The following is a 56,044-nucleotide window of genomic DNA, read 5'->3' as shown; positions in this document are numbered from 1 at the left end:
GCGGTCAGTGGGCCGCCGGCGAAGGGTTGGCTGGCCATGTCGAGCCCCTCACCGAGGAACTTGGGGGCGAGGTAGAGCAGCAGTTCGTCGACCCATCCTTCGCGCAGAAGCGAGCCATTGAGCTTGTAGCCTGCCTCGACATGCAGCTCATTCACCTCGCGCACGGCCAGATCGAGCAGCATGGCGGCGAGGTCGACCTTGCCATCGGCATTGGGGAGGACGGTGATCGTGGCGCCCCGAGCTTCAAGAGCGCGGGCCCGCGCTTCGTCCCGCTGGGCGGCATAGATCCAAACCTGGCGGTCTGCGACGCCGAAGATGTTCGCATCGGGCGGCGTTTGCAGTCGACTGTCGACCACCACCAGATGCGGCTGCCGCGGCGTCTCGACCAGACGCGCGTCAAGACGCGGGTTGTCCTCGATGAGCGTGCCGACACCCGTCAGCACCGCGCTCGCCCGCGCCCGCCATGCATGGCCGTCGGTGCGGGCGGCTTCGGAAGTGATCCATTGGCTAACGCCGTTGGTCAATGCCGTCTTGCCGTCGAGCGATGCCGCAACTTTCAGGCGCACCCAGGGTGTCTTGCGCACCATGCGGCTGAAAAAACCGATGTTGAGTTCGCGTGACTCGGTGGCGCCGGGGCCCACGACGACCTCGATGCCGGCCGCGCGAAGGCGCTCGAAGCCCTGGCCGCCGACGAGAGGGTTCGGATCCGCGACCGAGGCGACGACGCGTCGGATGCCCGCGGCGATCAAGGCATCGCAGCAGGGAGCGGTGCGGCCGTGATGAGAACAGGGCTCCAGCGTGACATAGGCCGTTGCACCGGCGACTGAACGACCTCGCGCAGCAGCATCCTGCAACGCCACGATCTCCGCATGAGGCCCCCCCGCGCGTTGAGTGTGGCCCGCTCCGGCCAGCTCGCCCGCTGCATCGATCAGGACGCAGCCTACGCGAGGGTTGGGGTCAGTGAGATAGCGCGCATCGACTGCTAGTTGTTGTGCGGCAGCGATCTGCTGCGAATCGGCATTGTGAGTGGGCATGGAAGAATCATACGAGCGGTAGTCAAGCAGGGATGAGCGGCAGGTCGTCGTCGTTAGACTTCGTCATCGAACACAAGGGACTCCCTTGGGTATCGATGTTCAGGGAAGGTATAAAAAATATGGCGTTATACAAACGTCCTGCCGCAGGCTTTTCTCTTATCGAGGTGCTTGTCTCGATCATCGTCCTCAGCATTGGGCTGCTGGGGGTGGTGGGTATGTTGATGACGTCCGTGAAGAGCACGACCGAGTCCGGTTTATTCACGACGGCGGTCAATCTGATGCGCGAGTTGTCGGAAGAAGCGCGCATCAACAAGAACGCTTCGGCAAAGAAAGTCGACGGCAACCCCTATCTGCTCTCCGAGTTGACGAGCAGCGATCCCCTCCCATGGAAACAGGGCGGCCCCCAATGTGTTGGTGTTGATGCCAACTGCAACGAGGCGGACCTTGCGGCCTGGAATCTTCGCAACTGGGTCGAGCGCGTCAGGAACTCTCTGCCCGGTGCGCATGTGGTCGTCTGCTTCGACGATGACCCGGTCAGCAAGGGCGTGGATGACTTCACGTGGGGCTGTGCCGACCAAGGCAGGAACCTGGTGGTCAAGCTGGGCTGGACGCCGCACACCAGAGGCGCCGAACTGACCAACTCCGAAAAGTTGCCTCGCGTTGTCATGCAACTGGCGCCAGGACAGGCCTACGATGGCTCTGAGGGCTCCTGAGATGGCGTCCCGAGCGCAGCAGCGCGGCGTTACCTTGATCGAGTTGATGGTCGCCATGGCACTGGGCCTGGTCATCGTGCTCGCCGCTTCGATGGCCTTCCTCGCCGGGAAGAAGCTGTTCAACACCGACACCGACGTGCAGGCGGTCCAGGATTCGCTTCGCTTCACACGCTATGTCGTTCAGAGTCTTATCCGCCAGTCGGGGTACAGGGACTTTGCACCCGACCACTTGACCGATGGCATGGGCGTTGTCGCTGGCAATCCCAAGTCCGGAAGTCTGATCGACCTCAATGTCGCGGGTGCGAGCAACACGACGGTGAATGGCAATGGCGAAAGTTTCGGTGAGAACGACACGGACTCGAAGTCTCGGAACGACTCTCTCATGGTGCGCTTCTTTGGTCGTAGCAGCGCCGGCGACGCGGCCAAACCTGACGGGACCATGATCGATTGTCTGGGAAACCCTCAACCAGGGCCCCCTGATACGCCTTCCGCCGATGCCCGTTCGTCGAGTTACTTCTATGTGCGTTTGGCGAGCGATGGAGAGCCAGAGCTTTACTGCAAGTACAAGGCCGACGCGGGCGGCTTCAGTTCCGGCCCGCTAGCGCGCGGCGTCGAGAAGTTCAAGGTCGTCTATGGCTACGACGGCAATGGCGACACAGTTCCTGAGGCCTGGCTCGATGCCAATGGCATTGCAGCCAAGGCGGCCAGCGGAGGAAATGCCAATGAAGCGTGGCGCAAGGTAGTGGCCGTGCGTGTGGGCATCGTCGTTCGAAGTCTTCGTCCGAACGGCGATCTGAAGCAGATCGCCGGCCAGAGTGCAAGCTATCGACTGTTTCCCCTGGGGTCCGAATTCACGGACGTGGTCTTCGATCCGCCCGACGACGGGCGCTTTCGCGCTGTGGCGACATTCACGGTAATGCTGCGCAACGTCAACGGGGATCCCGCATGAGCCCGCGTTCAACGGGCATCAGTGGCATGCATCGGCATTCCGGCTTTTCGCTGATCGTCGTGTTGTTGCTCTTGGTCGTGGTCAGCGTCCTGGGGATCGGTGCCGCCCAGCTTTCACTCGTCAATGAGTTGGGCGCACGCAATGATCGGGACGTGGAGATCGCGTTCCAGGCGGCGGAGGCGGCTTTGATCGACGCCGAACTCGATGTGTTGGGGCCGAATACGAACGGCGCCTCGCGTCTTTGCGCATTCAACAACAAGGATGTCACACCCTTCGTCGCAGGCTGCGGAGGTCCTGGGGCCCAACAGGGCCTTTGCGCGCTGGCCGAGGTCGGCGCCATACCGGCCTGGATGAAGGCGGACCTTTCGCCGGAAAGCAGGACATCGGTTGTGTACGGCACGTTCACCGGGCAGCAGTACGCAACGGGAAGGGGTGCCATGCCCGCCGCGCCGCCACGCTACGTCATCGAGGTCATGCGCAGCAACGGTGGTTGGGAAGCCAACAGTCTTCAGAGCGCGAGCGCCCGCAACAGCACCAACATCTTTCGGGTGACCGCCATGGGCTTCGGCGTCAGGAAGGAAACGCAGGTTGTTCTGCAAACCAATTTATATAAACCGAGGGTCAGCACCGGCTGTCCGTGAAGGGGGAGTTGAAGTTGTTCGAGAACCGAATCAGCGAATTGAGGCGCGCGTTCGTCGCGGTATCGCTTTATCTTGCCGGGACGTCCCTCCTGGCCTTTGCGGCTGGGCCGCCAAGCGTGCCGCCTGACGCCGTGCTGTCCGACGAGCCATTGTTTTCCACGACGTCGTTGGTCAAGCCCAATATGGTTCTGGACCTGTCGGTCGAGTTCCCCACGACGGGAGCAGCCTATCGGGCAGCGTTCGATATCAAGAAGTCCTACATCGGCTATTGGGACCCGATGGGCTGCTACGACTACTCCACCGCGGATGGCTTTTACAAGCGCGCCAGCTCCGCAACCGTTTCGAATGTGGGCATCGTCTGTTCGGACAAATGGAGCGGGAACATGTTGAACTGGGCCGCGTCGTCCGCGATCGATATGCTGCGCTACGCAATGACAGGCGGTGATCGTGTTGTCGACACGAAGGATTCAACAGTTCTCCAGCGCGCCGTGCTTCAACCCAACTTCTACAACGATGGTGCGTATTTCCCCAGCCACGACCTGGCCGGCAATCTCGACAAGCTGACACCATTGGTCAAGAGTGGCGTAGTGAAGAGCGACGGTAAAGTCAGCATTGCCAGTTGCCGCGATCGTTTGTTCGTCGGATCGTCCAAGGAGGGGACTTGCGACGCACCTGGCAACAACCAGAAATTTGGACCTGGGAAGACGGCGGCTCCCTATAACGCCCGCGTCGAGGTCTGTTCGCAGACCGAGGGTCCCGTTCGCAGCGACCTCTGCCTGAAGTACCCGAACGGAAACTACAAGCCGGTGGGCACGATCCAGACATATTCCGACAAGATGCGATTTGCCGCATTCGGATATCTGATGGACAACACCAACAATCGATATGGTGGGGTGTTGCGTGCACCCATGAAGTTCACGGGCCCCACGGCCCAGAACGAACGGTTCGAGAAGATCGCGAACGAAGCCGCGGAGTGGGATGCAAGGTCCGGCGTGTTCATCGTCAATCCGCTCCCGGGCGAGGGAAACTCTAGCGGCGTGGTGAACTATCTCAATCAGTTCGGTCGCACCGGTTCGACTCCCGGTACCTACAAGACCCTGGACCCGGTCGGGGAGATGTACTACGAATCTCTCCGCTATCTGCAGGGCCAGGTTCCAACGGACCAAGCCTATGACCCGGCAACGGTGACGAGCGCGATGCGGGACGGCTTTCCTGTCTACAACAAGACGTCCAAGTGGGGCCAGGGTGCGCAACCTGGATGGGATCCTGTTGTTTCAAGTTGCCAGCGCAACTACGTTGTCGTGATCGGCGACCTGAATACTCACCATGAGCGCTCGCTCCCAGGGCTGACAACCGATGGGCTCGACGGCTGGGGTGCTGCCCGTCCGGTGGGAGCGTCGGGGCCAGACGCTGCTGCCTGGGCCAAAGTGGTAGGCGCCTTTGAGAACAACGAGACAGTCTCCTACTCGGCCCCCCCGGGAAGGAAGGGAACGTTGACGACGCGCGGCAATGCCAATGGACCGCGAGCCATTGCCTACAAGAATGGCGCCCAGATCTCCTCGACGAACATTGCCACCCTGAATACGGGATCTGACCAAGGTTCCTTCGGATGGGCTGGCCTGGCCTATTGGGCCAACACGCAGGCGATTCGCAGCGACTACCCCGATGTGCGCGTCAAGACATACACCATCGATGTCGACGAAGGTGGCAACGGCACCATCGGAAAAGACAAGCGCGGCAGTGCGTTCTATCTGGCTGCAAAGTACGGCGGCTTCGATGACAAGAACAACGACGGCAATCCATTCGTGACCGCTATCGGATCCGACGACACGGAGACCATTTCGAATTCGGAATGGCAATCGGGTCTGGATGACGATGGATTGCCAAAGGCAGCCAACTATTTCCTGGCGAGCAAACCCGCGGAGATGATCGCGGCCATCAGGAAGATCTTCGCCAACGCCGGCGCGGCCAGTGGGACCATTGCGGGCGGTGCCCTGTCGAGCACCCGCATCGCATCGAGTGGCGCCAGCCTGTATATCCCTCAATTGGACAGTACGCGCTGGTCCGGCTCATTGCTGGCCTACAAGCTCACCTATGACGGCGGCGCCGTGAGTCGGGGCACTACCCCGATCTGGAATGCGGGCGACCTGCTGACATCGGGAAACCCCCGTGCAACGCCCGCGATTTCGACACGCGAGCCGAATACCCGGAAGATCTTCACCATGCTCGGCTCCGGCAGCGGTGCCGCATTCACCTGGGGTGCCTTGCAGGGAGATGCGACCCTGTCGGGCCACTTGAACGCCGAACCCTATTCGCAGTCGGGAGCAGCGGACAAACTCGGTGAATATCGTGTCGCCTACCTGCGCGGCGATCGCACGAAGGAAATTGACAGGAAAGACGGCATTTTCAGAACGCGCGACTCGGTCATGGGCGACGTGGTGAATTCCACGCCGTTGCTGGTTGCTGCTCCGAGCTTCCAGAAAGGCGGTACCTCGGCCGTGTATGTAGGGGCCAACGACGGCATGCTTCACGCATTTGCCGCAGACAGCGGCGAAGAGTTGTTCGCTTACGTCCCGCGTTCCATTTACGCCAAGTTGAGTGCGTATTCCTCGCCTGACTACGTGCACCAGCCCTACGTGGACGGCAGTCCCGCCGCGGGGGAGGTTCAATTGGCGAATGGCGAACGAAAGACTGCGCTGGTTTCCGGAATGGGCGGTGGTGCGCGCGGCGTGTTCGCCCTGGACATCACCGATCCGGCCCGGTTCTCTGAGAACCATGTGATGTGGGAGTTTTCCGGCGCCGACGACGCAGACATGGGCTATGTCACGCAAGCGCCGCGCATCGTGAAGTTTCGTACGATCGCGGCCAGCAACGGGAGGCCCGCCGTCTACCGCTGGTTCGTGGTCGTTCCCTCGGGCTTCAACAACGGCAACGTCAAGAAGGCCGCGGCTTTGTTTTTGCTTTCGCTGGACAAGTCTGCCAGTGAGTCATGGCAGCTCGAAAAGAACTACTACAAGATCGTGTTGCCGGACCCTGTTGATGCGAAAGCGGTCAATGCGCTAGGGCCCGTGGGCGACTACGCCGCCTCCGACAATGCGACCCGCCTGCTCTATGCCGGCGACACCCAGGGCAACTTGTGGAAGTTCGACTTCTTTGCAAAGGATGCGCCGTGGAACAGCAGCACGCTGGCATTGGAGCGCGCACCGCTGATGGTCGCTAGGGACGCCAAGGGAAACCGTCAACCCATTACCGTTGCGCCTGAGATCGGTGTGGGTCCGGGCGGGGGCGCGATCGTGCTGTTCGGTACCGGCAAGTTCGTCGAGGTCGATGATTTGAGCAGCCGTCGCCAGCAAACCCTCTACGCCGTGTATGACAACAAGACGGCCGTTCCAGCCGACGAGACGCGCAATCAGTTGCAACAGCGAACGGTTGCATCAGATCAAAAGGGTCGGTTCACCATTTCAGGCAGTGCATTCGTCTATGGAAACTACGACGGCGAAACATCCCAACGTCGCGGTTGGTACTTCGACTTGCCTGATTCGGAGAGCGAGGGCGAGCGCCAAGTCTCGCAAATGGTGTTGAGCGATGGCTATCTGTTCTTCAATACGCTGATTCCCAATCCGAATACTTGCGGCGCTGGCGGTGGCGGCCACAGTTGCGCGGTAAACGCGATGACCGGGTTGTCATCGGGCAGCACCTGCATTCCGTCAACGGTCGGTTTGCTCAGTTCACCGTTGGTGATTCAGGCGGGCGATGGTGCGTACAGTTCGACGGACTCGTTCGGCCGCCGTATCGAGAGCAAGAAGGTCTCCGTCATCAATCAGGGTACGGGGACGGGTGCCGGGCCCGGCGTCTCGATCGATAGCCCCATATCGGGAGGAATCGTGTCGCAGATTGCCGGCCGCCTCAACTGGCGACAGATCACCAACTTCAAGGACGTCAAGCAATGAAGCGCGTGATTCCGTCGTCCACCCGGCAGCCACTGGCTCAGGGCTTCACGCTGATCGAACTCATGATCGTGGTGGCGGTGGTGGCCATTCTGGGCGCCATTGCCTATCCCTCCTACATGGACTCGGTCCGGCGCGGTTGGCGTGTGGAAGCGCGCACCGCGCTCTTGCAGGAGATGCAGCAGCAGGAACGCCTCTATACCCAACGAGCAAGCTACAAGACAGGCGCAACGATGACGAAAAGCGAGCCGGGCAGCAAATACGACCTCGCAGTTGCCGCTTGCGGTGGAACTACGGATGCCCGGCTATGCATCAAGCTGACTGCCAACCTCAAACCCGGATTCTCGGATGATGCGGTCGGCAATATCTGGATCGAAAGCACGGGTGAGAAGGGATGCACCGGCAAGGATGTGAGCAGGTGCTGGCAATGACCACGCCCGCCATGTTTCATCATCGGGCGCTTGGTTTCACCCTGATCGAAATGATGGTGGTTGTCGCACTCGTCGCCATCCTGGGAGCCATCGCCGTGCCTGGATTCCGCGATCTGTTGCTCAATCAGCGGCTGGCTTCGAGCGCCAGTGATTTCCTGGCTGCCCTGAGTCTGGCGCGCACAGAAGCCATCAAGCGTTCGCAGAGCGTGACGCTGACTCCGCGAAACCAGGACTGGTCGAACGGGTGGGAGGTCGCGACCAGCGTCGAGGGCAATCGGGAGGTGCTGCGCACCTTCGATGCGCTTCGAGCGGGTGTTGCGGTCGACGGGCTCGGCAACGGTTTCGACAAGTCGTTGAGTTACGACGCCAACGGGTACTCGCGGGGGAAGACCGCAGGCTTTGGCGCAGGCTGCCTGACATTCAAAGCCGAAACAGGGCGACGCAGCTCGATTGTTCTTGCGCCATCCGGTAGGCCGAAGCTTTGCGACCCCGACACGAAAGGGGATTGCGGCAATGGCGTTTGTGGCAGCGGAGGGTGATCGCGCAAGGAACGCGATCAAATATCCCTCAACAACTGCCTGAACTCATCCACATCCTCAAAGCTCCGATATACCGACGCGAACCGTACGTAGGCCACCTTGTCGAGCTTCTTGAGTTCCCGCATCACAAGCTCGCCGACCTTGGTCGACTCGATTTCGCGCAAGCCGCTGGACAGCAGCTTCTGCTCGATCCGCAGCAGGGCGTTGTCGATCTGCTCGATGCTGACCGGGCGCTTGCGCAGCGCCAGCATCATCGACGCGCGCACCTTGCCGGCGTCGAAGTCGGCCCGGCTGCCATCCTTCTTGACCACGACCGGGAAGTTGACGTCCGGCCGTTCGTAGGTGGTGAAGCGTTTGTCGCAGCCGCCGCACTGCCGCCGGCGCCGCACGAAGTCGCCGTCTTCCGAAATGCGTGTCTCGACGACCTGCGTTTCGAGGTGGCCGCAGAAGGGGCACTTCATGCGGCCGCTCCGTCCGGCGCCGAGCCGTGAGGATGCGCGATGCCGGGCGTGCGTGCCATCGGCTTAGCGGTAGACGGGGAAACGGCTCGTCAGCGCATGCACCTTGGCGCGGACCGCCTCGATGTTGGCTGCGTCGCGGGGGTTCTCGAGCACGTCCGCGACCAGGTTGGCCGTGGCTCGGGCTTCTTCGTCCTTGAAGCCGCGGGTCGTCATGGCCGGGGTGCCGATTCGCACGCCGCTGGTGACCATAGGCTTCTCGGGGTCGTTCGGGATCGCGTTCTTGTTGATGGTCATGTGCGCATCGCCCAGCACGGCCTCGGCTTCCTTGCCGGTGATGCCCTTGGCACGCAGGTCGACCAGCATCACGTGGCTTTCGGTACGGCCGCTGATGATGCGCAGGCCGCGCGCGGTCAGCGTTTCGGCCACGATCTGGGCGTTCTTGACCACCTGTTGCTGGTAGGTCTTGAATTCCGGCGAGAGCGCTTCCTTGAAGGCGACGGCCTTGGCGGCGATGACGTGCATCAGCGGACCGCCCTGGAGCCCGGGGAAGATGGCGCTGTTAATAGCCTTCTCGTGCTGCGACTTCATGAGGATGATGCCGCCGCGCGGGCCGCGCAGGCTCTTGTGGGTGGTGGAGGTGACCACGTCGGCGTGCGGCACCGGGTTGGGGTACACGCCCGCGGCCACGAGGCCTGCGTAGTGCGCGATATCGACCATGAAGATCGCGCCGACGTCCTTGGCGACCTTGGCGAAGCGCTCGAAGTCGATGCGCAGCGAGTAGGCCGAGGCGCCGGCGATGATCAGCTTGGGCATCGATTCGTGCGCCTTGCGTTCCATGACGTCGTAGTCGATCTCTTCCTTGTCGTTCAGGCCGTAGCTCACGACGTTGAACCACTTGCCACTCATGTTGAGCGGCATGCCGTGGGTCAGGTGGCCGCCTTCGGCCAGGCTCATGCCCATGATGGTGTCGCCAGGCTTCAGGAAGGCCAGCATCACGGCTTCGTTGGCGGAAGCGCCGCAGTGGGGCTGCACGTTGGCGGCATCGGCGCCGAACAGTTGCTTGACGCGGTCGATGGCCAGTTGCTCGGCCACGTCGACGTGTTCGCAACCGCCGTAGTAGCGCTTGCCGGGGTAGCCTTCGGCGTACTTGTTGGTGAGTTGCGAGCCTTGGGCAGCCATGACGGCCGGCGACGCGTAGTTTTCGCTCGCGATCAGCTCGATGTGATGTTCCTGACGCGCGTTCTCGGCCTGGATGGCGGCGAAGATTTCAGGATCGGTCTGTTCGACCAGGATGTTGCGGTGGTACATGGCAGTCCTTCAAGACGATGGTCCTTGTTCTTCAACCAAACAAGGGCTGCCCAGGCGAACGGCTGAACACCTGCTCGAGTCCGCAGGCGGCACGCTTCCCAGTGGTAGTCCACGTCAGCACAATGCACCTGAAAAGGGTTGCGCCTATCGCCAGTCGCGTGCTGGCCGAGTGTAGCCGACGGCGATTGCCACCGTCTTGAAAAGCCTAAGAGTTGGAGAGCAGCGCCAGGTGCTGCGAATCCCGCGCGGCCTCCGGGGCCGCCTGCCGTTCCTGCGGCGCGTCCTGCGCCTCCTGCAGGTCGGGCTTCGGCTGCTTGGTCGGTGCCGCGACCGGGACGGGGTTCGTGCGCGCGGCCGGCGGAGTGACGGCGGACGGCGGCGTGATGACGGAAGGTGTTCGGCCGCCGACCACCTGGCGCAGGCGTTCGTGTTCGGCGAGCACCTTGACGGCGTAGCCGCCGTCATCGCTGAGATTGGCCGCGCCGACGTAGTAGCGAAGGCCACCCTCGAGCGAGCCGGCCCGGGCGATGCATTCCTGCAGCACCTTGACGCCGACGCGCATGTTGGTCACCGGGTCGAAAGCGGTGAGCGCACCGCCGGCGGGTTCGTACTTTTCGCCATGGACGCGGGTCATGACCTGCATCAGGCCCTGGGCGCCGACCTGGCTCTGGGCGAAGGGGTTGAAGCTGGATTCGACGGCCATGATGGCGAGGATCAGCGTCGGATCGAGCTTGGTGCGCTTGCCGAGATCGAAGGCTTCGGCGACCAGCACGCTGAGCGGTTCGACCGCCACGCGGTACTTCTTGCTGAGCCAGTACGCGACCGCGGCCTGCGGCTTCGGCAGCACGTGCGGGCTCGCGGCCGTGGTGCGTTCGATGGCCGTGGGCTGCAGGTCGCTGACCTCGGGAGGCGGCTTGCGCGACTGCAGCCAGCCCATGAGCTGCTCCTCGCCGGACTGGCGGAGGTCCGGGCGTGCGGCCAGGGCCAGTGCGGCGAACACGATCGCAAGCCCTACCAGGGCAAACCCGTTGTGGGTAATCTCAAAAAAGCCGTCCACCACGTCGGACACAAATGTCCGTAGCCCTCGGGCTGTGGCATCAAACGCCTGGTTCATCGCTCTTCCTTTCTGTGCGGCGCCTGGTCACAGCGCCACGAGGGCGGAGCTAGAAGGCAACGGCGCTTGGATTGGTACGAATCAGGTCCGCGCAAGGTAGGGAGAGGGCGCGGCAGCCTGATCAAAGCCGGTGGAACTCGGCAGCGGATCTGGGAGCCCAGCCGCGTCTGGCGGCTCGGGGAAGCTGGCATTCTAGAAGTGCCTAAATACCCGGTCAAGAATAATGACTTGGTTTGTTATTCTAATTTCGATGTAAAAAATGTTTGAATTAGTTCACGAATCGGGGCGCGCCAGTCCATTGAAAACCTCATTTGCAATCCCTTTGCCACGCGCCTAGGCTGAGGGGGCCTGAGCTTTTCAGGCGTTTCACCAAGGTCCAGTGACCGGAGGAGAAATCCAAAGGTTCAGCGGCTGAGGCCCAACGGTGGCAATCTCTTGCTGCCAGCATGACCGGAACGATTGAACTTCTGGTCGAGCGAAAAGATGGCATGGGCGTTGCGTCCGCCATCGAGCCCGGAGACCAGACTTTTCGTCAGGTCTCCGGGCTTTCTGCTTCTGGGAAGCCACGGGCGTTTGGGGCACACTCCCCGTCGATGAATGCTGCTTCGCTGATACAGAACAAATGGGTGCGGCGCGGGGTCGTGACGCTACTGGTCCTGTTGGTCGTCTGGGCCATTGCCTGGCTGGCCGTGCCGCCGATCGCCAAGGGCCAGATCCAGAAGATTGCCAGCGAGAAACTCGGCCGCGAGGTCACGGTGGGCAAGATCGACTTCAAGCCCTGGACGCTCGAATTGGCGGTGAACGATCTGCGCATCGCCACGGCCGACGGCAGCCAACCGCAAGTGGCGATCCGGCGAATCTATGCCGATGCCGAACTCCAATCGATCCTGCGCCTGGCGCCCGTGATCGACGCAATCACCATCGATTCGCCGGCGATCCGCCTGACGCATCTGGCCGACGGCAAGTACGACATCGACGACATCCTCGCCAAGCTGGCGCCCAAGCCGGATGCACCCAAGGGCGATCCGCCGCGCTTCGCCATCTACAACATCGCCATTTCGGGCGGCTCCGTCAATTTCGAGGACCAGACAGTCAAGCGAACGCATGAGCTTCGCGATTTCGTCCTCAACGTCCCTTTCCTCAGCAACCTGGCGTCCCAGCGCGAGGTCAAGACCGAGCCCAGGCTGGCTTTCGTTCTTAACGGCAGCAAGTTCGATTCCACCGCGTCCTCCACGCCTTTTGCCGACAACCGCAAGACCGACGCTCAACTGAGCTTTCAGGATCTCGATCTGGTTCCCTATCTGGGCTACATCCCGGGCGGCCTGCCGGTCGCGCTGAAGGCGGGCAAGCTCGATGCCGATCTCAAGGTCGATTTCGAGCAGGCTGCCACGACGGGGCTCAAGATCACCGGCACCATCGGCGCGCACGGCATCCAGGTGGTGGATTCCAAGGCGCGCGACCTGCTCGGCTTCGATTCACTCAAGCTCACCCTGGTCGACGTCAGGCCGCTGGAACGCGTCGTGCACCTCAGTGAGGTGGCGCTGGCCGGGCCGGAACTGGTCGTGGCACGCGATGCCGCCGGACAACTCAATCTGCTCGCGACCGACAAGGCCACGGGGGCGCAGGAAAAGGCGGCGACCCTTCCCGCACCCAGCCCCGATGGCGACGTTGCGCCCAAGCCGGCGGAAGCCCAGCCTTGGCGCATTCAGGTCGACAAGGTGGCGCTGACCGGCGGCGCGATCGGCTGGCGGGACCAGGCCACGCAACCGGCCGCGGCGATCGATGTGAAGGACCTCGCCGTGGAGGTCCGGGCGGTGACTTGGCCAATGGACAAGCCGGCGCAGTTCAACGGCTCGACCTCCATCGGCGGGGCGGCGGTCAAGTTCAGCGGGGAGGGGACCGACAAGGCTGCCCAGGTGCAGACCGACGTTGCTTCGCTGCCTCTGTCGCTCGCAGCGCCGTACCTGGCGCAGAGCCTTGAACCCACCCTGGACGGCAAGCTGAGCGGTCAGATCGAGGTCGCGTGGGCGAAGCCCGATCTCAAGTTCAAGGCGCGCAGCGTCGTGGCCGAGGGCCTGGCGCTCACGCAGGCCAAGACCGCACTGGCGAGCGTTGGCCGCTTCGAGATCGTCGATGCCGAAGCCGACATGACGAAGCACACGCTCGCCATCGCCTCCTTCACCGCAGCGAGTCCGAAAGTCCGGATCGAGCGCGACAGCGAAAAACGCTGGATGTTCGAGCGCTGGCTGAAGGCGCCGCCAGGTGGCAGCCAGAGCGGCACGGCGGACGCCAAGGTCGCCGCGCCCAAGGACCCCAAGGCGGCCCAGGCGCCAGCGGGTGCAAACACCAAGCCGTGGGAGCTTTCCATCGGTACGGTGGCCATCGACAACGGTGCACTCTCTTACGAGGACAATGCCAGCGCCACGCCGGTGGCTTTCGAACTCAGTGCCCTGAACGTCAAGGCGCAGAAGGTCACGCCGAACACCGACACCGTGTCTCCGCTCAAGCTCTCGGGGCGCATCGCCGCCGGCCGCGCGGAGCCGGGGCGGTTCGAGTACGACGGCAACGTGGTGCTCAAGCCTGTTTCGGCAGAAGGCAAGCTGACGGTCGCGTCCCTTCCGGCCCACGCCTTCAAGGCCTATTACGCGGATGCGCTCAACATCGACATTCGCCGTGCGTTCGCGAGCTATCGCGGCACGGTCAAGTTTGCGACTTTGCCCGCGGGAATGAGCGTGCGGCTGGCCGGCGACACCGCGGTGGACGACTTCCGCGCCAATAGCGTCGTGCTGACCCAGGCGCCTGGCCTGTCGCGGAACAATCAACTGCTGAGCTGGAAGACCCTGGGGTTGCGGGGTGTCCAGGTGAAGCTGGAGCCGGGCGCCCCCTTGGCGGTGGACGTGCGCGAGACCGCGCTGACCGACTTCTACGCCCGCGTCATCATCGATCCGACCGGCCGATTGAATCTTCTCTATCTGGTCAAGAAGCCCGGGGAGCCGGCAACTCCTGCGGCTGCCGATGCGGCGGCGCCCGAGGTCACGACAAAGCGCAGCCTCGGCGGCACGACCACGACCACGACGACGGCCAGCCGGCGTCCGCCCGCCCGGACGAGAGGTGCACCGCCGCCACCGCCGGCGGAGCTCATGGTCGGCGGCGCGACCGAGCCCGCGAAGGCTGCGCCGGTCGCCACGGCAGCAGCGACCGAGCCTTCCGGTCCGGCGCCGGTCATCAATTTCGGCCCGATGAGCCTGGTGAACGGAAAGATCGACTTCTCCGACCTGTTCATCAAACCCAACTATTCGGCCGACCTGACTGAACTGACCGGCAAGCTCAGCGCGTTTTCGTCGAAGCCGCAGGGCGACAAGCCCGCGCTGGCGGATCTCGAACTTCGCGGCAAGGCGCAGCAGACCGCCTCGCTGGAGATCACCGGCAAGCTCAACCCGCTGGTCAGGCCGCTCGAACTGGACATCACCGCCAAGATGCGCGAGCTGGATCTCCCGCCGCTGTCGCCTTATTCGGTGCGCTTCGCCGGGCATGGGATCGAACGCGGCAAGCTGAGCATGGACGTCAACTACAAGATCGCACCGGACGGCACGCTGACGGCCGCCAACCGCGTGATCCTCAACCAGCTCCAGTTCGGAGAACAGGTCGAGGGCGCGCCGGCCAGCCTGCCGGTGCGTCTGGCCGTGGCGCTGCTGGCCGATCGCAATGGCGTGATCGATATCGACCTGCCGCTCAGAGGGTCGATCAACGATCCGCAGTTCAGCATCGGGCCGCTGATTCTCAAGGCGATCCTCAATCTGATCGCCAAGGCCGCCACCGCGCCGTTTGCGCTGCTGACTGGCGGGTTCGGCGGTGGCGGGGAGTCGAGCGTCGTTGCCTTCGCGCCGGGCAGCTCGGAACTCTCGCCGGAAGCCAAGGAAAACCTCGACAAGGTGGCGAAGGCGCTCACCGACCGGCCCGGCCTCAAGACGACGGTGGTCGGCATGTCCAGCCTCGACAAGGAGCGCGAGGCCTACCAGCGCCAGCAACTGCGGCGGCTCGCACAAGCGGAAAAGCGACGGGCTTCGGTGCGCGCCGGGCAGGATGCCTCCGCGGTGACGCCCCTGACCGATGCCGAATACCCGGCGTTGCTGGCGGCTGTCTACAAGCGCTCAGAGGTCACGAAGCCGCGCAACATGGTCGGATTGGCCAAGGATTTGCCGACCAACGAGATGGAAGACCTGCTTCTGACCAGCATCCCCGTCGACGAGGAGTCGATGCGGCAGTTGGCTGTGGATCGCGGCGCCGCGGTGCGTGACTACCTGCTGGAGCAGAAGCTGACCAGTGAGCGGCTCTTCCTCGGCGCGGTGCGAACCAAGGCCGAAGGCGACAACTGGAAACCAGGTGCCGAACTGAAACTGGCCACCCGCTGATCCGGGCGGCCGCAAGTCGGTGAAAATGGGGCGGTGCGCCGGCAATTGCCGGCGCCTTCGCTTTTTCTCCACAGATAACGACATTCGCGCAGTGACTTCAACTTCCTCCAAGCCTCACGACATCCAGTCCCTCGACACGTTGACCGGGGGCGCCTTCACTGCGTCCACTTCCGGAGAGCGTGCGCAGCGCATCCGCGAGTGGCTCGCCAGCAACCCGGCGCCCGAGCGCGTTCAGGACGTGTTCAAGGAAATGAGCGGTCGCGACAAGGGCGCGGCGCGTCCCCTGCGCGAAAAGCTCGATGAACTCCGGCGCGCCAAGGACCAGGAGGCCATCGCCGTCGAGTGGACGCACAAGGCGGAGGCCTTGCTGGCGCAGCCCAAGCTCAACATCGCCGACGCGCTCGCCTGGCAGCGCGACGCGGCCAAGGCGGGTGCTCCCTTGTCGCGCGAGCCGCTGGCAGGGTTCAAGTTCCGGCTCGCAGAGCGCGTGAAGGGCATCGAAGATCTGCAGCATCGGGCACAAGTCCATCGCGAAGCAGCCGTGCTGCTGGCGCAGCGTTTCGAGGTGCTGTCGACCAAGAGCTGGCGCGACGCGCAGGCCGCCGAGGAAGCCCTGCGTGCCGACGTTGTGCACTGGCAGCAACAGGCCGCGGAAATCACCGCCGACGGCAATTGGAGCAGCCTCGACGCGAGGTTTGCGCCCCAGCTCGAATCCTCCAAGGCGCAACTGCTGGTGGTATCCGACGCATTCCATGGTGCACTGGCCCAGGCCCAGGCCGCCGCAGCCGATGCCGCTGCGCCGCTGCCGCCTGTGCCCGTGTGGGCCGACGAACTGCGTATCGCGCGGGGTGGTGCACCCGAGGCCGCGCCGGCTGTGACACAGAAGCCTGCGGCGCCGAAGGTCGATCCCGAAAAGCGCGCCGCTGCGCAAGACGCAGTGCAGGCTGCGCTGGCCAAGCTCGAACAGGAAACAGCCGAAGGCCACGGCAAGGCCAGCGCCGGAGCGGCCGCTGCGCTGCGTGCGGTGCTCAAGGAGCACGGTCGGCTGGTCGACGCTCCGCTCGAAGCCCGCGTGCATGCGGCCTTGGTCGCCGCCGGCGAACTCGAAGGCTGGCAGCGTTGGAGCGCCGACAAGGTTCGCGAGGAGCTGGTCGCCAAGGCCGAGGGCCTGCTCAAGCGCCCCGAGGGCCAAGCCCTGGGCGGCCGCAAGATGCAGGAAACCTTGCGCAGCTTGCGCGAGCAGTGGAAGCAGTCGGATCAGGGTGGCGTGCCCAACCACGCGCTCTGGAAGCGCTTCGATGAGGCGTGCAACGAAGCCCACAAGGTGGTTGAAGCCTGGCTCGAAAAGGTCCGCGCCGATGCTGCCGAGCACCGCGCCCAGCGCGTCGCGCTGGTCGAGGAGGTGAAGGCATGGGCGACAGAGCATGCGCAGGCATCCGACCTGAAGGCTCACAACCGCGCACTGCATCAGTTCGCGGACCGCTGGCGTGATGCCGGTCACGTCGGCGAGAAGGTGTTTGCAGAACTCCAGGCGCAATGGAATGAGGTCTTTGGCGCCGCACGCGCGCCGTTCGAGGCCGCGCAGAAGGCGAGCGTCGAGCGTCGGCAGGCCATGATCGCCGAGGCCATCGAACTCGGCGCCACGCCGGTGCTGCGCATCGACGCCGTCAAGGCGCTGCAGCAGCGCTGGCAGGCTGAAGCGCAGTCGGTGCCACTCGACCGCCGCCACGAACAGAAGATGTGGGACGCCTTCCGCGCCCCGATCGACGAGGCCTTCAATCGCAAGAGCGCTGACCGCGAAAAGGCTTCGGCCGCAATGAGCGAGCACGACCGCCATGTGTTGAACGCGTCGAAGGCGCTCGAAGCTGCCAACAGCACCGGCGACGCGCAGAAGATCCGCGCCGCCGTGGCGCAACTGGAAGCGGCGATGCGCGGCGAAGCGCCGCCGCCAGCACCCAAGACTGCGGCTGCCGAGCCGGCCCAGGCCGCGCAGGCCGACGGTCCAGCCGTGGGCGCCACGGAGGTGGTGGCACCGGGTCAGGCCGCGGCCGAGTTCGGCGAAAGCGCCGGACAATCGCCCACGCCCGAAGATGCCGAATCGGCGCCTTCTGGCGTGCCGGCCGAGGCGGCCGCGACCGAAGCCGATCTGGTCGCGCCTGCCGACGGAGCTGACCCGTCGGCACGTTCCGATGCAGAAGCAGCCGAACCTAGTTCCGCACCCGCAGCGCCTCCGAAGCCGGCGCCGAAGCCGGTGATTGCGGTTCGTGGCGATGACCGACCAGGGAACAAGAAGGCCGAACCCGCACCGACCGGCCGTGGCGGCAAGTTCGGCGATCGCCGTGACAGCCGCGGTGCACCCGCTGGCCGTCCAGGCGAGCGGACGCCGCGCGCTGGTGACCGCGGTGATCGCGGCGCACCCGCCGGTGGCGGCCGCTTCGGCGACCGCCCGCCGCGCTTCGAGGACCGTGGTCCGCGTCTGGGCGATGCGGCGTTCCGCGCGCAACGCGAAGCGCTCGAACGCGCCGATCTCGCACTGCGCAAGCTCGCGGCACAGGCCCATGGTGAAGCGCTCACGCAGGTGCTCGGCGCATGGGAGAAGCGCGATGCCGCGCAACTGCCCAGCGTCCAGGAGTTGGGCCGTGCCGTCACGCCGGCGGTGCGCAGCAGCTGGTCGCAGGCCTTGGGTTCCGCGCCATCGTCACAGGCCAACGATGCGGCTGAAGCATTGCTGCGCCTCGAAATGGCGGCAGAAGTGCCGACGCCTGCGGAGCAGCTCGAAGCGCGACGCGCCTTGCAGCTCAAGCTCCTGACACGACGCGGCGATCCCGCGCCGGCGCAGACCTGGGGTCAGGATGCCGGCAAGGTGCTGGCAGCAGCGCACGATGCCGCATCGGCACGTCGTCTGCAGAACGCGCTGAAGGCGCTTCTTCGCAAGTAGAAGAGAGCGGTCGGCCTGCCTCCGCGCAGGCCGGCGATCACGCCTTGTCCGTGGACGTGAAGAACTCGTCGAACAACGACACCAGCGCCGGGAAGTCGGCCTCCAGGCGGGCACGATTCACAAAGTAGGCCTCGCAGGCGACCGCGAAGAATTCGCCAGTCGACTGTGCGCCGTAGTCGTCCAGCCAAGGCGGCTCGCCACCAAAGCGTTCCGCCAGTATGTTTTGCTCGCGGAAGGTGTCAAAGGCCGGCTGCAACACCGCAAACCACGCAGCGCGCGCATCCCGCGAACTCGATGTGCCTCGGAAGCCGGGTGGCAGGGGCGGGCAGCCATCGAACTCGCCGCCGCCGCGCAAGTCGATCTTGTGGGCGAACTCGTGGATCACGACGTTGTAACCCTCGGCGCGGGTGACGCTGCTCGCGAGCACATCCTGCCAGCTCAACATCACCGGTCCGCGGTCCATGGCCTCGCCGGCCACGACCTCTTCGTACTCATGGACCACGCCGGTAGCGTCGGTCGTCTGGCGGAGTGCGACAGCCTCGGAAGGATGCACCACGATCCCTACGAAATCGTCATACCAGTTGAGTCCACCTTTCAGGTGCAGCACGGGCAGCACGGCCTGCGCCGCCACGGCAAGTGCAACTTCGTCGGTGATGACGAAGCCGTGCGCACCGTGAAAGCGCTTGTCTCGCAGGAACTCCGCGGCGAGCTGCCGCAGGCGCTCCACGTCGGCCACCGGTCGTTCGCCGAGAAAGCGGTAGCGTGCGAGCGTCGCCCGCCAGGCAGCATCGGGGATTCGGGGCGGCGCGCGCAGGCTGCGCAGCCAGGAGAACATCAGCGCAGGTCGACGCGTTTGGCGCCGGCGCTGGAGATGCACAGCAACTGTGCCCGCGCCGGGTGCGCGGTGACGTCCCAGTCGCTCAGCACGATGCGTTCGAGGCCGTCGCCCAGCGAGTGCGTGGCCGGTTTGTGGGTGTGGCCGTGAATCAGCGTGGTGGCCTTGGCCTGGCGCAGCCAATCGCGTGCGGCGTCCGCGTCGACGTCGGCCCAGACCATGCCGGGGCTTTGCTTGCGGTCTTCGCTCTGCGCGCGCACCGAGCGCGCCAGCGCGCGGCGCTCTTCCATCGGTCGGGCGAGCACGGCTTCCTTCCACGCCGGCTTCCGCACCTGGGCCCGGAATCGAAGGTACTCCGTGTCTTCGAGGCAGAGGGCGTCGCCATGGCTCAACAGCCAGCGCTTGTCGTGTAGTGCCAGCACGGTGGGATCGTCGAGCAGCGTCAGCCCGCACTGGGCCGCGAATGCGTCGCCGACCAGGAAGTCGCGGTTGCCGTGCATGAAGTAGATCGGACGGCGCGCGGTCGCCGTACGAAGCACCTCGGCACATTGCGCCTCGAAGCCGGGCAGGGCGGCTGCGTCGTCGCCGATCCAGACCTCGAACAGATCGCCGAGGATGAAGATCGCATCGGCCGGCGTGGTCTCGAGATAACCCTGCCAGGCGCCGAAGGTCGCCGCGTCCGAGGCCTGCAGATGGAGGTCGGAGATGAGATCGACCGTGCGCCAGCCTGCAGGTGCAACGATCTCGGCGAACACCACGATGCGCGGACTCAGCTCTTGACGACGGCCTTCTCGATCACGACGTCTTCGAGCGGCACGTCGTCATGGAAGCCCTTGCGGCCGGTCTTCACAGCCTTGATCTTGTCGACCACTTCCTTGCCCTCGACGACCTTGCCGAACACGGCATAGCCCCAGCCCTGTGCCGAGGGGGCGGTATGGTTCAGGAAGCCATTGTCGGCCACGTTGATGAAGAACTGCGCTGTGGCCGAGTGGGGCGCGCTGGTGCGAGCCATCGCGACTGTGTAGTTGTCGTTCTTGAGGCCGTTGTTGGCTTCGTTCTGGATCTCTGCGCCGGTCGGCTTTTGCGACATGCCAGGTTCAAAGCCGCCGCCTTGCACCATGAAGCCGGGGATGACGCGGTGGAACACGGTATTGTCGTAGTGGCCCTTGGTCACGTACTCGAGAAAGTTCGCAACCGACTTCGGCGCCTTCTCCTGATCGAGTTCGAGCGTGATCACGCCCTGGTCCTTGATATGCAGTTCGACTTGGGGGTTGCTCATAGGGGCTCCTTCGGATTACTTCGCCAAGGTGGCGGATTGGATGGTGATGGTTTCGAGGGGCACGTCCGACATGCCGCCCTTGTTGCCCGTGCGCGCAGCGCGGATTTTGTCGACGACCTCGGTGCCGGAGACGACCTTGCCGAACACGGTGTAGCCGTAGCCGTCCGGATTGGGCGCGTTGAGGCGGGCGTTGTCGACGACGTTGATGAAGAACTGCGACGTGGCGGAGTTGGGGTCGGACGTGCGCGCCATCGCGACCGTGTACTTGTCGTTCTTGAGCCCGTTCCCGGCTTCCAGAGGCACGGGCGCACGCGTCGGCTTCTGCTTCATGTCGGGTGTGAAGCCGCCGCCCTGGATCATGAAGCCGTCGATGACGCGGTGGAACACCGTGCCGTCGTAGTGCTTGTCCTTGACGTACTGCAGGAAGTTGTCGACCGACTTCGGCGCTTTTTCCGGCGCGAGTTCGATCACGATGTCCCCGGCCGAGGTGGCGAGTTTCACGCGCGGGGCGTTCTGCGCCCAGCTGGCGGTTCCTGCGATGGCCAGCGTCGTGGCCAGGACCAGCGCCGTGCGGCGCGAAAGGGCTTGAAGTGTCACGGGAGCATCGCTTTCGACAAGGAGTTGCGCCGCGGCGCGGTCTGCACGTGCCTTACTGGCGCACGGGTTTGCGGGCGGCCGGCGTCGCCGCAGGCAGCGAGCTGGCCGTGGGTGTGCTGAACATCTGGCGGATCAGCGCGAGCTTCGGGGGCACGGTCGCGTTGCCCGATTCGAGTTGCTGCGCACGGCCATAGGACTGCGCTGCGAGGCGCACGTAGACGTCGCCGAGGTTCTCGTGTGCTGTGGCGTAGTCGGGGCTGAGCTTGATCGCCATTTCGAGCGCGGCGCGGGCCTTGTCGAACTGGCTTTGTGCCGCATAGAGCGCGGCGAGGTTGTTGTAGGGCTCGGGCAACTCGGGGAATTCCTGGGTGAGCTGAGTGAAGGCCGCGGTGGCCTCGGTCTGCTTGCCTTGTTCGGTCAGGATGACACCGCGCAGGAAGCGCATCTGGGGGTCGCGCGGCTTGCCGGAAATGTAGGCATCGGCCTTGGCCAGCGCCTCGTCCGCCTTGCCCTGGCGCAGGAGCGCATTGACGTCGGAATAGTCGTCTGCATACGCCATGCCGACCGTCAGCGCCAGCAGCAGGGCCGGGAAAATTCGGAGGACGGATGAGAACGAGAAAGCGGCGTGCTTCATGAAGCCTCGAGAGAAAGAGGGATGCGGGCCTTCGTAAACACGCGGAAAATATCCGTCGGTGGCCGTTTACAATGGGCAGGATTGTAGCCGAGGGTCCACGTCCAGTTCCTCGTTGCCACACCACTTCCACCCCTGAAAAAATACTGTCCTTCGCCCGTTCTTGCACGAGCGCGAACCGACGTTTTCCGAGCCTCATGAGTCTTCGCATCTACAACACGCTCTCGCGTGAACTGGAGGAATTTTCTCCTCTGCAACCAGGCAGGGTGCGCATGTATGTGTGCGGCATGACGGTGTACGACTACTGTCATCTCGGCCACGCGCGTTCGATGATCGCTTTCGACGTGGTGCAGCGCTGGCTCAAGACATCGGGCCTTGAGGTCGACTACGTCCGCAACATCACCGACATCGACGACAAGATCATCCGCCGCGCCGTCGAGAACGGCGAAAGCATCCGTACGCTCACCGATCGCATGATCGTTGCATTGCACGAGGATGCCGACGCGCTGGGCATCGAACGGCCTACGCACGAGCCTCGCGCGACGGAGTTCATTGCGCAGATGCTGTCGATGATCGCCACGCTGGAACAGAAGGGCCTTGCCTATCGCTCGCCGAACGGCGACGTGAACTATGCGGTCCGCAAGTTTCCCGGCTACGGCAAGCTCAGCGGCAAGACGCTCGATGAACTTCACGCCGGCGAGCGCGTCGCCGTGCTGGACGGTAAGGACGATCCGCTCGACCCGGTGCTCTGGAAGAGCGCCAAGCCCGCCGAGCCCGAAGAGGTGAAGTGGCCCAGCGAATTCGGTCCGGGCCGTCCCGGCTGGCACATCGAATGCTCGGCCATGGCGTGCAAGCTCCTGGGCGAAACCCTCGACATCCACGGCGGCGGAGCGGATCTGCAGTTCCCGCATCACGAGAACGAGATCGCGCAAAGCGAAGGCGCCAACGGCAAGCCACTGGCGCGCACGTGGATGCACAACGGCTTCATCAACATCGACGACGAGAAGATGTCCAAGAGCCTGGGCAACTTCTTCCTCATTCGCGATGTGCTGAAGAAGTACGACGCCGAGACCGTCCGCTTCTTCGTCGTGCGGGCCCACTACCGCAGCCCGCTCAACTACAGCGACGTGCACCTCGACGACGCGCGCAATTCGTTGAAGCGCCTGTACACCGCGCTGCATCTGGTGGCGCCGGCGCCAGTGACGATCGACTGGAGCAACGCCTACGCGGCCCGCTTCAAGGACGTGATGGACGAGGATTTCGGCACGCCCGAAGCCGTGGCGGTGCTGTTCGACCTCGCCGGCGAGGTCAATCGCACCAAGTCGGCCGAGTCGGCCGGCTTGCTGAAGGCGTTGGGCGCCTGTCTCGGCATTCTCCAGGGCGACCCGGAGGGTTTCCTGCAGGCGGGAACGACGCTGGACGAGGCGTCCATCCAGGCCCTGATCCAGCAGCGCGCAGATGCCAAGGCAGCAAAGAACTTCGCCGAAGCCGACCGTATCCGCAATGACCTGCTCGCGCAGGGCATCGTGCTCAAGGACTCGCCCACCGGCACGACCTGGACGTCGGCCCAGTGAACGCGGCGAGAACGACAGTCGTGGCCAAGGAACCGATCGTCCAGGTCTTCACGCCGGACTACTGGGAAGAAGCCTGCAAGCACCTCGCCAAGAAGGATCGCGTCATGAAGCGTTTGATCCCGCGCTTCGGCGACGCCTGCCTCGAGTCTCGCGGCGATGCCTTCACCACACTGGCGCGCAGCATCGTGGGGCAACAGGTCTCGGTGAAGGCCGCCCAGTCCGTCTGGGATCGCTTCGCCAAGCTGCCCCGCAAGATGACGCCGGCCAGCGTGTTGAAGCTCAAGGTCGACGACATGCGTGCGGCGGGCCTGTCGGTTCGCAAGGTGGAGTATCTCGTCGACCTGGCCCTCCATTTCGATTCGGGCGCCGTGCACGTCAATGCGTGGGAAAACATGTCCGACGAGATGATCATCGCGGAGCTGGTCGCGATCCGCGGCATCGGCCGCTGGACCGCCGAAATGTTCCTGATCTTCCACCTGATGCGGCCCAATGTGCTGCCTCTGGATGACCTCGGGCTGATCAACGGCATCAGCCAGAACTACTTCTCGGGCGACCCCGTCAGCCGCAGCGATGCGCGCGAGGTGGCTGTTGCCTGGGCCCCTTACTGTAGCGTTGCGACTTGGTATATTTGGAGATCGCTCGACCCGCTACCGGTCGCATACTGAATAACAGGAGAAGACGTTGGCGAAACGAACCTTCCTCGACTTCGAGCAGCCCGTCGCTGAACTCGAAAGCAAGATCGAAGAACTGCGCTATGTACAGACCGAATCCGCGGTCGACATCTCGGAGGAAATCGATCAACTGGGCAAGAAAAGCCTTCAGCTCACCAAGGACATCTACAGCGACCTGACGCCCTGGCAGATCACCAAGATCGCCCGGCATCCCGAGCGCCCCTACACGCTCGACTATGTGAACGAGATCTTCACGGACTTCGTGGAACTCCACGGCGACCGTCATTTTGCGGACGACCTTTCGATCGTGGGCGGCCTGGCGCGCTTCAACGGTACGCCTTGCATGGTGCTCGGTCACCAGAAGGGCCGCGACACCAAGGAGCGCACGGCGCGCAACTTCGGCATGAGCAAACCGGAGGGTTATCGCAAGGCGCTTCGGCTGATGAAGACCGCCGAGAAGTTCAAGCTGCCGGTTTTCACCTTTGTCGATACGCCCGGTGCCTACCCGGGCATCGACGCCGAGGAGCGCGGCCAGTCCGAAGCCATCGGCCGCAACATCTTCGAGATGGCGCAGCTCGAGGTGCCGATCATCGTGACCATCATCGGCGAAGGCGGCTCCGGCGGCGCGCTGGCGATCTCGGTGGGCGATCAGGTGCTGATGCTGCAGTACTCGGTCTATTCCGTCATCAGCCCCGAAGGCTGTGCCTCCATTCTCTGGAAGACCAGCGACAAGGCGCAGGAAGCTGCCGATGCGCTCGGCATCACCGCGCACCGTCTCAAGGCGCTGGGCCTGGTCGACAAGATCGTCAATGAGCCGGTCGGCGGGTCGCACCGCGATCACCGGCAAATGGCCGCTTTCCTCAAGCGTGCATTGAACGATGCCTTCCGTCAGGTGAGCGATCTGTCGGTCAAGGAATTGCTCAATCGCCGCTACGAGCGTCTGCAGAGCTACGGCCGCTTCGCCGACACCAAGGCCGACAGCGGCAAGTAAGGCCGGGCGGGCCGTGCCTGCCTCGCGCCGTCTCCGATGGAAAATCCTGCCGCCCACGCACTGGCATCCTGGACGGCACCGTTGCCGCTGGGTGTGGCCTACAGTGGCGGCGCCGACTCCACGGCACTGTTGCACGCGGCCGCACGGCTTTGGCCGGGGCAGGTGCATGCGCTGCACGTGCATCACGGCCTCCAGCGCGCTGCCGATGATTTCGAGGCGCTTTGCAGGGCCACCTGCGCGCTCCTGAGTGTTCCCCTGCATGTGGGGCGTGTCGATGCCCGTCATGCACCTGGGGAGAGCCCCGAGGACGCCGCGCGCCGCGCGCGCTACCTGACGCTCGCCGGTCTCGCCCAGACGCAGGGCCTGAAGCACGTCGCGCTGGCGCAGCATGCTGATGACCAGGTCGAGACGATGCTGATTGCCCTCAGCCGCGGCGCCGGACCCGACGGTCTGGCCGGCATGCCGCGGCAGATGCTGCGACACGGCGTGCACTTCCACCGGCCGCTGCTCGACGTCCATGCAAGCGCGCTGCGTGACTGGATTTCAGCCAGCGGCACGCCCCACATGGACGATCCGAGCAATGGCGACCTGCGCTATACGCGCAACCGTATTCGCCAGCAGGTGCTGCCGGCGCTGGCCGCTGCATTGCCTCAATTCCGCGAGACATTCGCGCGCTCGGCACGCAACGCCGCGAAGGCATCGGCCTTGCTGGCCGACGTCGGCTCCAGGGACATTTCGGAGGCAGGCTCGCCCCCTCGATTGGCCGTGCTGCGCGCCTTGCCGCGAGAGCGTCTTGCCAACGCATTGCGCCATTGGCTCAAGCGCGACCACGGCTCGGTCCCGAGCGAGGCGCAGCTCGAGCAACTCCTCGACCAGATCGCCGCATGCGCCACGCGTGGTCATCGCATCAGCCTCAAGATTGCTGCCGGCAGGGTCGAACGGGAAGGCGACACACTGCGTTGGTACAATGCCCCGCCCTTGTCGTAGCCCTCGGACTTTGCGCCGAAGTCGGTTTCGACGGGCGCACGGACGTCGGCATTGCGGCGCCCGAACCCTTCTCTTTGACTTCACCCATGGCATTGATCGTTCATAAATACGGCGGCACGTCGATGGGCTCGACCGAGCGCATCAGGAATGTCGCCAAGCGCGTGGCCAAGTGGGCTCGCGCCGGCCATCAGATGATCGTGGTTCCGAGCGCCATGAGCGGCGAGACCAATCGCCTGCTTGGCTTGGCCAAGGAACTCGCTTCCGGCAAACCCGGCGACGACCACAACCGCGAACTCGACATGCTGGCCTCCACCGGCGAACAGGCGTCGTCCGCGCTCCTGGCCATCGCGCTGCAGACCGAGGGTCTCCCGTCCGTCAGCTACGCCGGCTGGCAAGTGCAGGTGAAGACCGACAGCGCCTTCACCAAGGCACGCATCGAGAGCATTGACGACGAGCGCGTCCGCGCCGATCTCGATGCCGGCAAGGTGGTGGTCATCACCGGCTTCCAGGGTGTGGACGAGGGTGGCAACATCACGACGCTGGGTCGTGGCGGCAGCGATACCTCCGCGGTCGCCATCGCGGCGGCGATGAAGGCTCATGAGTGCCTGATCTATACCGACGTCGATGGCGTCTACACCACCGACCCGCGCGTCGAGCCCGATGCGCGCCGCCTGACCACGGTGAGTTTCGAGGAAATGCTCGAGATGGCGAGCCTGGGCTCCAAGGTGCTGCAGATTCGCTCGGTCGAATTCGCCGGCAAGTACAAGGTGCCCCTGCGCGTGCTCTCGAGCTTCACGCCCTGGGACATCGACATCAACGAAGAAGCCAAGTCTGGCACGCTGATCACTTTCGAGGAAGACGAAAACATGGAACAAGCCGTCGTATCCGGCATTGCGTTCAATCGCGACGAAGCCAAAATTTCCGTGCTTGGCGTGCCTGACAAGCCGGGCATCGCGTATCACATCCTCGGCGCCATCGCCGACGCGAACATCGAAGTCGATGTGATCATCCAGAACCTGAGCAAGGACGGACGCACCGACTTCAGCTTCACCGTCCACCGCAACGACTACGCGAAGGCGGTCGACCTGCTCAAGGCCAAGGTGCTGCCGACGCTGGGCGAGGCCGACATCGTGGGCGACACCAAAATCTGCAAGGTCAGCATCGTCGGCATCGGCATGCGCAGCCACGTCGGCGTCGCGAGCAAGATGTTCCGCGTGCTGAGCGAGGAGGGCATCAACATCCAGATGATCTCCACCAGCGAGATCAAGACATCGGTGGTGATCGACGAGAAGTACATGGAACTCGCCGTGCGCGCGCTACACAAAGCTTTCGATTTGGATCAACCAGCCGCCTGAAGGATGGCATAATCGACGGCTCAGGAACTGTGACCGAGTGGCCGAAGGTGCTCCCCTGCTAAGGGAGTATGGGGTGTAGAGCCTCATCGAGGGTTCGAATCCCTCCGGTTCCGCCATCTTCCCTCGAAGGGTGCTCCAGAAATGGGGCACCCTTTGTTTTTGGGGCCATGCCTTCCAGCGTGCGTGGCACCCCGTCGCCCATGCGGCACCGGGGACGCGAGAGGGTACGGAAATCTCGTTCAGGGTACGCGCCCTGGGACCCGGCGCTTTTCAGGCGTCTTGCGCAAAATCGCGCCATTGGTGGGGCTTGCGCGAGGCCCCAGTCCCACGCCGTTGTGTGCAGCGCCATGATCTGGCCACGTCGACCTGCGCGTTGGCGCCCAGTCGCGCGTGGCGCGTTGAACGATTCAACACGGCGAGGTGAGCACGGGTCGAATCCGATTTGCACTCGCCCTCGCGTTGGTGCGCTCCCGCCCCCCCTTCCAAATGCGGTCTTTCTGCCGGTACGCCACAAATGCGGCGATGCCTACCGTCGAACTCGTCCGGACACCTCGCTTCTTCCTTCAACTTTTGAGGAGTTTGATCATGGACGAGAAACAAAATCAGTTGCCTGAACTGCCCGCGGTGGCCCCACGGCGGGGGCAGGAGAATCTGCTTGACGAAGTGATCGTCGAGGACTGGCCGGGGTGCACCGATGCCGAGCACTCGGCCAAGCTGCGCGATGGGGGCGGTCTGTACTTGCATCAGCGCGTACCCGGAGGTCAACGGGTCTGGCGGGTCCGCGTGACCATGCCCGATCGCCCTGTTGGGGTCGATGACCCAGGAGAGCGCGATGACCAAACAGAGCGCGATGACCAGGACGAGCGCCCGCGTGTCTGCGAGGTCACCCTCGGCGCGTATCCTGAACTCACCCTGGAGGCAGCCCGCAAGGCTGCGGCTGCTGCCCGTCAACTCGCCCACTTGGGCATTGACGGGACGGCCCACAAGGCCGTAGCGCTGGCGGCCATGCGACTTGAAAACCAGTCTGCCACGTTCGGCTTTGTCTGCGATGCCTGGTGGGCTGCCAGCTGTGAGGCCGACTTGTGGACCGAAAAGTACGCGCGTGAGATGAAGGGCATCTGCGAGCGCTGGCTGAGGCCCCGAGCGCTGTGGAATGCGCGCCTGAACGAGATCATTGTTCCGATGGCCGTCGGCGCGCTGAGCGCATGCACCAAGCAGTCGGTGAGCACCGGGAAGAAGCTGCGCATGATCATTCAAAACGTCGCCAAGTATGCGCAAGCCATCGGCCTGGTGAAGCACACCGAGCTGGCTGCGCTTGCTGAAACGCCCACGCTGCGGGCCTATCGCCTGACCAGCGAGCGCGGTGAACGCCATCTTCCTGCCGTGCTGGACCTGGCCGACGCGGGGCAGATCCTGCGTGACAACCACAATGTCAATGCGGAATGGCAATCCGTGCGCGCTTCGCAGATGTGTGCGCTGCTGGCGCAACGGCCCGGCAACATTGTGCTGATGCGGTGGCAGGATCTGGACCCGGACTGCACGGTATGGAGCATCCCGCGCGGGCTCATGAAGGTGAAGGTTCGCGGCGGCGGGCATGGAGACATGAACTTTCGCTCCCATCACATCGTGCCATTGCCCCGGCAAGCGACGGAGTTGCTCAAGAGCCTGGATCGGCACAGCGAGTGGGTCTTCTTCAGTCCGACCGATACCGCCCGCCACATCACCGAAAACACCCTGGTGCGGCATTACTCGCACCGCCTGGGGCTGCAGGGGGTGCATTGTCCCCACGGGTGGCGCAGTACCTTTTCCACCTGGGCCAACGATCAGACGACTCGGCAGGGGGAGCGCCGGTTCTCTCGTGACGAGATCGAGTTGATACTGGACCACAAGGTGGGGTCTGCGGTGTACCGCGTCTACAACCGGAAGGTGGCCATCCAGCGCTTGCGTCCGATCCTGCAGGCGTGGGCTGACGCGCTGTACGACGCGTGGCACAAGGCCGCGCCCCGCAGGTGCGCTGCGTAAGGTCTGTCGGCGGTCGTGGGGCGGCGTCGGTTGCATCGCGGGTCCGCTCCCCGCTGCCGCGCCGCCATTGGGGGCAGGGGGCGCCGGGCAATGTCCCGGCGCATGGTTGTTCGGTGTCCACGGACAAGCCGTGACCAGGCAGCGAAGTGAGGCGGCTTTGCAGCGCATGAGAGGGGCTTCGCGCGCTCTTCTTTCTTCGAAGCGCAGCGTTCAGGTCGCGAATTTGTAAGTGCCGTGTAACTGCAAGTCCTGCCTGGCAGGGTGTCGCGGGCTGCTTCCATGGGGCTCTGGGGATGCGCGCCTTGGGGCCCGCACCACCCCCAGCACCACTACTCATTGAGCAATTTCTCAAGCGACGTTCGCAGTCGCATGACCAGGGCCTCGCTCAACCGCCGGTCAAACCAGATGGCCAGCCGCCCGCGACGATCGATCTTGAAGGCGGCATGAGCCTGCTTGCCGCAGACCTCCTGCGCATCCTCACCCTGGACACCCGCTTCACTCACGAGCATCTGGAAGATGCGGCTGGGCCTGACCGAGGCGGCACTGTTCTGCGCTTTCAGACGCGTGGCGGTGTCGATGGTGCGCTGCAACGCCGCGGCGCACGCGGTTTTCAACGGGCGTGCCCATCGGTACTGGATGTCGTTCGGCGAGGAGAACGCCTGATGCACCGGCTCAGGCAGGCTTGCAATGCCGATCGATTTGCTCACCAGGCTCACGTCAATGGTCAGCTCCTGCGCCAAGCGTCGGACCGACGCGAAGAGGCCCGCGTCCAGTGCGCGCTTGAACATCTGTCCCTGTTCGAACGGCGAAAGCGCCCGGTGCGCCCGGTTCTCGCGATCCATCTCGGCGAACAGCTGCAAGTCATCCATCGACGCCACGATCGCATTGACAGGCACGCCCAACTCCAGACAGGCGCGATGGCGGCGGTGACCGAACACGATCTCGAACTGCAACGCGCCCTGCGCGGCCACCGCACCCGCGGGCACAGAAGGCGGGATCGGACGGACCTTGATCGGCTGCACATTGCCCCCTGCTCGCTGGATGCTTGCCTTGAGCTCCTGAAACTCGGGCGTGTCAGCGTCTTCGTGGATGCGGTTCGCCCATCTCGAGTGGCCAATCGAACGGGCATCGATGCGACGCAAGGCCGATGGCGTCTGACCCGTCTCGTGCTCCGGTGCCGCAATGCTGGTTGTGCTGGTTGTGCTGGCGGCTGGTGTCGGACGTGCCTCGCCCGGTACCGCCGATGGGGCTTGGCGCGACGTCGCTCGGGCAGGGCGGCGACGGCGCGCCGCTGGTGGGGCCTGCTTCGCACGTGCAACCGGCGCCTTCCCGCTGGCGCGTGCGACGCGTCCTTTCGCCGGGACCTTGGCGCTCGCTTTGCTGGAGTTGCGCGCGGCGGGCATACGAATGTCTCTTTCCTCTCCTCACTGCTGACGACGGTCCGGACCGCCCGGGCCAACGATGCGCGATCCTGCTCGGGGGGATCGACGCCTCCCCCCGAGTGGCTTGCCCCTTGTCATCCGCCGCGTTGCGCGAACGAGCCGATCCATCCAGGGATGGATGAGTCGAGATCGACCGTGGCAACTCGACCTCCATGGTGAAAGCATAGTCGAATATCGACTAGTCTAGATGAGAATACAACGATGCGTCCACAGGTTCAAGAAGACTCCCGCTTCGGGCAGCTTGATGGCGCCTGACGCGCAGAGGGGTGCTCGCGCTGTCGCGGTGAAGGCCGCCACGAGTTCACTGGGCGGGTGCCGTGTCCTCGATGATCGATTTGACTGGCTGCAGAAGTTCCTCTGGCGCGAGTCTCTCGCGCAGGGCAGGGGGGCGTTAGCTGAAGGCCAGCGCCGAAGCGCGAAAGCTTGCCCGTCCCTCAGCGGCATGGGCAATCGTCGGGGCGACAAAGCATGGGGACGAGCACGCGCCTGCTTGCTTTACTGAACGCTTTCATCGCCCCGATGCATCAGCCACAGCCGAACCGCAAGGGACTCGAAGGAGCCGACCGCGCGCGTCGCCCCGTGGTCTTGGGGCCTCAGCGTAGTTTTTGACGCTTGTGTCTCAGGCCCCCCTTGGGCGATGGCGCAGCGATGCCCAGGCGTTCGAGTCGGTCCTGGAATTCCAACTCGAGCGCGATCATGTCCGTGTGCAAGGCCGCGACCCAGTGGCGCAGCTCCACATGGCCGATGAGGCGCGCGCAACGCTCCACCTTGGAGACGTCGGTCTGGCGCCACTTCAAGCTCTCGGCCAGTTGCTCCTGCGTGAGGCCGGCGATGGTACGCATATCCCTGAGAAGTTCGGCCAGCGCCAACTGCTCGCGATTGAACGGGGAAGTCTTGGAAGTCTTCATGGATGCCACTTGTTGAGGTGGCCGAGACCTTGTATGCTTCAATCGACTAGTCGAAATTCGACTGTCGAAAATCGACTATTGACAGCAACCAAAACTGGACGATCGGCCGACGCATGGCCGGACCGGCTCAATTATTGGCGGAAAGACAGTAAATCGCCGCGAATGTGCCCATCTCGAAAGCGCGGCAAGGAAGCGAACATGCCAAAGAGACCTGAAGTGAAAGCGCAGCCATGCTGACCAGGACCGCGCTTGCCGGTCAGTCGCTGAAGAGCCAAGGCGGTGAGTCTGGCCCAGACCCGGCACGCTCCGGCGAATGCGCTGGCCGCGGACGCGACAACCAGGTACAAATCGTGCGCCGTCTTGTCAAAGATTCCCTTGGCCCGACGCCGGCAGAAGCCAGCGGCGCACGCTGCAAGTCCGGCAGCGTCAAGGAACGCGATGCCGCATGGAGGAGCGAATGGGGTGACGAGCCGTACCGCGCAGCGCTGGAGGGGGCGTGGCCCTGGCGGCGTTTCAGCCGGCGCAGGTGGGTCTATCTGATGGTCGAGCGCGCCTATTTTCGAAGCCGCGATCCCCGCGGGGAGGCCGATGCTTCGGAAGGCGGCACTGAAGTGAAGAAGGGCGGCAAGGTTTGATGGCGAAGGGCAGTTTGATCCGTGCGGGCTGTTGGCTGCTTGCGAAGCCGCAGCGCTCCATCGAGTCCCCTGCACCCGCACCACGCGCGCGCCGAAGGGTGTTGTCTGCCGCACTCGCCAACGGGTCGCAGAGGTGCGAGGGGGCGTTCGACATGACCACTGAAAGGAACCGCGAGACCGAGGAGAGGTTGTCGGCCGGCTATGCGAAGTGCTGGTATACGTCCTTCGAACCCTTGCTGCCCACTTCCATCATCGCGTCGGTTCAGATGGAGAACAAAAGGCGAGAGGAGGACCGAATGCGAGCGGAGCAGGAAAAGCGGGAAGCCTTGACCGTAGAGCGGGCGATCGAGTCCCGGGACGGCCGCTTGACCGTCATGAAGCACCTGCTGGCCATGGAATGGGACGCGCAAGCCGACGCCGCGTTCATTGCCGACTTCGAGCGACCTCCGCAGAGAAGTCTTCCGCCCCAAACGTTCCAGGTGCTTCGGGGGCAGGAACTCGTCGATGCCGCCGCACGGGTGCGCGCAACGCGTGACGGGGACAATCGCCAGCACGAGGCCGACCAACTGGAGAAGATCGCAGCGCGCGGCGCCTTCCGTAGGGTCGCCAATCCGGCGTGCGCTCCCGAACAGTGGTGCCGTTCCGTGGAACGCCAGAGGGAGGCGCACCCGCACATGTGGGCGGTGACTGATTTCGTGGCGAGCCGCGTCGCGGCGTCGTTACTCAGTCTGCGGCCACTGTCGATTCCGCCGATCCATTTGAACGGCCCACCGGGCAATGGGAAGACCCATTACACCAGCGATCTCGCTGAAGCTCTGGGCGCGCCGATCCGTATCCAGTCGATGGACAACGCCCAGGCCTCGTCGCTTTGGCTGGGGACCGAACGCCACTGGGGTACAGCCGGATGCGGGATCGTCTTCAACGAGATCGTCTATGGAACCTACGCAAACCCCATCTTCCTGATCGACGAGATCGACAAGGCGCCGCGGGCGAGTCAATACGACCCGGTTGGACCGCTGCACTCGCTGCTGGAACCCTTGACCGCCTGCGCCGTGCGCGATGCGGGAGTGGAAACTACTTTCGATGCGAGCCTCGCGATCTACATCGCGACGTCGAACGACAGCAGCAAGGTGCCGGACACTCTGCGAACGCGATTTCGGGAGTTTGTCATCCTGCCACCGCGCGGCGAAGACGCGCTTCGTGTCGCTCACGCGGTCGCCAACCGTGCCATCCAAAAACTGGGCGTTGCAGGTTTCGCGGCGCCCGAGCGCTCGTTGTCGCACAAGCTTGCGCATCTCACCGCACGTGAGATTTGTCAGGCGGTCCAGGACAGCGCCGCACGCGCAGCCCAGATCGGGCGATTGCATCTGAGGGTTTCCGACCTGCCGGCGGACGTCATCGGTGACGAGAGCGATGCCCCAGGTCCGATGCTGCACTGAGGTCCCGACGTGCCGCCGTGTGCCGCCCCCCTGACTCTGCGAGGTACAGCCCCATGACCATGCCACAACTACGAATGAACGCGTTCCTTCGAGCCGGCGAAATCCTTATGGACATCGTCAAGACCACTGGGCACATGGATACATGGGGTGCGCAACTGCCTGACCGTCTCGTCATCGAGGCCGAAATTGCGCTGCACCACTATCCCAGCTGGCTAGAGATCACCGAAGCTGCAGACGAGCAAAAAAGCATGCATACCTGGATGGTCAGACCTACGGGAGATGTGAAGCAACAGAAGGAGGCGCATGTTCGATTGGAAACTGTCGCTGCGCGGATGGGTGCACAGACCGCACCGGACGACATGTCATTCGACAGTAGAGGCCTTGTGTGCGCCTGGCTCCGTACCGAGCACGCGGCGCTTCACTATCGGCGGCCTGTCGATCTCTTGTACATGGCGGGCAACGCTGACCGAATCGTCGCGCTCTTCGAGGCTGAAGCGTGCGTGTCATGCAAGGCGAAGCGCGTGTTCGCGAGCGAAAGCAACGCCAATCACTGGCTTCGAAGATTTGATGAGTCGCTGGGACGAATCCCGCTTGAGATGCTGGGTTCGGACACTGGCCGACGAATGGTCATGGAAGAACTGGATCGGCTGACCGATCGCGGCGAATCCGTGAACTGAAGCGATTCGCGCGCAGCGAGAAGTCCACATGCCGCAGCCCGGAAACACAACGGTGGGCGCGTCCGAGCAACCGAAGCAAGCCTCGGTATTCAGCGCGGATGCGCAAGTCGCTGGCCAGCGCATTCGCCCTCGACCACTGTGCTGCAGCACCAAGCAGGTAGTTCCGATGCGGCGAATGGACTGACCCTTTCGAAACGCGCGGAAAGCTTGATGGTGGCTGGCTACACGTTCCACGACTACCTGAGTCTCGCACTGCACCGTACGGCGGTGGGGCTGATGGTCGAAGACCCCGCGCTGGTTGGCACCGCGCAGGCAACGCTCGAGCGCTGGATCGAGCGAGGTGATCCGCGCACGCGCGTCCTTTGGGAGAAGTGGCGGTCCATCCTGGCCGCAAGGGACTGGGCGCAGGCGCTCGCGGAGACGGAGGAGGGACAGCAGCTGCGCAGCGCCTCGCCTGTGCCGACGGTGCTTTCGGAAACCACGCGTCTCAAAGTACTCGCGCTGATGCAGGCGTGGCGCGATGCAGAGGTCCCTGTCTTCAGGGAACCACCATGAATCCAGTTGAATCAGGAACGACGGTCCGGGCCTCGCAGGCCGGACAGCCAGCGCGACTTCCTCAACGCAAGGACATTCCATGACACCCGTCGAACAGCTGCAGGCCCGTTTTGCCTACATGTTCCAGGGCGAGTCGATCAGCCTGGAGTTCCACGAGGGTTGGCTTCCGATCTTCAGGGAGGCCTGCGAGCAGATCGACGATGTGCTGGGCGAGAACAAGCGCGGTTTCCATTGGGTGCAGGTGAAGGAGAAGTACGGCTCCGCGCGGTTCTACTATCACCTTGGAACCTCCAGGCGCCTGGTGGTCGACTTCGTCGATGGCCAAGGGGGCCACGCTCTGATCAAGACGCGAACCAAGGAAGGCGATTCGGCGGCGGATCGCATCGACGCCATCGTCGATCACGCGGAAGCGCGGACGTACACGACCTGCATGGTCTGCGGCGCAGCCGCGCAGACCGAGCCCTACGACGGCTATTACCTGACCGTGTGCGCAGCGCACGCGCCTGCCAGACGGTTCCGTTGTCCTGAAGAACTTTGAAGATGCTGTGAAGCCGCACCCCGCTGAGTGCGGCGAAACAAACTTGATCCTGCATCAGTCATGCGCAAGAAATCACCAGTGTCCGATAAAGTCTCGACGACGCCGACGCGCGGCGACGTGCGCCCCCGTCGAAAGGACCTCGCCGCGGGGCTGCGCACACAGGGAACGAGCGACATGGAGGCCGTGGTCGCTCAAGTCGAGTCTCTGCGCGAGGCTTGCCGCATCATCATGCGCGAGCTGGTCCGCGAGGAAGCGGCCCGGAGTGTTCCGGTTCAGGAGCGCTTGATGATGCGGATATTTAAGGTGGCCTCTGAGTTGGAGCGCAAGTCGCTGCAGGAGATGGTCGATCTGATCGAACCGCAACGCCCGTTGGCACGCCGAGTCGAACTCGAACAGCGCGCGATCGAAGCCGTCATGGCGGGTACCCAGTGGCTGACGGCGGCCGAGATCGGGCGGCTCGTCAATCCGAAGGTCGTCAACGCGCGATCCATAGTCAATCGTTGGCAGGCGAGTGGTCGCATCTTCGGCATCGACCATCGAGGCGAGAAGCTGTACCCGGCCTACGTTCTCGATGCGACCTGGCGGCCGTTGCCGGCAGTCAAAGAGATCCTCGCCATGCTGACAGGCTTTTCGCCTTTCAGGATCGCGTCCTGGTTCGAATCCACCAGTTCGGCATTGGGCGGCAGGCGCCCGCGGCAAGCCATCGAGAGAGATCCTGATGCGGTGCTCGCGGCCGCCAAGTCCCTCCGCGCGGGTGCGATTCACGGTTGAAGATGGCCAAGGCGCATTCAAGCGTCAGGCATCGGCCGCGCAATGCGACTTGATCGATCACGCCCGCCAACGTTCTTGAAGCGCTCTGCTTTCATGCTCGCCGCCGCATGCGCTCACGCGCAGGATGTTGTCTTGGATCAGATCACTTTCACGCTTGATGTTGAAGGCATGCATCGGTTCGCTGAGATCCCGGACGAACCTGCGGCGGCCACCCATCCTGGCCTGGATAGACACGTGAAGGTTGCTCAGTTGGACGCCGAACGGTCTCGGGATCTCAAGTTGCTCGGCGGCTTCCTGATTCGGCTGCCGACCGCCAGGACAGACGAATCAAAAAGCTCCTGTCGCATGCTGGCGCTCGAATTGAAGGCACAACGGACCCGCGCCTGGCGTGCCTCGTAACAAGCTTGGCGCGGCGTTCCGGATCCTGGTCGATTTTGACGCGCGCAAGGTCGCAATTCACATGCGGCAGTCCGGCGACCTGGATGCGGGGTCGTCCAGTGGCTCGCGGCCCAGGTCGCGCCGCGCCGAAGGGGTGGCGACCCGGGCGGAATGGGCACCATTTGCCCCGTTTATGGACCTTGATGAGAACAGCGCGTGAGGTAAGGCTGTCACAAGACGGCAGGGGGCGGCCTATCGGCCTATCTCAAGCCAGGTATGGCAAGTTCACGCGATCAGTCGCAACTCCGGTTCGAAGTTCTCCTCCCCTTGAGCTCGCTGCGCGTCGATCGCGCCGGTGAGCTGCTTGGTGCCAACAGCGCTGGCGATCTCCGGAATGCACCAGGCGGCTGCGATGAGTTCGCCTTGCTCGCGAGAGTTCCAAGCGGCGGCGGCCGCGCGTCCGCCGCTTGGGGCTCATTCAGAATCTAGAGTATGGGCATGCTGGTGTCGACCTAGGCCATGTCAGTATCGGGCATCGCGGCGCACTTCTTCCATCACGGGTGCGCCCATCGGAATGGCGTTGCGCGCCGCGGCCAACTCGAGGGCGAATGCCCTGCGATCCCGCTGCGCCGGGCGGATCGATAGGCTGCCGTCCACTGTGACCTGCGCGTCGACTGTAGCGCCTTCGCAGAGGCCGAGCCGCTGCGCGACTTCGGACGGAATCCGTAGGGCCAGGCCGTTGCCCCATCTCACTACTTGCAGGTCCATGATGCGTTTATTCCATGCTCCGCGATGGCTTGGAGATGCCAAGCGGCGTCGGTCTTGCCACTCGACGCCATCTTCCCCGCCTTATCTCCGGTGTCAATGGCACGAACGTGCAGGGCAATGGGCACGAGCCCTCCGCGTACTTCGAGGAACTTAAGCGGATGCCGACCCGCCGGCCGGCCGGACTAGTTGTTGCCGCATCGCTGTTTGCTGGCAAACTGAAAGCACGACATCGCGTGGCCCACACCTGTCAAGGTGACATTGCGAGACACATACGAAGTTCTCTAGCCAGGAACGGAAGTTCAGGGGTAGAACACTCCTCGTCGGGAACCGGTCGCTAAGCAGTCATGAGACGTGCACCTCGTCCGTCGGCTCCGTGCCCAATGCAGCCTTACCGTGGTTGCGGTGCCGTCGTATCGCGGGCCAGGATTTCCCCTTCGTCGGCGTCGCGCCATCCGCTCGACAGCAGCCAGTCACTAGACTCAATCTCGTGGCGCTGGTCTGAAGGCTGATCAGGAACTCGCATGTTCGGGCAGAAGCGTCACAGGCCGCTGCGTGAGGCGGGACGATGAGGCCTCGTGTGCTGTGGGCGAAGTGCAGGAATGCGTGGGGGCGGCCGCTGTCTTCATCGAAGCCCAACCGGGCGCGCAACGCTGCGAAATGAACATGAGTCCGGCGGATAGGACGGGGAAGGAGACGACGCGAGAAAGATTCCGCTGACCCTGCGGGGAATGCTTAACAGCCGCGCCGCGACTCATATGGGGGTTACGCCAAGCATGTCTGCCCAAAGCGATGCAGAAACGCTGGGGCCGCGTCGTGCCTGCTTCCCTCGGGGTCGCGCGCCGCGCGGCCCTTCGCATTTCTGAAATGGTGTTTTTCACTGCGGGACCTTAGTCCGAACGCCGTCGAATCGCACACTTGCTTCGTCAGAAACGACGTCCCACAAGCAAGGAAGCGAATCATGAGTTCCACCCCTCCCGCCAGTGAATGCGCGCAGAAGAGCACGCCCGCAGATCCCCCACCACCGGTATCGACCGAGTGGGACGAATGGAAGCCGGTGCGCGATCTGAGTTGAGGCCGCGCCATGACCACCACCCCCTACGAGACCTTGCGCCTTCGCATCGACGACGGCATCGCGACGATCACGCTCGCGCGTCCCGAGAGCCTGAATGCCTTCACCCAGCAGTCGCTGGTCGAGCTGCGTTCCGCATTGAAAGCCGTGATCGCGTCGCCGGCACGTTGCCTGGTGCTGACGGGCGAGGGCCGCGCCTTCAGCAGCGGCGCCGACCTTGCGGCGCCGCGCGACGGGCTGGATGAAAATGACCCGGACGAGTTCCTGCGCGACTACTTCGTGCCACCGTTCCGGATGCTTGCCGGGATGGAAATCCCGACGATCGCCGCGGTGAACGGGCCTTGCGCGGGCTCGGGCATGAGCCTGGCGCTGAGCTGCGACATCGTCATCGCCTCGGAGTCGGCCTTCTTCCTTCAGCCCTTCGTCAATATCGGCCTGGTGCCGGACCTGGGCTCCAGCTGGCTGCTGCCGCAGGCCTTGGGGCGGGCCCGTGCCACCGGACTGATGCTGCTTGGAGAAAAGCTGCCCGCCGCCGATGCGGCCGCCTGGGGAATGATCTGGAAGACCGTCCCGCCCGATCAACTCGAGCACGCCGTGCTGGAGACGGCGCGCAAGTTGAAGGATGGTCCGAGCCGGGGGCCGGCCATGATCAAGCAATTGATTGCGCGCGGCCTGCGCAACGGGCTTGCAGAGCAGATGCAGGCCGAACTGGAGTTCCAGCGTGTCGCGCTGCGCAGCGCCGATCACATCGAGGCCCGGGCCGCGTTCAAGGAGAAGCGTGCGCCGGTGTTCGTTCGATAGCCATGGCGCAAGAATCCACCCCCTTGCCGGTCGCCAACGCGGAAACCGTCGGCACGGCATCTGAAACCGATCCGCGCGCGAACGGGCTGATGCGCGGCTCGCCGCCTCCCGAGGACAAGCGCGTCGTGCTTTCCAACGCGCTCGAATTTCCCCAACTGCGCTGGAGCGCCAGCCACTGGCGGGAACTCGCGCCCACCCAGCGCGTCTCCCGCGGTACGGGCGCGGCGGCGCCGCTGCCTCGAAACGAACGCGATCTTTCCGGCGTCCGCATCAGGACGTTGACCGGCGCGGACATGCGTTTCCCCGAGGCCCTCGAAGCAACGTATCTAGACGGACTCGTCGTGCTGCACAACGGTTCGATCGTGTTCGAGGAATATCGGGGCGAGGGCGGCCCGGACCAGCCCCACCTGTGCTTCTCCGTCACCAAATCGATGGTCGGCATGCTGGCGGTCGATCTCATCGTGCAAGGCCTGATCGACGACAGGGCCAGGGTCACCCGCTACGTACCGGAGCTGGACTGCGAGACCTTCGGCGACGCGACCGTGCGCAACATCCTCGACATGACGATCGCCGCCAGGTGGTCCGAGAACTATGCGGACCCTGCGGCCGAGATCCGGTCCTACGGGGTGCCGTCCGGCCTGCGCAAACGTTCGGCCGACTACACCGGGCCGACGCACCTGGCCGACTACCTTCCCAATGCCATGCAGCGCAACGGCGAGCATGGCAAAGCCTTCGTGTACATCACGCCGCTGTCGGACGTGCTGGCCTGGATTGTGGTGCGCGCCAGTGGCAAGCCGCTGTCGCAGCTCTTGAGCGAGCGTGTCTGGGCGCCCATGGGTGCGGAGCACGATGCCTATTTCAACGTGGACAGCGTGGGCGCTGCAGTCGCCGGCGTGGGCTTCAGTTGCGCCCTGCGGGACATGGCCCGGATGGGAGAGCTGCTGCGCTGTCGCGGCAGCCTGATGGGACAAAGGGTGTTCGACCCGCAGGTGTGCGATGCCCTGTTCCAGCCTGCCAGCGCACAAGAGAAGGCGGTCTTTGCCGCGGGTGCGTTCGCTTCCCTGAAGGAGTGGTCCTATCGCAACCAGTGGTGGATGACGAACAACGCCAGCGGTGCCATCACGGCGCGCGGCATCTACGGACAGGCGCTCTACATCGACCCCAAGGCCGAAGTCGTGATTGCGCGATTTGCATCGATGCCAACCGCTTCCAACCTGGCAAACGATCACATCTCGCTGCCGCTTTACCAAGCCATTGCGGACGCCCTGGCTTGATGGGCGCCAAGCGCGCGCGGCTCCCCGTGCTCAGGAAAAAGGCGTGCGAGTGCGCGGCAGCGCGTGCACGCGCGCCGGCGAGATGGCGCACACCTCGATCCATCCGTCGTCCTCGGCCACATAGGCCTCGCCTTCGAAGAGCACAGAGCGATTGGTGAAGACCGTGTCGCCGAACCAGGTGGGCGGCGACACCACGCTCACCGTGCCTTGCTCGGCCACCAGTGAAAAGCCCTTGTCGATGGACAGGCGCAGTTTCTGGCCCGGCAGCAGCCGGGTCGGACCGTAGAGATCGCTGGTCATGCTGAGCACCTCGAAAGATGACGATCCCGCGCTACTGCGCCGGGTAGTCCCAGACATCGGGCGGCAGCTTGTCCTTGAGCGATGCGTACATGGCATCGCGGAACAGCTTCACTGCGGGATACGGCCGCATGGCAATGGTTCGTTCCACGATCAGCCCTTGCTCGTTGTCCACGATGACTTCCAGGCTCTCGAGCTTGCGGCCCTCGATGCTCCCTTCCCAGCGCAGGAAGGTGGTTCGCTCATCGATCTTGAGCTCGGAGGTGTAGGTGCCGCTGCCGCGCGTGGAGCTGGACTGGGCAAAGATGGCCGACACGGCTTCACGCCCCGAGATCGAGCGGGCCAGGATGGGGCTGTTGAAGACGACGTTGTCGGCAAGCAGTGCGCTTACCTGGGCTGGTGTCGAGCTGCCGGCTTCGCGCAGCTTGCGTAGTGGATGCATGGTTGTTCTCCGTCTAGTGGGTGGCGGGCTGCGTCTTGCAGGCCCGTGGATCCACTTTAGGTGGGGGACCGCGATAGAAAAAGCCGCATTTGCGCAAACCGCCTTTCCCGCTTCTGGAATAGTCGCGAACACCTTGTGCGACTTCGGTTCGAGAGATCCGTGCGGCTCCAGTCGGACGACGCCAGGCCTTCGGCTGCCCAGACTTCGTCCATCGACTGGCGGTGGGCGTTGGTCGGTTCATGTTCCAACCGAAGGAGAGTTCCATGTTGTTCAACATTGCCTGGCGAACCCTGCCACGGCGCACCCTGGCCAGCACCACGCTGGCATTCGCAAGCCTTGCCGCAACCCTGCCGCTGCTGGCGGCGCCGACGGACGCCGCTCCCGACCTCAGCGTGCGCCCCTTCAAGGTGCAGGTTCCAGAAGCCGAACTGGCCGCGCTGCGACAGCGCCTGGAGAGGATCCGATGGCCGCACAAGGAGACGGTCTCGGACCGCTCGCAGGGCGTGCAGCTGGACAAGCTGCAGGAACTGGTGGGCTACTGGAGCACCACCTATGACTGGCGAATGGCCGAGGCGCGGCTGAACGCGCAGCCGCAGTTCGTCACGCGCATCGACGGGCTGGACATCCACTTCATCCACGTGCGCTCCAGGCATCCCAATGCCATGCCACTGATCATCACGCACGGCTGGCCGGGCTCGGTGTTTGAGCTGCTCAAGGTGATCGGTCCTCTGACCGATCCCACCGCGTTCGGCGGCCGCGCGGAAGACGCCTTCGACGTGGTCATTCCGTCCATGCCGGGCTATGGCTTTTCCGAGCAGCCCACCGACACCGGCTGGGGACCCGAGCGCATGGCCCGCGCGTGGGACGTGCTGATGCAACGCCTGGGCTACACGCAGTACGTGGCGCAGGGCGGCGACTGGGGGTCGGTGGTGGCGCAGGCGCAGGGCAGGCAGGCGCCCAAGGGCCTGCTGGGCATTCACGTCAACATGCCCGCCACGGTGCCTGCAGACGTGGCCGCCGCACTCAAGACGGGCGGGCCGGCGCCGGCTGGATTGTCCGCAAAGGAAAAGGCGGCCTACGACTCGATAAACCGCCTGTACACCCGAGGCGGCGGCTACGCCGGCGTGATGGTCACGCGCCCGCAGACCCTGGGCTACAGCCTGGCGGATTCGCCGGTGGGCCAGGCCGCGTGGTTCTATGACAAGTTCGCCGACTGGACCTTCAGCGGCGGCGTGCCCGAGCGTTCGCTCAGCCGCGACGACATGCTGGACGACATCACGCTGTACTGGCTCACCAACAGCGCGACCTCGTCGGCGCAGCTCTACTGGGAGAACAACAACAACAATTTCAATGTGGTGGAGCAGAGAACGCGGGAGATCAAGGTGCCGGTGGGCGTGACCGTGTTCCCCGGCGAGATCTATCAGGCGCCCAGGAGCTGGGCACAGCGCGCCTACCCGAATCTCAGCTACTTCCACGAGGTGGAGAAGGGCGGCCACTTCGCTGCCTGGGAAGAGCCGCAGCTGTTCGCGCAAGAACTGCGCGCTGCGTTCCGGCCGCTGCGCGCGCAGCACTAGCCGCACGCGTCGCCGGGCCGCGCCGGGCAGTCCCTTGTCAGAAGGTGTGGTCGCCAATCACGCGTGCCACCGTCTGCAGGGACTGCCTGAGCTTGTCCAGGTCGACGGAGCCAAGCGCCAGGCGGATGGCGTGGGGCACCTGGGCGACTGTGGAGAAGGGGGCCGCCGTCGACACCGAGATGCCCTCGCGCAGCAGCGCCTTCGCGACGGCATCGGCCCGCACCTCATGGGCCAGTGGCAGCCAGACGAAGTAGGAATTGGGATGGCCGACCTTCTTCAGGCGGCCCAGCGCCTGGTCGGCGACGCCCTGGCGCGCTGCCGCGTCGCGCCGCTTCTCGTCTTCGAGGCGGGCCACGGTGCCATCCTCCAGCCAGCCGCAGGCGATGGCCGTCATGGCCGCTGGCGTGTTCCAGGTCGTCGCGCGGATGGCGCCCCGGATCTTGTGAACCCATTCCTGCGGGGCGCAGACAAAGCCCACGCGAAGGCCGGTGGCCACGCTCTTGGACAAGCCGCTGACGTAGACCGTGCACTCGGGCGCCAGGGCGGCCAGGGGCGGCGGCGCTTCCGTGGCGAGGAAGGCATAGGCCGCATCCTCGATCAGGATCAAGCCGTGCTGCCGCGCGATGGCGACCAGTTCCCGCCGTCGTGCCGCGCCCATGACCCAGCCGAGCGGGTTGTGCAGCGTGGGCATGGTGTAGACGCCGCGCACGCGCCGCCGCTTGCACAGGCCTGCCAGCGCCTGCAGGTCCGGGCCATTTCCGGCCGAGGGAATGGGCACGAGTTCCAGCCGCTGGGTTTCTGCCACCAGCTTGAAGCCCGGATAGGTCAGTGCGTCGGCGGCAATCACGTCGCCAGGCTCGAACAGGGCCATGGCGGTGGTCGCCAGCCCATGGGTCGCGCCGCTCACCAGCAGCACCGTGTCGGGCGAGGCCGGGATGCGGCAGCTGGCCAGGTGCCGTGCCACCGTCGCGCGCTCATGCTCGCGCCCGCCGTGGGGCTGGTAGCGCAGCAGCGACTCGAGGTCGCCCGTGGCCGCCAGTTGCCGCAAAGCCGCCCTGAGCAGGCCTGCCTGGTCGGGCAGGGCGGGGTAGTTGAAGCTCAGGTCCACCATGTCCGCGCTCACGGCGTGCAGGTCGATGCCTTCGCCCCGAGGCAAGGCCTCCTTGACGAAGGTGCCGCGCCCGGTTTCTCCGCTGACCAGGCCCATGGCCTGCAGTTCCGCATAGACGCGGGTGGCGGTGACCAGCGCAATGCCTTCGCGCGCCGCGAGCTTGCGATGGGTCGGCAGCGCAGTTCCCGGCCGCAAGCGGCCCGCGCGAATGTCGCCCGCGAGCCGGTCGACCAGTTCCTTGTAGCGCGCCTGGGGCATGGGCTATGTATCCATGACAATTATTTGAGTGTATTGATTGTCGACCCTACCATGGCAGCACACAACGCTTTCACCCCCGCGAGGACGCCATGCACATCTCCATCCTGACCTTCGACGGCTTCAATGAACTCGATTCCCTGATCGCGTTCAACATCCTGAACCGGATCAAGCGGCCCGACTGGCGGGTATCGATTGCCAGCCCCACGCCCAGGCTGCGTTCGATGAACGGGCTGGTCATCGACACCCATGCCTCGCTAAAGGATGCGTGCGAGGCCGACGCGGTGCTGGTGGGCAGCGGCATCAAGACCCGGGACGTGGTGGCCGACCGCTCGCTGATGTCGCAACTGCAGTTCGACCCCACGCGGCAACTGCTGGGCGCGCAATGCTCGGGCGCGCTGATCCTCGCCAAGCTGGGCTGGCTGGCCGATGTACCGGCCTGCACCGATGTCACGACCAAGCCCTGGGTGGAAGAAGCCGGGGTGCCGGTGCTGAACCAGCCCTTCTTCGCCAAGGAGAACATCGCCACCGCCGGCGGTTGCCTCTCGGCGCACTACATGGCGGCGTGGTTCATCGCGCGCCTGGCGGGCGTGGAGGCGGCACGCTACGCCATCGACTACGTGGCCCCGGTGGGAGAGAAGGAAGCGTACGTGGCGCGCGCCATGGCGAACATCTCGCCGTACCTCGAGGAAGAACGAGTGGCGCGCCTGGCCTGAGCGCGCTCAATGGACGAGCTCGGGCGCGGCATTCAGATCCATCGTGAGCTCGGTGATGATCGCCGAGCCTGCCTGCCGGCGGGGGCGAAAGCCCAGGCGGCGCGCCAGGTTCAGCATCTTGCGGTTTTCGGAGAGGGTTGTGCCCACCAATCGCCTGATGCCAGAGCGCCTGGCGAGGTCCACCAGCGCCAAGAGCAATGGTGCGCCCAATCCCTTGCCCTGCCACGCGTCCGTGATGACCATGGCGAAGTCGGCCTGCCCGTCCGGGCCGTCGATGACATAGCGCGCCACGGCGATCTGCTGCTCGCGGCCGTCAATGATGGCTGTAGCGACCACGGCGCCTTCGTATTTCCGGTCCACCTCGGTCCAACGCTGCAGTTCTGCCAGGGTCGGCTTTCTGGCGGACATCAGGCGCTGGTAGCCGGTACGCGGCGACAGGCCGGCGACGAATTCGATCTCGCGTTCCAGGTCGCCCGGCTCGATCAGCCGCAGGTGGACGGGCGTGGCATCGATGAGCAGGTGCTGGTCGTGCCAGGGCGCCGTGGCCGCCAGATCGGCAGGCAGAGGCCGGGACTGCGGCGTCACGTGCAAGGCGAGATTGGGCGTGTGGGACATGACGGTCTCCTGGTTTCGATTCTTCAGGTGGCGCTCACGCTGGGCTGCGCGAACTCGCGCCCCACCATGGCCCGTGCAAACAGGTAGTTGTTGCGCCCGCGCTCCGACAGGGTGGACATATCCACCAGGCCATGCGCGTCGCAGGGGAAGGCAAATCCCCGCCCGAGCTGGAACAGGGACTGGAAGCGGAGCTCGAAGGCTCCGCGGGAATCGATGTGGCTGGTGGGGTTCATGGGGGCGACTCCAATGGCGCTGCGATGGCTTCAATCTAGTCCTGGGGCGGCCTTGGAAAAAGGCCATCCACGACAAGGCGGCATTGCGGCGATTGCAAAAATTGGACGGGATGGCGGAACGCGTTGTTGACGAAACTGCAATGCGCTTTTGCGCCTGGCCGCCTTTGCGCTTCGCCCGAAGCTTCCTAAAGTTGTACCGTCCCCCGGCAGCTTTTCAGCTTCAACAAGGATGGGCGTATGAGCCAGCAACCTCTCTTCTTCGACGACCTCCACATCGGTGACCAGTTCCGTAGCGGCCCCCATGAGCTGAAGGCCGAGGACATCAAGCGTTTTGCCAGCGAGTTCGACCCGCAGCCTTTTCACCTCGACGACGAGGCGGCACGCGCAACGATCTTTGGCGGGCTGGCCGCCAGCGGCTGGCACACGGCCGCCATCACCATGCGCCTGATGGTGACCGGCGGCCCGCGCCTGGCCAACGGCATCATCGGTGCGGGCGGAGAGGTCGAATGGAAGACACCCGCCCGTCCCGGAGACGTGCTGCATGTCGAGAGCGAGATCGTGGAATTGATTCCCTCCCGCTCCCGCCCGGACCGCGGCGTTGCGGTGCTGCGTTCCAAGACGTTCAATCAACGCGGCGAGGTGGTGCAGGTCACGACCGCCAAGTTGATGGCCACTCGGCGCACTTCGGCTCAAGCCTGACCCGCGCGCCGGCTCTATCATGGCCCTCCGCATCACACCGGAGGAGCCGCCAGCATGGACCGCATCACCGCGATGAATGCCTTCGTCCGCGTGGTGGAGGCTGGGACCTTCACCAAGGCAGCCGATACGCTGGACGTGCCTAACGCCACTGTCACCCGGCTGATCCAGGGGCTGGAGGAAGACCTGAAGGTGCGGCTGCTGCACCGCACCACGCGCTCGGTCACCGTCACGCCCGAAGGTGCCAGCTACTACGAGCGGGTGGTGCGCCTGCTGGCCGACCTGGCGGACATCGAATCGTCCACGCGCATGTCCCAGGGCAAGCCCGTGGGCAAGGTGCGCGTCGAGGCGCCGGCGGCCATCGGCTCGATGGTCATCGTGCCGGCCCTGGCCGATTTCTATCGCCAGTACCCGGATGTAGAGGTGGAGCTGGGCGTGAGCAACCGGCGCACGGATGTGGTGGCCGAAGGCGTGGACTGCGCCATCCGGGCCGGCGAGGTGGTCGAGCAACAGATGGTGACCCGGCGGATCGGCCTGTTCCGCTTCACCACCTGCACCTCTCCTGCCTTTCTCAAGGCCTGCAGGACACCGGCAACCCCCGAGGAACTGCGCTCCTGCCCGACGGTCGGCATGGTCTCGGCGCGCACGGGGCGTGCGATGGACTTCCGCTTTTCGAACGGCGATGGCACATCAGTCGACATCACGCTGGAGCACAGGCTGGTGGTGAACGACACCAACTCCTATGTCGCGGCCGGCGTGGCAGGCCTGGGCTTCATCCAAGCGCCCAGCTATGCCGTGGGCGATGCCCTGAAGGCCGGTACGCTCGTCTCGCTGCTGGAGGAGTGGAAGACGCCGGACATTGCGGTGAACGTGCTGTACGCGCCTAACCGCTACCTGAGCGCCAAGGTCCGCGTGTTCATCGACTGGACCATTGCGCTGTTCGACCGGCATGAAAGCCTGCGCCTGAGTTGAGCGCCCCGGTGCGTGCCAGCTCGACGCGCAGGCGTTCCATGCCGGCATCGCGGATGCCGAAGCGCGAGAGCGCATCCATGGTGGCATCGAAGTAAGCCAGCGAAGTGCCCAAAGAGCCGTGGCCCGTGCGGATCAGCCGGGCGACTTCAGCCACCGGATGCCTGCCGATATAGCGCTCGTGGCGCCGGTTCACCACGAAGGTGAGGGCGCGGTGCGCGCCAGGGGCGCCGCGTACCTGGATCCACCGGGCGTCGTAGGCGCCGGGGAACATCTCGCGGCGCCACAGCAGCTTCAGTTCCGCCAGCACCTTGGAGGCTTCGATGCGGAACAAAAGGCCGCGGCATGCGCCGCCGTTGTCTAGCCCGAGCATGGCGCCCGGGGCCTGCGGCGAGCCGCGCCCCAGGAAGCTGCGCAGGCAGAAGCTGCGATGCCAACCCTGCACGTGCACCAGCCTGGCGTGGGCCGCGTCCATTGCAGGGTTCCACATGAGCGAGCCGTAGCCGAACACATGCAGGTCCTGCAAAGGATCGTGGTCGCGCAGGATGGCCTGCAGCGATTCCTCCATCTCCGCGTCGGTGCGAAAGCGCACGCCAGACGGCGGGTCGGCACGCATTTCCTCGATGAGCGAGCCCGCGGCCAGGCGCTGGCGCGTCAGCTCATGCTCGGCGCCGCGGGGAAACTGGATGTCGTCCATGTGGATCCCGGTTGCTCTTACTCGGCAGCACCCGCGGCAGCCGCGGCGATCGCGTTGGCGACCTGTGCCGGCCTGGCCAGCTGGGGAACATGCGACGTCGGCACGCTGACGATGTGGGCCGAGATCTTCTCCGCCATGGCCTTCTGCAGGCCCGGGTCGATCATGTGGTCGTGCTCCGTCAGCACGTACCACGAGGGCCTGGTCCGCCAGGCGGCGGTGACGACCTTCTCGTCGAAGCTGCCGGCGCTGATCGGACCCTGGGACAGCGTCATGGAACGAACGGTGCCGGGGGGCAGATCCTGGGCAAAGTGCTTGCGCATGCCCTCGGCGTTCAGGCGCAGGTAGCCGGCGTTGTCCTTGGTGATGAAGTCCGCGCCGGGCGGCTGGGGATAGCCCTTGCCTAGGTCAGCCACCGATTGGCCTTCCGAGGGCGCAAAGGCCGCCACATAGACCAGTGACTTCACGCGGGCATCGCCGCCCACCTCTGAGATGACGGCGCCGCCCCAGGAGTGGCCCACCAGCACCACCGGTCCCGGCACATCGTCCAGGGCGCGCCAGGTGGCTGCCACGTCGTCGACCAGGGAGGTGAGCGGGTTCTGCACCGACACCACCTTCAGGCCCTTGGCCTGCAGCAGGGCCGTGACCTTGTTCCACGACGAGCCGTCGTCGAAGGCGCCATGGACCACCACGACCGTTGGCAGTTGGGGACGGGGCTCGGCGGCGTGCGCCTTCACGCCGACGTTGATCGCCAGGGCGGCGAGCATGGCGCTGTAGATCATGGTTTTCATGGCATTTCTCCTTCGGGGTGGGAGTGCTCATGCGGCCTGATAGCGCTGCGCCGCGCTGGCCCGCGAGAGGTTGGGGCCCAGGGCCTGGCGCGCCGCTTCGAGGCGGTCCCAGTCGCCAGCGTCCGGCAGGGCTGGAATGGTCACCAGTTCCTTCCGGTCGAAGCCGACCAGGGCGGCGTCGACCATGTCCTCGGCGCTCATCACGATCTCGCCGGGCAGCTCGTCCACCGGCTTGCCAGAGACTTCCCAGAAATCGGTGCGGGTGGCGCCCGGCAACACGGCCTGCACCTGGATGCCTTGCGGCGCCAGTTCATGCTGGAGCGACTGGGTGAAGGCCAGGACGAAGGCCTTGGTGCCACCGTAGACGCCGTTGAGCAGCTCCGGTGCCAGCGCCACGACGGAGGCGATGTTGATGATGGCGCCCTTGCCGCGGCGTGCCAGGCCGGGAGCGACCGCCCGGGTCAAGCGCGTGAGGGAGGTCACGTTCAGCTGGATCATGTCTTCCAGGCTGTCGGCGTCGGAGTCGACCAGGGGGCGGGTGGCGCCGATGCCGGCGTTGTTCACCAGCAGTTCGATGCGCTCGTCGGACGCCAACTGCTTCTCCACGCGCAGCACGCCTTCCTTGGCCGTCAGGTCGGCCGCCAGCACTTCAATGCTGCGGCCGGTTTCGGCCTGCAGGCGAGCAGCCAGCGTCTTGAGCTTGGCTTCGCTGCGCGCCACCAGGATCAGGTCGAAGCCGCGACGGGCCAGCCTGTCGGCGTAGATGGCACCGATGCCGCTGGACGCACCCGTGACCAAGGCAACAGGACGGGACTTGTCGATCGTTTGCATGTGAGTTCTCCTGCAGATGTGAGGGTCGGACCCGGCGCGCGCGTGTCAGAACGGATCCTGAGGCGAACGGGCGGCGGTGCGCGCGTCGGCACGCGCCGAGGCGCGATCGACGAAGCCGCGCGAGACCGCGACCACGCCTTGGCCGTAGCTGTCGGAGTAGTGGTCCGGGCCATGGGCCGCCGCCACTGCCGTGCGACGCACCTCGCTGCGGTCAGCCGATGAGGAGGGCAAGGCCGTGACGTGCGACGAGGCACCTTCGGCATAGGGGTTGTCGCTGTACGCGGCAATCACGGCCTCTGCACGCACGGCGGCGCGCGAGTTGGCCGACACCGGGGGCGTCACGCCTTCATACGATTCGGCATGGGCACCCACCGCGGCGAGAAGCGAGAGGGCGGCGGCGGCGATGAATTTCGAGCTTTGCATTTCGGTTTCCTTCAATGGTGTGAGTGAGTGGTTGAGTCGAGTAACGGGTGCAAGACAGAGCAATGAATGAATGACTACCCTGTGCGATGAAGTTTGTGGCGGCGACCCGTAAAGAAAAACCTTCTATCCGTCAGTACCTCATTGCTGGGATCGCAACAATCGCGGCGCGCCCGGCTATGCAGGCTGCGCGCTGGCCCATCCGCCGCCCAGGGCGAGGAACAGGTTGACCTGGTCGGCGGCCACGCGGCTCTCCGCGGCCGCCAGGCTCTGCTCCACCTGGCTCAGGGTGCGAAGCGCATCGAGCACCGGCAGGTAGCCCACGCGGCCCGCATCGAAGAGGCGCTGGGTGTCCTTGGCAGCCGCTTGGGCCTGCGCCCGGGCACCCTGCAAGATCGCGCGCCGCTCCTGGTCGCGTGCATAGACCTCCAGTGCGCTTTCCGTTTCCTTCAATGCAGCCAGCACGATGCCGTCGAAACGCGCCAGCGCGGCCTCGCGGTCGGCCTCGGCCGAGCGGATGCGGGAATGCGCCCGTGCCCGATCCGGGAACTCCCAGGTGATGAGCGGGCCCAGCGAGAACTTGAGGCTGTCGTCGCGGAAGGCATGCGCCACCGTGCCGACGGATGACACCGAAGCGCCCAGCGCCACCTTGGGGTACAGGTCGGCCTTGGCCACGCCGATGCGGTCGGCGGCCGACAGGACCTCGAACTCGGCGCGCCGGATGTCCGGCCGGCGCTTGAGCAGGCTGGCGCCGTCGCCCACGGGAAGGGGCTGGCGCAGCAGCGGCTCCTGCGCGCAGTCTTCCAACTGCCTGGGCAGTTCCTGCGGCGCCCTGCCGGTGAGCGTGGCCAGGCGCACCCAGGCCACCCGCCGTTGTGCCTGCAGCGTGGGAATGCTGGCGCGCACCTGCTCCTCCTGCGTTTTGGAGCGTTCCACGTCCACCGAAGCGGCGCGCCCGTTGGCGGCGAGCCGGCGGGTCAGCTGCGTGCTCTGGGCCTGCAGGTCCACCTGGCCTTGCGCGATGCGGATCTCGCGGCCGGCGGAGCACATCTCCAGGTAGGCGCGCGTGGTTTCGGCCACCACGGTCACCCGCACCGAGTCGCGTGCGCCCGTGGCGGCCCCCACGTCGGCCTGCGCCGCCTCGACGCTGCGCTGGATCTGCCCGAACAGGTCGAGTTGGTAGGACACGCCGAAGCCCGCGCCATAGACCCACTTGCTGGGCAGCGGGTTGCCGGGATGCAGCTCTTCCTGTGCGGAGCGCCGCCCGAAGCCCACATTGCTGCTGAGGGTGGTGGTGGGCTCCTGGGCGGCGCCTGCCAGGTCGAGCGCCGCGTTGGCCTTGCGCAGGTTCGCCGCGGCCACGCGCAGGTCCGTGTTCGCCGCCAGGGCTTGCTGCACCAGGCTGTCGAGGGTGGGGCTGTCGTACAGCCGCCACCAATCGTTGGGCACGGGGTCTTGCGCGACGTTCGCGTGATCCGCATCGATGAAGCCGGCCTGCGCGGCCGGCTTGTTGACGGCGGCGTCGGCAGGCAGGGGCGCCACCGGCGGCACCAGGCTGGCACACGCGGCCAGCAGTGCGGCAGCGGCCATCACAAGCCAGAGGTGGGCTTTCATGGCTGCACTCCTTCGCGCACGCTCGCGTGGCCCCGGCCAGCGTCCACCACGTCAACCGTCGCGGTGCGGCCCATGATCAGGCGCCGATCGTCGGGCAGCGTGTCCAGCCGCACGCGGACGGGAATGCGCTGCGCCAGCCGTACCCAGTTGAAGGTGGGGTTCACGTTGGCCAGCAGGTTCGAGCTCGGGCTGCGTTCGCGGTCTTCTATGCCGGCCGCAATGCCCTCGACATGGCCGGTCAGCGCCTTGGGCTCGCCGATGAGCCGTACGCGCACCGGGTCACCCGCGTGGACGCGGGCAATCTTGGTCTCTTCGAAGTACCCCACGACGTGGATCGAATCCTTGTCGATCAAGGCCAGCGCAGGGCGCCCGGTGGTGGCATACGTGCCGGGGCGCAAGTCGAGGTTGGTGACCCAGCCGTCCACAGGCGCCACGACCTGCGTGCGCGCGACGTTGACCCGCGCGTTGTCGACGGCGGCCGCGGCCTGCGCGAGGGATGCGTTGAGCTGTTCGAGCTTTTGCGCGCTCTGCTCGCTGGCTTCGGCCGGCACCAGCTCGCCCAGGTCGCGGTTGCGGCGGTTCTCGCGCTGTGCCTGCGCAATCTGAGACTTCAGGCCCCGGACCATTGCCTCGGCCTGGGCCAAGGCGATCTTGGGGCGAACCGGATCGACCGAGAAAAGCAGGTCGCCCTTGTGCACTTCCTGGTTGTCACGCACGGCGATGCGCTCGACGATGCCCGACACGTCAGGCGCGACTTGCACCACCTCGGCCCGCACCCGACCATCGCGCGTCCAGGGTGCTTCACGGTAGTGCTGCCACAGCGCGTGGCTCGCCCAGGCGCCGGCCGCGACAACCGCGGCTGTGACGCCCATTCTCAGAATCTTCTTTGCAGGTATTGCCATGATGTTCATCCCAACAGAAAGGCCAGGTCGTTCTGGAAGTGCGCGGCGACCATGGCCAATGCCAGCCAGAGCACGCCGAAGAGCGCGAGGTTGAAAAGCGGCGGGTGCCACACCCACCGGTACGCACCCGTGGCGGCCATCACGCGAGCCACGACGGCCAGGGCGGATGCCGCGAGCAGCGCGGTCGCCAGGCCCGCGCTGATGAACAGGCCGAAGAGGTTGAGGTCGGTGATCATGAGTTGTCTCCGTGGGCGCCAGCGGCGGCAGCGGCCGGCGCGAGCAAGGCCAGCCTTAGGCCCGTGGCTGCGGCAAGCCCCTGCGAGCGATGAGGGCCTGGGTCGATGTCGTTCAGATCGGCGATCACCTGGTTGATCGACCGGGCTATGGCCGCGCCCGGCGCGGCGTCGGGTTGGGCCAGCCGTTGGCGGAAGTGCGCCGCAAGCTGCAGCAGGGCCGCGTCGATGGCTGCGCGCGGCTGGGGTGCCACCTGCAGCGCCGTCTCGCGCAGATCCAACATGTTCACGCCCAGGCGCAGGTCGTCCAGCGCATGTTCGGCCCGGGCGCGCATGGGCCCCTGGGCCGCGGCCATGCGCGGCAGCAACAAGCCCATGCGATCCATCATGCGGCTGGCCCATGACGCGCGCGTCACGCTGCGCTGGCCGTCCGCGATGTCGGCCAGGTCGTGCCACACCGCATGCATCAGTCGGCGGACTCCGGTGGCTGCGGCGATCACCCGGACGAGCGAGGTGACCGTCAGCGCAATGGTGGTGCCGAGCAGCGACCCTATGGCTGTCGCAATGAAGCTCGAGAAGTCGCCTGCCTGGACCGGCTGCACCGAGATCAACGTGACGACCACCAGCGTGAAGCCCAGCGCCGGGACCGTCCACTTGGGAATGGAAAGAAAGAAGGCGCTGGTGAACAGCAGGGGCGCCAGCACCATGGCGAGCGCCAGGTAGCCGTCGACCGCGGGAAGGATCGCGAACACGTACAGCGCAGCCACCGGCACGGCCAGCCCGGTGGCCATCATCATCAGGCGCAGGAAGGGGCGCGGATCGTCCAGGAAGGCGAACAGGCAACTGCCCACCGCGGCCAGGCCCACGGTGATGGCGCCCTGGTCCCAACCCAGCGCCCAGCACAGCGCGCCGGCACAGAGCACGGCCACAGCGGCTGACAGGCCGGACAGGGCCGCCAGCCCGTGGTCGATGTGCAGCACGCGGGGCGAGGCGACGGCCATCAGGCGCTGGATGGTTGCGTCGGGCGCCTTCGCGGGATTTTCCAGCTGGTGCATGAGGGCCAAGCATTCGTCCCAGGTCCGCAGCAGTTCGGCCAGGCGTTCCATGGCGCCCAGGGCCAGCAGCTCGCTGTCCGGCAGGTGGGTGCGCCCGATGTCGACGAGGGTGCGCCCGCTGTCGGCCAGTCGGGCGGCGTCGCCGTTGTCGCGCGGCTGTTCGAGATGGCGCCGCACGGCATCCAGGTGCTGGTCGATCTTCACGGCCAACGCGGGGTCTGCGGAGCGGGTGGCGGCGAGCCGTTCTTCTACGCCGGCCAAGAGCGGCAGCAAGGCGAGCGCGCGTTCCTCCAGCGAAATCACCACGCCCATGTCTTGCGCGCCGATACCGGGCTCGAAACGCAATACGGCGGCCAGGGTGCGCGCTTCGGTCAGGTCGGCGGCCAGGCGTGCGCGTGCCTGTTGCGCGCGCTCGTCCGTGGGCGTGGCACCCAGGCCTTGCAGGATCCAGTGCTTGGCGTCGGCGAGCGTGGCACTCAGCCTCGCGACCATCAGCGGCTTGACTTCGCGCGGCGCGAAGACGGTGTGCACCGCGACCGACACGGCAGCACCCAGGGCCACTTCCTCGACGCGCCACAGCGCCGTATCGAAAGCCGACAACGGCGAGTTGGCAGACGACAGCCCGATGAGCGGCAAGGTATAGGCGGCCAGCAGGAACACATAGCTGCTTGGGCTGCGGTCCAGCAGCGAGACATAGAGCAGCAGCGCGACCCAGGTCGCAATGCCCGCCAGGAGCATTTCCGGCGCCGCATTGATGATGGGGATGAACAGGAGAATGCCGGCCGCCGCCAGCGCGGTGCCCACTACCCGGTACACGGAACGCGAGACGACGGAGCCGGACACGGCCCCCAGTTGTTGGCTGGTGAGAAACACCGTCAGGCCCGCCCAGCCGGGATGCGGCAGGTTCAGCCAGAGCGCCGACAGCATGGCGGCCAGCGTGGCCGCCGCGATCTTGCTCGCATAGATGACGCTGCGCTTGTGGATGGGACTCATGGCTTGCCTCGTGGGTGCTGCTGAAGGAAATGCAGGCACTCTAGGAGGCCGGGGCGCGGCGAGTTAGAGGGCTGGATGAAATGATGTTTTGCAGCGCGCGGGCTGGTTGATTCGAGCCAGCGCGACTACCTTCTAGCCGTCACCCAATTCGAAAGGACGCGCCATGAACAAGCTGTTGCAGGACGTGCTGGAAGCCCACGGCGGCCTCGATCGCTGGAACCGCTTCAGCACCGCGCGTGCGCAAATCGTCTCGGGCGGCGGCTTGTGGCCGCTCAAGGGCCTGATCCAGGACGCCGCCCCACGTCAGATGCGCATCTCGACGCACGAAGAATTCGCCTCGGTCGCGCCCTTCGGGCAGGCCAACTGGCGCACCAGCTTCCGGCCCGACCGCGTGGCCATCGAGACGCTGGAAGGCGAGGTGGTCAAGGAACTGGCCGACCCGCGCGAATCCTTCGCCCGCCACACGTTGACCACGCCGTGGAACCCGTTGCACCGCGCCTATTTCAACGGCTACGCCATGTGGACCTATCTCACCACCCCCTTCTTCATGGCCATGCCTGGCTTCGAAGTGCGCGAGATCGACCCGGTGGAAGAGAGCGGTGAGCGCTGGCGAGGCCTGCGCGCGACCTTCCCCGCGCATATCGCGAGCCACTCGCGCGAACAGGACTTCTACTTCGACGAGAAGGACCTGCTGCTGCGCCGCCACGACTACCAGGTGGACGTGGCCGGCGCCTTCCCGGCCGCGCAGTACGTCGACCGCGTGGTGGACGTGCAGGGCCTGAAGATGCCCAGCCGCCGCCGTGCCTATGTGCGCGGACCGGACCTGAAGCCGGTGCGCGACCTGCTCATGGTCGCCATCGACCTGAGCGATTTCGAGTTTTCCTGAACCGACACGGAGCTTGCATGAACCACCAGAACT

At 65.0% G+C, this 56,044-nt stretch carries 54 protein-coding genes, 1 tRNA gene and 1 riboswitch (2 of these 56 only partly in view); of the genes, 30 read left to right on the top strand and 25 right to left on the bottom strand.

Features of this window, described 5'->3' with window-relative positions; genetic code table 11:
- Window positions 1-1,034: the 5' portion of a bifunctional diaminohydroxyphosphoribosylaminopyrimidine deaminase/5-amino-6-(5-phosphoribosylamino)uracil reductase RibD gene (gene ribD / locus QTI24_RS21930; protein ID WP_286603372.1), read on the bottom strand. 97 nt of this gene lie to the left of the window's left edge; only the first 1,034 of its 1,131 coding nucleotides appear in the window; its start codon is at window positions 1,032-1,034; its stop codon lies beyond the left edge, outside the window.
- Between the two features lie 119 nt (window positions 1,035-1,153).
- Here ribD and pilV point away from each other — a divergent pair, with 119 nt between their 5' ends.
- Genes pilV through QTI24_RS21900 form a run of 6 tightly spaced genes read left to right on the top strand, consistent with a single transcriptional unit; the run spans window position 1,154 to window position 8,254 of the window.
- Window positions 1,154-1,747 carry a type IV pilus modification protein PilV gene (gene pilV / locus QTI24_RS21925; RefSeq protein WP_286603370.1) on the top strand — a complete coding sequence of 198 codons (594 nt, stop codon included), beginning with the start codon at window positions 1,154-1,156 and terminating at the stop codon, window positions 1,745-1,747.
- Complete coding sequence (locus QTI24_RS21920; protein WP_353506110.1) at window positions 1,728-2,696, top strand: PilW family protein; 969 nt, start codon at window positions 1,728-1,730, stop codon at window positions 2,694-2,696. Before pilV ends, QTI24_RS21920 begins: the two co-directional genes overlap by 20 nt.
- Window positions 2,693-3,337 (top strand): pilus assembly PilX family protein, encoded by a 645-nt coding sequence (locus QTI24_RS21915; protein WP_286603368.1) that lies wholly within the window; start codon window positions 2,693-2,695, stop codon window positions 3,335-3,337. Before QTI24_RS21920 ends, QTI24_RS21915 begins: the two co-directional genes overlap by 4 nt.
- An 8-nt stretch (window positions 3,338-3,345) precedes the next feature.
- On the top strand, window positions 3,346-7,287 hold the full coding sequence (locus QTI24_RS21910; RefSeq protein ID WP_286603367.1) for a pilus assembly protein: 3,942 nt from the start codon (window positions 3,346-3,348) through the stop codon (window positions 7,285-7,287).
- Complete coding sequence (locus QTI24_RS21905; RefSeq protein WP_286603366.1) at window positions 7,284-7,715, top strand: type IV pilin protein; 432 nt, start codon at window positions 7,284-7,286, stop codon at window positions 7,713-7,715. Before QTI24_RS21910 ends, QTI24_RS21905 begins: the two co-directional genes overlap by 4 nt.
- The gene (locus QTI24_RS21900; RefSeq protein WP_286603365.1) at window positions 7,712-8,254 is read left to right on the top strand and encodes a GspH/FimT family pseudopilin; all 543 of its coding nucleotides are present in this window, start codon (window positions 7,712-7,714) and stop codon (window positions 8,252-8,254) included. The genes QTI24_RS21905 and QTI24_RS21900 overlap by 4 nt, the downstream gene beginning before the upstream one ends.
- A 17-nt stretch (window positions 8,255-8,271) precedes the next feature.
- Here the strand turns inward: QTI24_RS21900 and nrdR are convergent, their stop codons facing one another.
- The 3 genes from nrdR to QTI24_RS21885 all read right to left on the bottom strand — a co-directional run bounded on the left by nrdR (window position 8,272) and on the right by QTI24_RS21885 (window position 11,137).
- The gene (gene nrdR, locus QTI24_RS21895; RefSeq protein ID WP_286603363.1) at window positions 8,272-8,715 is read right to left on the bottom strand and encodes a transcriptional regulator NrdR; all 444 of its coding nucleotides are present in this window, start codon (window positions 8,713-8,715) and stop codon (window positions 8,272-8,274) included.
- 63 nt (window positions 8,716-8,778) lie between these two features.
- Window positions 8,779-10,023 carry a serine hydroxymethyltransferase gene (gene glyA / locus QTI24_RS21890; protein ID WP_286603362.1) on the bottom strand — a complete coding sequence of 415 codons (1,245 nt, stop codon included), beginning with the start codon at window positions 10,021-10,023 and terminating at the stop codon, window positions 8,779-8,781.
- A gap of 41 nt (window positions 10,024-10,064) precedes the next feature.
- Window positions 10,065-10,191: riboswitch (ZMP/ZTP riboswitch) on the bottom strand.
- Between the two features lie 37 nt (window positions 10,192-10,228).
- A complete protein-coding gene (locus QTI24_RS21885; RefSeq protein ID WP_286603360.1) occupies window positions 10,229-11,137 on the bottom strand; it encodes a transglycosylase SLT domain-containing protein in 909 nt (302 codons plus the stop codon).
- Between the two features lie 593 nt (window positions 11,138-11,730).
- Here QTI24_RS21885 and QTI24_RS21880 point away from each other — a divergent pair.
- Window positions 11,731-15,549, top strand: coding sequence for a DUF748 domain-containing protein (locus QTI24_RS21880; protein WP_286603359.1), 3,819 nt, complete (start codon window positions 11,731-11,733; stop codon window positions 15,547-15,549).
- A 91-nt stretch (window positions 15,550-15,640) separates the two neighbouring features.
- A complete protein-coding gene (locus QTI24_RS21875) occupies window positions 15,641-18,487 on the top strand; it encodes a DUF349 domain-containing protein (RefSeq protein WP_286603358.1) in 2,847 nt (948 codons plus the stop codon).
- Window positions 18,488-18,524: 37 nt separating this feature from the next.
- Here QTI24_RS21875 and QTI24_RS21870 read toward each other — a convergent pair whose 3' ends face one another.
- Genes QTI24_RS21870 through QTI24_RS21850 form a run of 5 tightly spaced genes read right to left on the bottom strand, consistent with a single transcriptional unit; the run spans window position 18,525 to window position 21,832 of the window.
- A complete protein-coding gene (locus tag QTI24_RS21870; RefSeq protein ID WP_286603357.1) occupies window positions 18,525-19,322 on the bottom strand; it encodes a M90 family metallopeptidase in 798 nt (265 codons plus the stop codon).
- A complete protein-coding gene (locus tag QTI24_RS21865; RefSeq protein WP_286603355.1) occupies window positions 19,322-20,080 on the bottom strand; it encodes a UDP-2,3-diacylglucosamine diphosphatase in 759 nt (252 codons plus the stop codon). Before QTI24_RS21865 ends, QTI24_RS21870 begins: the two co-directional genes overlap by 1 nt.
- 11 nt (window positions 20,081-20,091) lie before the next feature.
- On the bottom strand, window positions 20,092-20,601 hold the full coding sequence (locus QTI24_RS21860) for a peptidylprolyl isomerase (protein WP_286603354.1): 510 nt from the start codon (window positions 20,599-20,601) through the stop codon (window positions 20,092-20,094).
- 15 nt (window positions 20,602-20,616) lie between these two features.
- The gene (locus tag QTI24_RS21855) at window positions 20,617-21,198 is read right to left on the bottom strand and encodes a peptidylprolyl isomerase (RefSeq protein ID WP_286603352.1); all 582 of its coding nucleotides are present in this window, start codon (window positions 21,196-21,198) and stop codon (window positions 20,617-20,619) included.
- Window positions 21,199-21,250: 52 nt separating this feature from the next.
- Complete coding sequence (locus QTI24_RS21850; protein ID WP_286603349.1) at window positions 21,251-21,832, bottom strand: tetratricopeptide repeat protein; 582 nt, start codon at window positions 21,830-21,832, stop codon at window positions 21,251-21,253.
- A gap of 194 nt (window positions 21,833-22,026) precedes the next feature.
- Between QTI24_RS21850 and cysS the strand changes: the two genes are divergently transcribed.
- From cysS to QTI24_RS21815, 7 genes are all read left to right on the top strand, one after another.
- Complete coding sequence (gene cysS, locus QTI24_RS21845; RefSeq protein WP_286603348.1) at window positions 22,027-23,403, top strand: cysteine--tRNA ligase; 1,377 nt, start codon at window positions 22,027-22,029, stop codon at window positions 23,401-23,403.
- Window positions 23,404-23,423: 20 nt separating this feature from the next.
- A complete protein-coding gene (locus tag QTI24_RS21840; protein ID WP_286603347.1) occupies window positions 23,424-24,068 on the top strand; it encodes a DNA-3-methyladenine glycosylase family protein in 645 nt (214 codons plus the stop codon).
- A 16-nt stretch (window positions 24,069-24,084) separates the two neighbouring features.
- Window positions 24,085-25,065, top strand: coding sequence for an acetyl-CoA carboxylase carboxyltransferase subunit alpha (locus QTI24_RS21835; RefSeq protein WP_286566588.1), 981 nt, complete (start codon window positions 24,085-24,087; stop codon window positions 25,063-25,065).
- A 36-nt stretch (window positions 25,066-25,101) separates the two neighbouring features.
- On the top strand, window positions 25,102-26,052 hold the full coding sequence (gene tilS, locus QTI24_RS21830; protein WP_286603345.1) for a tRNA lysidine(34) synthetase TilS: 951 nt from the start codon (window positions 25,102-25,104) through the stop codon (window positions 26,050-26,052).
- An 86-nt stretch (window positions 26,053-26,138) separates the two neighbouring features.
- Window positions 26,139-27,407: an aspartate kinase gene (locus tag QTI24_RS21825; RefSeq protein WP_286603343.1), complete on the top strand. Its 1,269-nt coding sequence runs from the start codon at window positions 26,139-26,141 to the stop codon at window positions 27,405-27,407.
- 23 nt (window positions 27,408-27,430) lie between these two features.
- Window positions 27,431-27,523: transfer RNA gene (locus tag QTI24_RS21820), tRNA-Ser, on the top strand.
- A 469-nt stretch (window positions 27,524-27,992) separates the two neighbouring features.
- Window positions 27,993-29,429: a tyrosine-type recombinase/integrase gene (locus QTI24_RS21815; protein WP_286603342.1), complete on the top strand. Its 1,437-nt coding sequence runs from the start codon at window positions 27,993-27,995 to the stop codon at window positions 29,427-29,429.
- Window positions 29,430-29,758: 329 nt separating this feature from the next.
- On the opposite strand, the gene QTI24_RS21810 is transcribed toward QTI24_RS21815, so the two are convergent.
- On the bottom strand, window positions 29,759-30,571 hold the full coding sequence (locus QTI24_RS21810) for a ParB/RepB/Spo0J family partition protein (protein ID WP_286603340.1): 813 nt from the start codon (window positions 30,569-30,571) through the stop codon (window positions 29,759-29,761).
- An 893-nt stretch (window positions 30,572-31,464) separates the two neighbouring features.
- On the bottom strand, window positions 31,465-31,779 hold the full coding sequence (locus QTI24_RS21805; RefSeq protein WP_286603339.1) for a helix-turn-helix domain-containing protein: 315 nt from the start codon (window positions 31,777-31,779) through the stop codon (window positions 31,465-31,467).
- A gap of 230 nt (window positions 31,780-32,009) precedes the next feature.
- Between QTI24_RS21805 and QTI24_RS21800 the strand changes: the two genes are divergently transcribed.
- From QTI24_RS21800 to QTI24_RS21770, 7 genes are all read left to right on the top strand, one after another.
- A complete protein-coding gene (locus QTI24_RS21800; RefSeq protein ID WP_286603338.1) occupies window positions 32,010-32,414 on the top strand; it encodes a hypothetical protein in 405 nt (134 codons plus the stop codon).
- Window positions 32,415-32,566: 152 nt separating this feature from the next.
- Window positions 32,567-33,853, top strand: a complete 1,287-nt coding sequence (locus QTI24_RS21795; RefSeq protein ID WP_286603337.1) for an AAA family ATPase — start codon at window positions 32,567-32,569, stop codon at window positions 33,851-33,853.
- A gap of 53 nt (window positions 33,854-33,906) precedes the next feature.
- The gene (locus QTI24_RS21790) at window positions 33,907-34,530 is read left to right on the top strand and encodes an MbcA/ParS/Xre antitoxin family protein (protein WP_286603336.1); all 624 of its coding nucleotides are present in this window, start codon (window positions 33,907-33,909) and stop codon (window positions 34,528-34,530) included.
- A 210-nt stretch (window positions 34,531-34,740) separates the two neighbouring features.
- Entirely contained in the window at window positions 34,741-35,085 is a 345-nt protein-coding gene (locus QTI24_RS21785) for a hypothetical protein (protein ID WP_286603335.1), read from the top strand.
- Between the two features lie 79 nt (window positions 35,086-35,164).
- Window positions 35,165-35,623 (top strand): hypothetical protein, encoded by a 459-nt coding sequence (locus QTI24_RS21780; RefSeq protein ID WP_286603334.1) that lies wholly within the window; start codon window positions 35,165-35,167, stop codon window positions 35,621-35,623.
- A 78-nt stretch (window positions 35,624-35,701) separates the two neighbouring features.
- On the top strand, window positions 35,702-36,394 hold the full coding sequence (locus QTI24_RS21775; protein ID WP_286603331.1) for a hypothetical protein: 693 nt from the start codon (window positions 35,702-35,704) through the stop codon (window positions 36,392-36,394).
- Window positions 36,395-36,436: 42 nt separating this feature from the next.
- Window positions 36,437-36,793 carry a type II toxin -antitoxin system TacA 1-like antitoxin gene (locus QTI24_RS21770; RefSeq protein ID WP_286603329.1) on the top strand — a complete coding sequence of 119 codons (357 nt, stop codon included), beginning with the start codon at window positions 36,437-36,439 and terminating at the stop codon, window positions 36,791-36,793.
- A 501-nt stretch (window positions 36,794-37,294) separates the two neighbouring features.
- Here the strand turns inward: QTI24_RS21770 and QTI24_RS21765 are convergent.
- Complete coding sequence (locus tag QTI24_RS21765; protein ID WP_286603327.1) at window positions 37,295-37,540, bottom strand: AbrB/MazE/SpoVT family DNA-binding domain-containing protein; 246 nt, start codon at window positions 37,538-37,540, stop codon at window positions 37,295-37,297.
- 1,081 nt (window positions 37,541-38,621) lie between these two features.
- Here QTI24_RS21765 and QTI24_RS21760 point away from each other — a divergent pair.
- Together QTI24_RS21760 and QTI24_RS21755 are read left to right on the top strand one after the other, a co-directional pair.
- Window positions 38,622-39,410 carry an enoyl-CoA hydratase-related protein gene (locus QTI24_RS21760; protein WP_286573273.1) on the top strand — a complete coding sequence of 263 codons (789 nt, stop codon included), beginning with the start codon at window positions 38,622-38,624 and terminating at the stop codon, window positions 39,408-39,410.
- A gap of 2 nt (window positions 39,411-39,412) precedes the next feature.
- Window positions 39,413-40,684, top strand: coding sequence for a serine hydrolase domain-containing protein (locus QTI24_RS21755; RefSeq protein ID WP_286603326.1), 1,272 nt, complete (start codon window positions 39,413-39,415; stop codon window positions 40,682-40,684).
- Between the two features lie 30 nt (window positions 40,685-40,714).
- Here QTI24_RS21755 and QTI24_RS21750 read toward each other — a convergent pair whose 3' ends face one another.
- Both QTI24_RS21750 and QTI24_RS21745 read right to left on the bottom strand, forming a co-directional pair.
- Entirely contained in the window at window positions 40,715-40,984 is a 270-nt protein-coding gene (locus tag QTI24_RS21750; protein ID WP_286573278.1) for a hypothetical protein, read from the bottom strand.
- Between the two features lie 31 nt (window positions 40,985-41,015).
- Complete coding sequence (locus tag QTI24_RS21745) at window positions 41,016-41,423, bottom strand: nuclear transport factor 2 family protein (protein ID WP_286603325.1); 408 nt, start codon at window positions 41,421-41,423, stop codon at window positions 41,016-41,018.
- 263 nt (window positions 41,424-41,686) lie between these two features.
- On the opposite strand from QTI24_RS21745, the gene QTI24_RS21740 reads away from it, so the two are divergent.
- Window positions 41,687-42,997 (top strand): epoxide hydrolase family protein, encoded by a 1,311-nt coding sequence (locus tag QTI24_RS21740; RefSeq protein WP_286603323.1) that lies wholly within the window; start codon window positions 41,687-41,689, stop codon window positions 42,995-42,997.
- Window positions 42,998-43,034: 37 nt separating this feature from the next.
- Here the strand turns inward: QTI24_RS21740 and QTI24_RS21735 are convergent, their stop codons facing one another.
- Window positions 43,035-44,366 carry an aminotransferase-like domain-containing protein gene (locus QTI24_RS21735; protein WP_286603322.1) on the bottom strand — a complete coding sequence of 444 codons (1,332 nt, stop codon included), beginning with the start codon at window positions 44,364-44,366 and terminating at the stop codon, window positions 43,035-43,037.
- A gap of 89 nt (window positions 44,367-44,455) precedes the next feature.
- Between QTI24_RS21735 and QTI24_RS21730 the strand changes: the two genes are divergently transcribed.
- Window positions 44,456-45,079, top strand: coding sequence for a DJ-1/PfpI family protein (locus QTI24_RS21730; protein ID WP_286603320.1), 624 nt, complete (start codon window positions 44,456-44,458; stop codon window positions 45,077-45,079).
- A gap of 6 nt (window positions 45,080-45,085) precedes the next feature.
- On the opposite strand, the gene QTI24_RS21725 is transcribed toward QTI24_RS21730, so the two are convergent.
- Both QTI24_RS21725 and QTI24_RS21720 read right to left on the bottom strand, forming a co-directional pair.
- Window positions 45,086-45,694 (bottom strand): GNAT family N-acetyltransferase, encoded by a 609-nt coding sequence (locus tag QTI24_RS21725; protein WP_286603318.1) that lies wholly within the window; start codon window positions 45,692-45,694, stop codon window positions 45,086-45,088.
- Between the two features lie 23 nt (window positions 45,695-45,717).
- Complete coding sequence (locus QTI24_RS21720) at window positions 45,718-45,927, bottom strand: hypothetical protein (RefSeq protein ID WP_286603317.1); 210 nt, start codon at window positions 45,925-45,927, stop codon at window positions 45,718-45,720.
- 237 nt (window positions 45,928-46,164) lie between these two features.
- On the opposite strand from QTI24_RS21720, the gene QTI24_RS21715 reads away from it, so the two are divergent.
- Together QTI24_RS21715 and QTI24_RS21710 are read left to right on the top strand one after the other, a co-directional pair.
- Window positions 46,165-46,626: a MaoC family dehydratase gene (locus tag QTI24_RS21715; protein WP_286603315.1), complete on the top strand. Its 462-nt coding sequence runs from the start codon at window positions 46,165-46,167 to the stop codon at window positions 46,624-46,626.
- A 54-nt stretch (window positions 46,627-46,680) separates the two neighbouring features.
- Window positions 46,681-47,595 (top strand): LysR family transcriptional regulator, encoded by a 915-nt coding sequence (locus QTI24_RS21710; RefSeq protein WP_286603314.1) that lies wholly within the window; start codon window positions 46,681-46,683, stop codon window positions 47,593-47,595.
- Here the strand turns inward: QTI24_RS21710 and QTI24_RS21705 are convergent.
- The 8 genes from QTI24_RS21705 to QTI24_RS21670 all read right to left on the bottom strand — a co-directional run bounded on the left by QTI24_RS21705 (window position 47,540) and on the right by QTI24_RS21670 (window position 55,125).
- Window positions 47,540-48,289, bottom strand: coding sequence for a gamma-glutamylcyclotransferase (locus QTI24_RS21705; RefSeq protein WP_286603313.1), 750 nt, complete (start codon window positions 48,287-48,289; stop codon window positions 47,540-47,542). The genes QTI24_RS21710 and QTI24_RS21705 overlap by 56 nt on opposite strands.
- A gap of 17 nt (window positions 48,290-48,306) precedes the next feature.
- Complete coding sequence (locus QTI24_RS21700) at window positions 48,307-49,077, bottom strand: alpha/beta fold hydrolase (RefSeq protein WP_286603312.1); 771 nt, start codon at window positions 49,075-49,077, stop codon at window positions 48,307-48,309.
- A gap of 27 nt (window positions 49,078-49,104) precedes the next feature.
- Complete coding sequence (locus tag QTI24_RS21695) at window positions 49,105-49,908, bottom strand: SDR family NAD(P)-dependent oxidoreductase (protein WP_286573295.1); 804 nt, start codon at window positions 49,906-49,908, stop codon at window positions 49,105-49,107.
- Window positions 49,909-49,953: 45 nt separating this feature from the next.
- Window positions 49,954-50,331, bottom strand: coding sequence for a helicase SNF2 (locus QTI24_RS21690; protein WP_286573296.1), 378 nt, complete (start codon window positions 50,329-50,331; stop codon window positions 49,954-49,956).
- Window positions 50,332-50,505: 174 nt separating this feature from the next.
- The gene (locus QTI24_RS21685; RefSeq protein ID WP_286603311.1) at window positions 50,506-51,942 is read right to left on the bottom strand and encodes an efflux transporter outer membrane subunit; all 1,437 of its coding nucleotides are present in this window, start codon (window positions 51,940-51,942) and stop codon (window positions 50,506-50,508) included.
- Complete coding sequence (locus QTI24_RS21680; RefSeq protein WP_286603308.1) at window positions 51,939-52,814, bottom strand: efflux RND transporter periplasmic adaptor subunit; 876 nt, start codon at window positions 52,812-52,814, stop codon at window positions 51,939-51,941. The genes QTI24_RS21685 and QTI24_RS21680 overlap by 4 nt, the downstream gene beginning before the upstream one ends.
- A 35-nt stretch (window positions 52,815-52,849) precedes the next feature.
- On the bottom strand, window positions 52,850-53,080 hold the full coding sequence (locus tag QTI24_RS21675) for a DUF1656 domain-containing protein (protein ID WP_286573299.1): 231 nt from the start codon (window positions 53,078-53,080) through the stop codon (window positions 52,850-52,852).
- Complete coding sequence (locus tag QTI24_RS21670) at window positions 53,077-55,125, bottom strand: FUSC family protein (RefSeq protein ID WP_286603306.1); 2,049 nt, start codon at window positions 55,123-55,125, stop codon at window positions 53,077-53,079. The genes QTI24_RS21675 and QTI24_RS21670 overlap by 4 nt, the downstream gene beginning before the upstream one ends.
- A 163-nt stretch (window positions 55,126-55,288) precedes the next feature.
- Here QTI24_RS21670 and QTI24_RS21665 point away from each other — a divergent pair, with 163 nt between their 5' ends.
- Window positions 55,289-56,011 carry a hypothetical protein gene (locus tag QTI24_RS21665; RefSeq protein WP_286603304.1) on the top strand — a complete coding sequence of 241 codons (723 nt, stop codon included), beginning with the start codon at window positions 55,289-55,291 and terminating at the stop codon, window positions 56,009-56,011.
- A gap of 17 nt (window positions 56,012-56,028) precedes the next feature.
- A protein-coding gene (locus QTI24_RS21660) for a response regulator transcription factor (protein ID WP_286603302.1) crosses the window boundary here: on the top strand, window positions 56,029-56,044 show its start. Its footprint extends 656 nt past the window's final position; 16 of the gene's 672 nt are visible here — the first part of the coding sequence; its start codon is at window positions 56,029-56,031; its stop codon lies beyond the right edge, outside the window.

The organism is Variovorax sp. J22P240 (assembly GCF_030316855.1).
Classification (GTDB): Bacteria; Pseudomonadota; Gammaproteobacteria; order Burkholderiales; family Burkholderiaceae_C; genus Variovorax.
This window is presented reverse-complemented; position numbering and strand designations above follow the sequence as displayed.

Bases quoted from the DNA above. Each gene is read 5' to 3' on its own strand.
- QTI24_RS21725 (WP_286603318.1), bottom strand. From the start codon at position 45,694: ATGTCCCACACGCCCAATCTCGCCTTGCACGTGACGCCGCAGTCCCGG.
- QTI24_RS21680 (WP_286603308.1), bottom strand. From the start codon at position 52,814: ATGGGCGTCACAGCCGCGGTTGTCGCGGCCGGCGCCTGGGCGAGCCAC.
- QTI24_RS21740 (WP_286603323.1), top strand. From the start codon at position 41,687: ATGTTGTTCAACATTGCCTGGCGAACCCTGCCACGGCGCACCCTGGCC.
- QTI24_RS21690 (WP_286573296.1), bottom strand. From the start codon at position 50,331: ATGCAAAGCTCGAAATTCATCGCCGCCGCCGCCCTCTCGCTTCTCGCC.
- QTI24_RS21905 (WP_286603366.1), top strand. From the start codon at position 7,284: ATGAAGCGCGTGATTCCGTCGTCCACCCGGCAGCCACTGGCTCAGGGC.
- QTI24_RS21785 (WP_286603335.1), top strand. From the start codon at position 34,741: ATGGTGGCTGGCTACACGTTCCACGACTACCTGAGTCTCGCACTGCAC.
- QTI24_RS21800 (WP_286603338.1), top strand. From the start codon at position 32,010: ATGCTGACCAGGACCGCGCTTGCCGGTCAGTCGCTGAAGAGCCAAGGC.
- QTI24_RS21915 (WP_286603368.1), top strand. From the start codon at position 2,693: ATGAGCCCGCGTTCAACGGGCATCAGTGGCATGCATCGGCATTCCGGC.
- QTI24_RS21705 (WP_286603313.1), bottom strand. From the start codon at position 48,289: ATGGACGACATCCAGTTTCCCCGCGGCGCCGAGCATGAGCTGACGCGC.
- QTI24_RS21885 (WP_286603360.1), bottom strand. From the start codon at position 11,137: ATGAACCAGGCGTTTGATGCCACAGCCCGAGGGCTACGGACATTTGTG.
- QTI24_RS21685 (WP_286603311.1), bottom strand. From the start codon at position 51,942: ATGAAAGCCCACCTCTGGCTTGTGATGGCCGCTGCCGCACTGCTGGCC.
- QTI24_RS21795 (WP_286603337.1), top strand. From the start codon at position 32,567: ATGACCACTGAAAGGAACCGCGAGACCGAGGAGAGGTTGTCGGCCGGC.
- QTI24_RS21825 (WP_286603343.1), top strand. From the start codon at position 26,139: ATGGCATTGATCGTTCATAAATACGGCGGCACGTCGATGGGCTCGACC.
- QTI24_RS21780 (WP_286603334.1), top strand. From the start codon at position 35,165: ATGACACCCGTCGAACAGCTGCAGGCCCGTTTTGCCTACATGTTCCAG.
- tilS (WP_286603345.1), top strand. From the start codon at position 25,102: ATGGAAAATCCTGCCGCCCACGCACTGGCATCCTGGACGGCACCGTTG.
- QTI24_RS21900 (WP_286603365.1), top strand. From the start codon at position 7,712: ATGACCACGCCCGCCATGTTTCATCATCGGGCGCTTGGTTTCACCCTG.
- QTI24_RS21745 (WP_286603325.1), bottom strand. From the start codon at position 41,423: ATGCATCCACTACGCAAGCTGCGCGAAGCCGGCAGCTCGACACCAGCC.
- nrdR (WP_286603363.1), bottom strand. From the start codon at position 8,715: ATGAAGTGCCCCTTCTGCGGCCACCTCGAAACGCAGGTCGTCGAGACA.
- QTI24_RS21850 (WP_286603349.1), bottom strand. From the start codon at position 21,832: ATGAAGCACGCCGCTTTCTCGTTCTCATCCGTCCTCCGAATTTTCCCG.
- QTI24_RS21750 (WP_286573278.1), bottom strand. From the start codon at position 40,984: ATGACCAGCGATCTCTACGGTCCGACCCGGCTGCTGCCGGGCCAGAAA.
- QTI24_RS21755 (WP_286603326.1), top strand. From the start codon at position 39,413: ATGGCGCAAGAATCCACCCCCTTGCCGGTCGCCAACGCGGAAACCGTC.
- cysS (WP_286603348.1), top strand. From the start codon at position 22,027: ATGAGTCTTCGCATCTACAACACGCTCTCGCGTGAACTGGAGGAATTT.
- QTI24_RS21760 (WP_286573273.1), top strand. From the start codon at position 38,622: ATGACCACCACCCCCTACGAGACCTTGCGCCTTCGCATCGACGACGGC.
- QTI24_RS21790 (WP_286603336.1), top strand. From the start codon at position 33,907: ATGACCATGCCACAACTACGAATGAACGCGTTCCTTCGAGCCGGCGAA.
- QTI24_RS21770 (WP_286603329.1), top strand. From the start codon at position 36,437: ATGCGACTTGATCGATCACGCCCGCCAACGTTCTTGAAGCGCTCTGCT.
- QTI24_RS21710 (WP_286603314.1), top strand. From the start codon at position 46,681: ATGGACCGCATCACCGCGATGAATGCCTTCGTCCGCGTGGTGGAGGCT.
- QTI24_RS21730 (WP_286603320.1), top strand. From the start codon at position 44,456: ATGCACATCTCCATCCTGACCTTCGACGGCTTCAATGAACTCGATTCC.
- QTI24_RS21700 (WP_286603312.1), bottom strand. From the start codon at position 49,077: ATGAAAACCATGATCTACAGCGCCATGCTCGCCGCCCTGGCGATCAAC.
- QTI24_RS21735 (WP_286603322.1), bottom strand. From the start codon at position 44,366: ATGCCCCAGGCGCGCTACAAGGAACTGGTCGACCGGCTCGCGGGCGAC.
- QTI24_RS21815 (WP_286603342.1), top strand. From the start codon at position 27,993: ATGGACGAGAAACAAAATCAGTTGCCTGAACTGCCCGCGGTGGCCCCA.
- QTI24_RS21870 (WP_286603357.1), bottom strand. From the start codon at position 19,322: ATGTTCTCCTGGCTGCGCAGCCTGCGCGCGCCGCCCCGAATCCCCGAT.
- QTI24_RS21860 (WP_286603354.1), bottom strand. From the start codon at position 20,601: ATGAGCAACCCCCAAGTCGAACTGCATATCAAGGACCAGGGCGTGATC.
- QTI24_RS21665 (WP_286603304.1), top strand. From the start codon at position 55,289: ATGAACAAGCTGTTGCAGGACGTGCTGGAAGCCCACGGCGGCCTCGAT.
- QTI24_RS21675 (WP_286573299.1), bottom strand. From the start codon at position 53,080: ATGATCACCGACCTCAACCTCTTCGGCCTGTTCATCAGCGCGGGCCTG.
- QTI24_RS21670 (WP_286603306.1), bottom strand. From the start codon at position 55,125: ATGAGTCCCATCCACAAGCGCAGCGTCATCTATGCGAGCAAGATCGCG.
- QTI24_RS21695 (WP_286573295.1), bottom strand. From the start codon at position 49,908: ATGCAAACGATCGACAAGTCCCGTCCTGTTGCCTTGGTCACGGGTGCG.
- pilV (WP_286603370.1), top strand. From the start codon at position 1,154: ATGGCGTTATACAAACGTCCTGCCGCAGGCTTTTCTCTTATCGAGGTG.
- QTI24_RS21920 (WP_353506110.1), top strand. From the start codon at position 1,728: ATGGCTCTGAGGGCTCCTGAGATGGCGTCCCGAGCGCAGCAGCGCGGC.
- QTI24_RS21720 (WP_286603317.1), bottom strand. From the start codon at position 45,927: ATGAACCCCACCAGCCACATCGATTCCCGCGGAGCCTTCGAGCTCCGC.
- glyA (WP_286603362.1), bottom strand. From the start codon at position 10,023: ATGTACCACCGCAACATCCTGGTCGAACAGACCGATCCTGAAATCTTC.
- QTI24_RS21765 (WP_286603327.1), bottom strand. From the start codon at position 37,540: ATGGACCTGCAAGTAGTGAGATGGGGCAACGGCCTGGCCCTACGGATT.
- QTI24_RS21880 (WP_286603359.1), top strand. From the start codon at position 11,731: ATGAATGCTGCTTCGCTGATACAGAACAAATGGGTGCGGCGCGGGGTC.
- QTI24_RS21715 (WP_286603315.1), top strand. From the start codon at position 46,165: ATGAGCCAGCAACCTCTCTTCTTCGACGACCTCCACATCGGTGACCAG.
- QTI24_RS21805 (WP_286603339.1), bottom strand. From the start codon at position 31,779: ATGAAGACTTCCAAGACTTCCCCGTTCAATCGCGAGCAGTTGGCGCTG.